The organism is Ferdinandcohnia sp. FSL W7-1320, from assembly GCF_038050315.1.
Lineage (GTDB): Bacteria > Bacillota > Bacilli > Bacillales > Bacillaceae_L > Ferdinandcohnia > Ferdinandcohnia aciditolerans.
Map to the genome: position 1 here is coordinate 658,529 of NZ_JBBPAM010000001.1, position 57,671 is coordinate 716,199.

General features: G+C 36.4%; 61 protein-coding genes and 1 pseudogene (2 of these 62 running past the window's edge). 51 read left to right on the plus strand and 11 right to left on the minus strand.

Translation table 11 applies throughout. The features are described 5' to 3' along the window. A protein-coding gene (locus NST91_RS03220) for a DUF2513 domain-containing protein (protein WP_341329980.1) crosses the window boundary here: on the plus strand, positions 1-166 show its 3' end. 197 nt of this gene lie to the left of the window's left edge; 166 of the gene's 363 nt are visible here — the last part of the coding sequence; its start codon lies beyond the left edge, outside the window; its stop codon occupies positions 164-166. An 86-nt stretch (positions 167-252) separates the two neighbouring features. Here the strand turns inward: NST91_RS03220 and NST91_RS03225 are convergent, their stop codons facing one another. Further along, positions 253-585 (minus strand): recombinase family protein, encoded by a 333-nt coding sequence (locus NST91_RS03225; RefSeq protein WP_341329981.1) that lies wholly within the window; start codon positions 583-585, stop codon positions 253-255. A gap of 384 nt (positions 586-969) precedes the next feature. On the opposite strand from NST91_RS03225, the gene NST91_RS03230 reads away from it, so the two are divergent. Beyond that, positions 970-1,368: a GyrI-like domain-containing protein gene (locus NST91_RS03230; protein WP_341329982.1), complete on the plus strand. Its 399-nt coding sequence runs from the start codon at positions 970-972 to the stop codon at positions 1,366-1,368. Between the two features lie 453 nt (positions 1,369-1,821). Here NST91_RS03230 and NST91_RS03235 read toward each other — a convergent pair whose 3' ends face one another. After that, positions 1,822-2,052 (minus strand): hypothetical protein, encoded by a 231-nt coding sequence (locus tag NST91_RS03235; RefSeq protein WP_341329983.1) that lies wholly within the window; start codon positions 2,050-2,052, stop codon positions 1,822-1,824. Between the two features lie 696 nt (positions 2,053-2,748). On the opposite strand from NST91_RS03235, the gene istA reads away from it, so the two are divergent. From istA to NST91_RS03250, 3 genes are read left to right on the plus strand one after another with little or no spacing between them, the layout of a single operon-like run. Continuing rightward, on the plus strand, positions 2,749-4,296 hold the full coding sequence (gene istA, locus NST91_RS03240) for an IS21 family transposase (protein WP_341329984.1): 1,548 nt from the start codon (positions 2,749-2,751) through the stop codon (positions 4,294-4,296). After that, positions 4,293-5,048: an IS21-like element helper ATPase IstB gene (gene istB, locus NST91_RS03245; protein WP_061794326.1), complete on the plus strand. Its 756-nt coding sequence runs from the start codon at positions 4,293-4,295 to the stop codon at positions 5,046-5,048. Before istA ends, istB begins: the two co-directional genes overlap by 4 nt. Continuing rightward, the gene (locus NST91_RS03250) at positions 5,045-5,245 is read left to right on the plus strand and encodes a hypothetical protein (protein WP_160547569.1); all 201 of its coding nucleotides are present in this window, start codon (positions 5,045-5,047) and stop codon (positions 5,243-5,245) included. The genes istB and NST91_RS03250 overlap by 4 nt, the downstream gene beginning before the upstream one ends. A gap of 139 nt (positions 5,246-5,384) precedes the next feature. On the opposite strand, the gene NST91_RS03255 is transcribed toward NST91_RS03250, so the two are convergent. Further along, positions 5,385-5,936 carry a DDE-type integrase/transposase/recombinase gene (locus tag NST91_RS03255; protein ID WP_341329985.1) on the minus strand — a complete coding sequence of 184 codons (552 nt, stop codon included), beginning with the start codon at positions 5,934-5,936 and terminating at the stop codon, positions 5,385-5,387. Between the two features lie 590 nt (positions 5,937-6,526). Between NST91_RS03255 and NST91_RS03260 the strand changes: the two genes are divergently transcribed. The 6 genes from NST91_RS03260 to NST91_RS03285 all read left to right on the plus strand — a co-directional run bounded on the left by NST91_RS03260 (position 6,527) and on the right by NST91_RS03285 (position 12,146). Further along, on the plus strand, positions 6,527-7,393 hold the full coding sequence (locus tag NST91_RS03260; RefSeq protein WP_341329986.1) for a hypothetical protein: 867 nt from the start codon (positions 6,527-6,529) through the stop codon (positions 7,391-7,393). A gap of 457 nt (positions 7,394-7,850) precedes the next feature. Then, positions 7,851-8,768 (plus strand): alpha/beta fold hydrolase, encoded by a 918-nt coding sequence (locus NST91_RS03265; RefSeq protein WP_341329987.1) that lies wholly within the window; start codon positions 7,851-7,853, stop codon positions 8,766-8,768. Between the two features lie 957 nt (positions 8,769-9,725). Next, positions 9,726-10,604, plus strand: a complete 879-nt coding sequence (locus tag NST91_RS26270; RefSeq protein ID WP_445724503.1) for a HAMP domain-containing sensor histidine kinase — start codon at positions 9,726-9,728, stop codon at positions 10,602-10,604. Further along, complete coding sequence (locus NST91_RS03275) at positions 10,597-11,286, plus strand: response regulator transcription factor (RefSeq protein ID WP_341329989.1); 690 nt, start codon at positions 10,597-10,599, stop codon at positions 11,284-11,286. The genes NST91_RS26270 and NST91_RS03275 overlap by 8 nt, the downstream gene beginning before the upstream one ends. 147 nt (positions 11,287-11,433) lie before the next feature. Further along, positions 11,434-11,937 (plus strand): hypothetical protein, encoded by a 504-nt coding sequence (locus NST91_RS03280; RefSeq protein WP_341329990.1) that lies wholly within the window; start codon positions 11,434-11,436, stop codon positions 11,935-11,937. A 2-nt stretch (positions 11,938-11,939) separates the two neighbouring features. Continuing rightward, on the plus strand, positions 11,940-12,146 hold the full coding sequence (locus NST91_RS03285; RefSeq protein WP_341329991.1) for an SHOCT domain-containing protein: 207 nt from the start codon (positions 11,940-11,942) through the stop codon (positions 12,144-12,146). 152 nt (positions 12,147-12,298) lie between these two features. Here the strand turns inward: NST91_RS03285 and NST91_RS03290 are convergent, their stop codons facing one another. Further along, positions 12,299-12,895 (minus strand): TetR/AcrR family transcriptional regulator, encoded by a 597-nt coding sequence (locus NST91_RS03290; protein WP_341329992.1) that lies wholly within the window; start codon positions 12,893-12,895, stop codon positions 12,299-12,301. A 164-nt stretch (positions 12,896-13,059) separates the two neighbouring features. Between NST91_RS03290 and NST91_RS03295 the strand changes: the two genes are divergently transcribed. The 14 genes from NST91_RS03295 (at position 13,060) to NST91_RS03360 (ending at position 23,454) form a co-directional block, all read left to right on the plus strand. After that, the gene (locus NST91_RS03295) at positions 13,060-14,013 is read left to right on the plus strand and encodes a zinc-binding dehydrogenase (protein WP_341329993.1); all 954 of its coding nucleotides are present in this window, start codon (positions 13,060-13,062) and stop codon (positions 14,011-14,013) included. Between the two features lie 299 nt (positions 14,014-14,312). Next, positions 14,313-15,089 (plus strand): SRPBCC domain-containing protein, encoded by a 777-nt coding sequence (locus NST91_RS03300; RefSeq protein WP_341329994.1) that lies wholly within the window; start codon positions 14,313-14,315, stop codon positions 15,087-15,089. A gap of 15 nt (positions 15,090-15,104) precedes the next feature. Continuing rightward, complete coding sequence (locus NST91_RS03305) at positions 15,105-15,416, plus strand: SRPBCC family protein (protein WP_341329995.1); 312 nt, start codon at positions 15,105-15,107, stop codon at positions 15,414-15,416. Positions 15,417-16,096: 680 nt separating this feature from the next. After that, positions 16,097-16,399 carry an aspartyl-phosphate phosphatase Spo0E family protein gene (locus NST91_RS03310; RefSeq protein WP_341329996.1) on the plus strand — a complete coding sequence of 101 codons (303 nt, stop codon included), beginning with the start codon at positions 16,097-16,099 and terminating at the stop codon, positions 16,397-16,399. A 541-nt stretch (positions 16,400-16,940) separates the two neighbouring features. After that, complete coding sequence (locus NST91_RS03315) at positions 16,941-17,261, plus strand: ArsR/SmtB family transcription factor (RefSeq protein ID WP_341329997.1); 321 nt, start codon at positions 16,941-16,943, stop codon at positions 17,259-17,261. A gap of 3 nt (positions 17,262-17,264) precedes the next feature. After that, positions 17,265-17,657, plus strand: a complete 393-nt coding sequence (locus NST91_RS03320) for an SRPBCC family protein (protein WP_341329998.1) — start codon at positions 17,265-17,267, stop codon at positions 17,655-17,657. Between the two features lie 46 nt (positions 17,658-17,703). Continuing rightward, entirely contained in the window at positions 17,704-18,075 is a 372-nt protein-coding gene (locus tag NST91_RS03325) for an iron chaperone (RefSeq protein WP_341329999.1), read from the plus strand. A 67-nt stretch (positions 18,076-18,142) separates the two neighbouring features. Then, positions 18,143-18,844 carry an FAD-dependent oxidoreductase gene (locus NST91_RS03330; protein ID WP_341330000.1) on the plus strand — a complete coding sequence of 234 codons (702 nt, stop codon included), beginning with the start codon at positions 18,143-18,145 and terminating at the stop codon, positions 18,842-18,844. A 29-nt stretch (positions 18,845-18,873) separates the two neighbouring features. Then, positions 18,874-19,296, plus strand: a complete 423-nt coding sequence (locus NST91_RS03335; protein ID WP_341330001.1) for a VOC family protein — start codon at positions 18,874-18,876, stop codon at positions 19,294-19,296. A gap of 119 nt (positions 19,297-19,415) precedes the next feature. Continuing rightward, complete coding sequence (locus tag NST91_RS03340; protein WP_341330002.1) at positions 19,416-19,826, plus strand: transcriptional regulator; 411 nt, start codon at positions 19,416-19,418, stop codon at positions 19,824-19,826. A gap of 265 nt (positions 19,827-20,091) precedes the next feature. Then, positions 20,092-20,784 carry a winged helix-turn-helix domain-containing protein gene (locus NST91_RS03345; protein WP_121446998.1) on the plus strand — a complete coding sequence of 231 codons (693 nt, stop codon included), beginning with the start codon at positions 20,092-20,094 and terminating at the stop codon, positions 20,782-20,784. 80 nt (positions 20,785-20,864) lie between these two features. Continuing rightward, positions 20,865-21,788: an ABC transporter ATP-binding protein gene (locus tag NST91_RS03350; RefSeq protein WP_341330003.1), complete on the plus strand. Its 924-nt coding sequence runs from the start codon at positions 20,865-20,867 to the stop codon at positions 21,786-21,788. After that, entirely contained in the window at positions 21,781-22,536 is a 756-nt protein-coding gene (locus tag NST91_RS03355) for an ABC transporter permease (protein WP_341330004.1), read from the plus strand. Before NST91_RS03350 ends, NST91_RS03355 begins: the two co-directional genes overlap by 8 nt. A 12-nt stretch (positions 22,537-22,548) precedes the next feature. Then, entirely contained in the window at positions 22,549-23,454 is a 906-nt protein-coding gene (locus NST91_RS03360; RefSeq protein WP_341330005.1) for a sensor histidine kinase, read from the plus strand. Positions 23,455-23,545: 91 nt separating this feature from the next. On the opposite strand, the gene NST91_RS03365 is transcribed toward NST91_RS03360, so the two are convergent. After that, entirely contained in the window at positions 23,546-24,487 is a 942-nt protein-coding gene (locus NST91_RS03365) for a helix-turn-helix transcriptional regulator (RefSeq protein WP_341330006.1), read from the minus strand. 84 nt (positions 24,488-24,571) lie between these two features. On the opposite strand from NST91_RS03365, the gene NST91_RS03370 reads away from it, so the two are divergent. Next, entirely contained in the window at positions 24,572-25,051 is a 480-nt protein-coding gene (locus tag NST91_RS03370; RefSeq protein ID WP_341330007.1) for a GyrI-like domain-containing protein, read from the plus strand. 279 nt (positions 25,052-25,330) lie between these two features. On the opposite strand, the gene NST91_RS03375 is transcribed toward NST91_RS03370, so the two are convergent. Next, positions 25,331-25,819: an SRPBCC domain-containing protein gene (locus NST91_RS03375; protein ID WP_341330008.1), complete on the minus strand. Its 489-nt coding sequence runs from the start codon at positions 25,817-25,819 to the stop codon at positions 25,331-25,333. Positions 25,820-26,756: 937 nt separating this feature from the next. On the opposite strand from NST91_RS03375, the gene NST91_RS03380 reads away from it, so the two are divergent. Together NST91_RS03380 and truA are read left to right on the plus strand one after the other, a co-directional pair. Further along, entirely contained in the window at positions 26,757-27,155 is a 399-nt protein-coding gene (locus NST91_RS03380; protein ID WP_440272602.1) for a response regulator, read from the plus strand. Positions 27,156-27,443: 288 nt separating this feature from the next. Then, positions 27,444-28,181, plus strand: coding sequence for a tRNA pseudouridine(38-40) synthase TruA (truA, locus tag NST91_RS03385; RefSeq protein ID WP_341330010.1), 738 nt, complete (start codon positions 27,444-27,446; stop codon positions 28,179-28,181). A gap of 156 nt (positions 28,182-28,337) precedes the next feature. On the opposite strand, the gene NST91_RS03390 is transcribed toward truA, so the two are convergent. The 4 genes from NST91_RS03390 to NST91_RS03405 are packed head-to-tail and all read right to left on the minus strand — an operon-like array spanning position 28,338 to position 32,216. Continuing rightward, positions 28,338-29,129: an ABC transporter ATP-binding protein gene (locus tag NST91_RS03390; protein ID WP_341330011.1), complete on the minus strand. Its 792-nt coding sequence runs from the start codon at positions 29,127-29,129 to the stop codon at positions 28,338-28,340. Further along, entirely contained in the window at positions 29,129-30,160 is a 1,032-nt protein-coding gene (locus NST91_RS03395; protein WP_341333475.1) for a FecCD family ABC transporter permease, read from the minus strand. The genes NST91_RS03390 and NST91_RS03395 overlap by 1 nt, the downstream gene beginning before the upstream one ends. Further along, the gene (locus NST91_RS03400) at positions 30,160-31,173 is read right to left on the minus strand and encodes a FecCD family ABC transporter permease (RefSeq protein WP_445724504.1); all 1,014 of its coding nucleotides are present in this window, start codon (positions 31,171-31,173) and stop codon (positions 30,160-30,162) included. Before NST91_RS03400 ends, NST91_RS03395 begins: the two co-directional genes overlap by 1 nt. A 23-nt stretch (positions 31,174-31,196) precedes the next feature. Continuing rightward, positions 31,197-32,216 (minus strand): iron-siderophore ABC transporter substrate-binding protein, encoded by a 1,020-nt coding sequence (locus tag NST91_RS03405; protein WP_341330013.1) that lies wholly within the window; start codon positions 32,214-32,216, stop codon positions 31,197-31,199. A gap of 221 nt (positions 32,217-32,437) precedes the next feature. Here NST91_RS03405 and NST91_RS03410 point away from each other — a divergent pair, with 221 nt between their 5' ends. The 8 genes and pseudogenes from NST91_RS03410 (at position 32,438) to speG (ending at position 39,589) form a co-directional block, all read left to right on the plus strand. Next, entirely contained in the window at positions 32,438-33,463 is a 1,026-nt protein-coding gene (locus NST91_RS03410) for an NAD(P)/FAD-dependent oxidoreductase (protein ID WP_341330014.1), read from the plus strand. A gap of 323 nt (positions 33,464-33,786) precedes the next feature. Further along, entirely contained in the window at positions 33,787-34,098 is a 312-nt protein-coding gene (locus NST91_RS03415) for a hypothetical protein (RefSeq protein WP_341330015.1), read from the plus strand. 916 nt (positions 34,099-35,014) lie between these two features. Continuing rightward, positions 35,015-35,250 (plus strand): annotated as a pseudogene (locus NST91_RS03420) (ATP-binding protein); the annotation flags it as partial. 101 nt (positions 35,251-35,351) lie between these two features. Then, positions 35,352-35,729: a RidA family protein gene (locus NST91_RS03425; protein ID WP_341330016.1), complete on the plus strand. Its 378-nt coding sequence runs from the start codon at positions 35,352-35,354 to the stop codon at positions 35,727-35,729. 394 nt (positions 35,730-36,123) lie between these two features. Further along, entirely contained in the window at positions 36,124-37,029 is a 906-nt protein-coding gene (locus NST91_RS03430; protein WP_341330017.1) for a Gfo/Idh/MocA family protein, read from the plus strand. Positions 37,030-37,074: 45 nt separating this feature from the next. Beyond that, positions 37,075-37,575: a YehS family protein gene (locus NST91_RS03435; protein WP_341330018.1), complete on the plus strand. Its 501-nt coding sequence runs from the start codon at positions 37,075-37,077 to the stop codon at positions 37,573-37,575. A gap of 356 nt (positions 37,576-37,931) precedes the next feature. After that, complete coding sequence (locus tag NST91_RS03440; RefSeq protein WP_341330019.1) at positions 37,932-38,786, plus strand: malate synthase; 855 nt, start codon at positions 37,932-37,934, stop codon at positions 38,784-38,786. Positions 38,787-39,073: 287 nt separating this feature from the next. Next, complete coding sequence (gene speG / locus NST91_RS03445; protein ID WP_121446981.1) at positions 39,074-39,589, plus strand: spermidine N1-acetyltransferase; 516 nt, start codon at positions 39,074-39,076, stop codon at positions 39,587-39,589. A gap of 139 nt (positions 39,590-39,728) precedes the next feature. Here speG and ymaG read toward each other — a convergent pair whose 3' ends face one another. Continuing rightward, complete coding sequence (ymaG, locus tag NST91_RS03450; protein ID WP_445724476.1) at positions 39,729-40,031, minus strand: inner spore coat protein YmaG; 303 nt, start codon at positions 40,029-40,031, stop codon at positions 39,729-39,731. A 246-nt stretch (positions 40,032-40,277) separates the two neighbouring features. On the opposite strand from ymaG, the gene NST91_RS03455 reads away from it, so the two are divergent. The 15 genes from NST91_RS03455 to NST91_RS03525 all read left to right on the plus strand — a co-directional run. Next, positions 40,278-41,447: an ankyrin repeat domain-containing protein gene (locus NST91_RS03455; RefSeq protein ID WP_341330020.1), complete on the plus strand. Its 1,170-nt coding sequence runs from the start codon at positions 40,278-40,280 to the stop codon at positions 41,445-41,447. A gap of 20 nt (positions 41,448-41,467) precedes the next feature. Continuing rightward, positions 41,468-42,733, plus strand: a complete 1,266-nt coding sequence (locus tag NST91_RS03460; protein ID WP_341330021.1) for an amidohydrolase family protein — start codon at positions 41,468-41,470, stop codon at positions 42,731-42,733. Between the two features lie 76 nt (positions 42,734-42,809). Next, positions 42,810-43,568: a helix-turn-helix domain-containing protein gene (locus NST91_RS03465; RefSeq protein ID WP_341330022.1), complete on the plus strand. Its 759-nt coding sequence runs from the start codon at positions 42,810-42,812 to the stop codon at positions 43,566-43,568. Positions 43,569-43,923: 355 nt separating this feature from the next. Continuing rightward, entirely contained in the window at positions 43,924-45,309 is a 1,386-nt protein-coding gene (locus NST91_RS03470) for an MFS transporter (protein ID WP_341330023.1), read from the plus strand. A 50-nt stretch (positions 45,310-45,359) separates the two neighbouring features. Next, complete coding sequence (locus tag NST91_RS03475; RefSeq protein WP_341330024.1) at positions 45,360-46,205, plus strand: creatininase family protein; 846 nt, start codon at positions 45,360-45,362, stop codon at positions 46,203-46,205. Positions 46,206-46,419: 214 nt separating this feature from the next. After that, a complete protein-coding gene (locus NST91_RS03480; protein WP_341330025.1) occupies positions 46,420-46,917 on the plus strand; it encodes an arsinothricin resistance N-acetyltransferase ArsN1 family A in 498 nt (165 codons plus the stop codon). Positions 46,918-47,205: 288 nt separating this feature from the next. Next, on the plus strand, positions 47,206-47,502 hold the full coding sequence (locus tag NST91_RS03485) for an ArsR/SmtB family transcription factor (RefSeq protein WP_341330026.1): 297 nt from the start codon (positions 47,206-47,208) through the stop codon (positions 47,500-47,502). Between the two features lie 53 nt (positions 47,503-47,555). Next, complete coding sequence (locus tag NST91_RS03490) at positions 47,556-48,854, plus strand: arsenic transporter (protein ID WP_341330027.1); 1,299 nt, start codon at positions 47,556-47,558, stop codon at positions 48,852-48,854. A gap of 21 nt (positions 48,855-48,875) precedes the next feature. Next, complete coding sequence (gene arsC, locus NST91_RS03495) at positions 48,876-49,295, plus strand: arsenate reductase (thioredoxin) (protein WP_341330028.1); 420 nt, start codon at positions 48,876-48,878, stop codon at positions 49,293-49,295. Between the two features lie 354 nt (positions 49,296-49,649). Next, complete coding sequence (locus NST91_RS03500) at positions 49,650-50,618, plus strand: tRNA dihydrouridine synthase (protein WP_341333477.1); 969 nt, start codon at positions 49,650-49,652, stop codon at positions 50,616-50,618. Between the two features lie 210 nt (positions 50,619-50,828). Beyond that, entirely contained in the window at positions 50,829-51,608 is a 780-nt protein-coding gene (nadX, locus tag NST91_RS03505) for an aspartate dehydrogenase (RefSeq protein WP_341330029.1), read from the plus strand. A gap of 1,465 nt (positions 51,609-53,073) precedes the next feature. Further along, positions 53,074-55,194, plus strand: a complete 2,121-nt coding sequence (locus NST91_RS03510) for an MMPL family transporter (protein WP_341330030.1) — start codon at positions 53,074-53,076, stop codon at positions 55,192-55,194. Positions 55,195-55,246: 52 nt separating this feature from the next. Further along, positions 55,247-55,918, plus strand: coding sequence for a response regulator transcription factor (locus NST91_RS03515; protein ID WP_341330031.1), 672 nt, complete (start codon positions 55,247-55,249; stop codon positions 55,916-55,918). Beyond that, positions 55,915-57,312, plus strand: a complete 1,398-nt coding sequence (locus NST91_RS03520) for a sensor histidine kinase (protein WP_341330032.1) — start codon at positions 55,915-55,917, stop codon at positions 57,310-57,312. The genes NST91_RS03515 and NST91_RS03520 overlap by 4 nt, the downstream gene beginning before the upstream one ends. Before the next feature lie 3 nt (positions 57,313-57,315). Then, on the plus strand, positions 57,316-57,671 hold the 5' portion of the coding sequence (locus NST91_RS03525) for a hypothetical protein (protein WP_341330033.1). 49 nt of this gene lie beyond the right edge of the window; the window shows 356 of its 405 coding nt (coding positions 1-356); the start codon lies at positions 57,316-57,318; its stop codon lies beyond the right edge, outside the window.

Consider the following 57,671-nt stretch of genomic DNA (forward strand, 5'->3'; position numbering starts at 1 on the left):
AACTTGGGATGGACACGAATTTCTTGATTCAATAAAGGACAATTCTATTTGGAATAAAACGAAAGATGGAATAAAGGGTAAAGGGTTAGAACTTGGTTCTGTTCCTCTAGACATAATAAAGGAATATGCAAAATTACAAATTAAGAATTTATTTGGATTAGAGTAAGCATCCTTTCGAGGGTGCTATTTCTTGTGCAAAAAAGGAGCAGTTAGGGAGGAGGAAATAGTAATGTCATATTTGAAGGATCTAGGTTAGCGGGCCAGTGGGCCTGACCCCCATCGTACTAAAGCGTTAGCGTATTGGGGGTCAGGCCCTTCTTTTGGATAAAGTAATTCCACATTACGACCTAATCTGCTTAACTCTTTAGCTACAATTACATCAAATTCTTTATTTTCAGCGTCATGGATAAGTTTTTTTAATCCTTCACGATTATCAGTAGTTCCTGTTTGAACGTCTGTATAAAGGTCATATAAGTCAAAGTGATTTTCTGTGATGAAATCTAAAATCATTTGCTTTTGATTTTCTGGTGACTCTTTTTGACCCTCTTTGTTAGTTGATACCCTTATATATCCTGCTACTCTCATTATTGTCGCCCTCCATTATCGAAAGCGACTATATCTACTTGTTTATCATTGTAAGCGGCAGATATTATCTTTTCAATTACTTTCTCTAATTGGTGTAAGATTATCGACTTAAAATCATGTGTTCCTATAAAAACTCGTTGAATGTTCATATTATTATTTCCCCTTTCTACCGTAGCAATCGTTCTATATAGGGAATTAGTTGCGAGATATTTTTATAAGTTTAGAAGAGGAATTAAAGAGTTATAGAAATGGATATATATGTTTGGTAAATTATACATATATTGTCTATAATTAGGTGTATCAGAGGCTAGTAAGAGAATGCGTTTTTCGTTCCTTTTTATGGTTGAAATTAAATAACTAATTGTATCGGAGGGCTAATTAATAATGAAATTATTTTTGGTCAACAGCATTAGAACAAATAATTTTAATGATGAACAAATAATGGGGAAAATCAAGAATATGTGGGAAGAAGACTATAGTAATCTAGAACATCATCAAAATAGTATCTTTGGTGTTTATTATGACTATGAGAGTAACTATAAAGGTGATTATTCATTAAGCGTTGGTATTGAAGAAAGTTATGGGAAATATTTTATTGAAATACCAAAAAACGAGAAATACGAAATTTTTAAAGTGGATACTACTGACGAAAAAGGTGTCATTAATACTTGGAGTAAGATATGGGAACAAGAGGAAGCGGGTTTATTAGAGAGGGCTTACTCATATGATTTTGAAAAATATTCAACTAATGGGGAGATTGAAATTTACATAGCAATAAAGTAATTAATGTCTATCTGTATTCTCCGTTCGCTTCGCTCACTTCGGGGGCTTCGTTCCTCGCCCCTTTTATTTCATTGATTATTTATTAATGGTTTAATGGGTAGGGGGATTTAGGTACTAATTCGAGGAAACATACCCCCCCCCTGTAAAGGGGATGGCGATATTAAGGACTAATCCTGAGGTATCTTCATGACATCAACGTGCCCAGGTACAGCTTTACCACGTATATTCAAAATAACTCTGTCATGCCACCAGCCAAAAGGCTCTGCGACGGGTATTGATCTGGGAAAAATTTCACCCTCTAACGGTGTTCACCGCTTTTACACGGGCTAGTTTTTAACGTGTTCACCTAGATAACCACGGATAAAACCGATATAAGTATTCCCTATGTAAAACCACCCCATGAATAACTGATAAGGAGCGGCAATATATTAACAGCAGGAAGTTAACAAACTTCTAAACTGGTAGAATTTCATCAATTTCATTTTCTGTAATTGCATAGTCAAGTAATAGCTTTACTAAAGACTCAATACTGACACCATAGCCATAACTAGAGTCATGAACACCATTGTAAGGTTTAGATACTCTTTCTAGTTGTCCGCTTTGGATACGTCTAATAATGTAGTCATCAGTAAAACCAAGCCCAAAGCGGTCTACTATTCTTCTTGCTCCTTCGACTGTTATCATTAAACATCACCCCTCAATACTAATTTTCAAATGCTATCTTTTGTAAAATAGATACGGTTTTCTTGTTGAATTAAAGGGCCAGACCCCCATCATGAGTGTGTAAACATCTAAAGCAAACATAATTAACGTTATGTCAATAAAGCGGGAGTTATTAACCCCCGCTTTCCTTATATATTGATAGTTGTAATTTCCTAGGCAAGCGCAGAATCTGACTAAATACGAAATCTTTTTCTAAATGATTTGACTAGAGTAACTGTTTTATTACGTAGTAAATACAAACTGCGTAATAAATGTAATCATTTTCAGTAGACTTTATGAAAGAATGTATTTAAGCTAACGGTTCAGTGAGTTATTCTGACTGACTACTTTTTAATTAAAAATGTCCAGAATGAGCCTGTTGGGTAGCTACAGTAAAATTCATCTGCAATTATTACACTTATCCCAGTTGAACGTATTTTGATTGTGGTGGAGATATATGGAAAATGATATTTTAAAAATCTTCCCTATTAACATATCAGTTAAATGATTATTGCAGGCGAATTGAGCCACTTATGCGGAATTTTGAGCCAGTCAATGCGAAGTAAAGAGCCACCCTTTGCGGAAAGGAGAACCACTTTAATAAGAATCAAGAAAAGCCTCTTGTATAATAATGTTGCATGCAAACAAGCATGACACTATTATACAGGAGGTTTTTTTATGGTTAATTGTCGTAAGATTCTGGAACTGTATTTTGAAGGAGTCAGTCAAAGAACCATTAGTTCTAGCACTGGGCATTCAAGGAATACAGTTTCAAATGTCGTTCAACGTGCCAAGAAACTTGGTGTGGAAAGCTTGAATGATACAATGACCAATCCATGGCTAGAAGTGTTTCTCTTTCCAGAGAAACAAGCTGTTGAGAAAGGTTACTTCCCAGTCGATTGGGAAAAAGTGCATAAGGAGCTACAAAAAAAGAATGTCACCTTGGCATTATTGCATCACGAGTATGCGATGGAAGCACGTGATGGTGGAAAGATTCCTTATGCCTATCGTACTTTTTGCGAAAACTATGGGAAATATGCGAAGAAGTATAAGTTAACAATGCCTATTCGAAGAAAACCAGGTGAAGTCATGGAAGTCGATTGGGCTGGGAGTACGTTGCAGATTATTGATCGTTCTACAGGAGAAAAGATTCCAGCGTATGTTTTTATTGCGACCTTACCTTATAGTCAATTTAGCTATGTTGAAGCATTTTTAGATATGAAATCAGCTAATTGGCTTATCGCCCATATCCATGCATTGGAGTATTTTGGGGGAGTTCCTGAAACATTGGTACCCGATAATTTGAAAACAGGGGTTACGAAAGCACATCGAGAAGAGCCTCTTCTGAATGAAGCCTATCGTGAATTTGCGGATTATTATCGCACAGTCATTGTTCCGAGCCGTGTCCGAAGACCAAAAGATAAAGCAAGTGTCGAAGGGGCTGTTGGATATATTTCCAGACAGATTATCGCTCCACTAAGAAACTATCAATGTTTCCATCTTGAAGATTTAAACCAGCAAATCTTTGAAAAGCTAGAAGAAATCAACACCATCGATTTTCAAAAGCGACCAGGTTCACGTAAAAAGGTGTTTGAGGAAGAAGAGAAATCCTACCTTCAACAGCTTCCTCAAACGCGTTATAAACTTGCGGAATGGAAAACAGCAAAGGTTCAACTGAACTACCACATCCAAGTTGAACGAATGTATTATTCCGTTCCGTATGATTATGTCCGAGAGAATGTCGATATACGACTAACCACGGATTTAATTGAAGTTTACTTCAAAGAAGTCCGTATTGCATCACATAAACGATTAAATGGTGAAATTGGCCAGTTTTCTACGAACACGGACCATATGCCTGATAATCACCGATTATATTTAGAACATAATCCCGAAAATAATCGGAAGTGGGCAGAAACAATTGGACCATCTATGACTCGATTTGTTTCTAATATCCTGGAAATGAATGTGGAGAAAAAAGCATTAAACATCCTTAGCACACTGAGGAATGTATCTACGAAATACACAAATAAAGAAATAGAAACAGCAACGGAAACTTTACTTGAAATATCAACAAACCCGACAGTTTCTGTTTTAAAAAGCGTACTGGAGAGAAATAAGAAGAAAAAGCAAAATAAAAAAACGGATATTAACAGGCAGCCCACTACCTCTGAAGACTATGGATTTGTCCGTGGGGCTAAATACTTTGGGAGGAATAATAAATGATGAATCACGAAACATTACGTAAATTAATAGATATGAAAATGGGTGCAATGGCAGAAATATATCAACAACAAAGTCAAAATAAAGATTACAAAAGTATGGATTTTGATGATAGATTCAACCTCTTAGTAGATTATGAGTATGATAGACGTAAATCAAATAAACTTGAACGATTAATTAAGCAAGCGACATTCAGCGAACCAACGGCAGCTATTGAAGACATTGAATATCATCCAGATCGTAATCTAGACAAGAAACTAATACTAGAATTAGCAACAGGAAATTACATTCAAAATCACCATAACATTATTTTAATGGGGGCCTCGGGGAACGGAAAAACGTGGATCTCAAATGCCTTTGGGGTTCATGCATGTCGCCAATTTTACAAAGTAAAATATATTAGATTACCAGAGTTACTCGATGAATTAGCTATAGCAAAATATGAAGCAGATGGTAGTTTTCGTAAGTTAATTCAAAAATATAAAAAGATTGATTTATTGATACTAGATGAGTGGTTACTTACAGAGCTTTCAGAGGAAAACGTGCTTCACGTGTTGGAAATTATTGAAGCAAGGTTAAAGAAAGCATCGACTATTTTCTGTTCTCAATTTTCTCCAGAAGGATGGCATTCAAAACTAGGACAGGCACAAATAGCAGATGCGATTCTTGACCGAATTGTTCATGATTCTTATAAGATTCTAGTTGATGGTGAAGTTTCGATGAGAGAACGTCATGGATTGGGGGCATCAAAATGATTCCATCAGAAGTTGAAAGTCGAATAGCTAGGTATTTTTTGCATATGTATTTACCCGATGAAGTGAGGATAGCAGTAGAAGAAAGACTATTACCCTCCTGCATATGGAATAAAGAAGAGGATTTAGATCAGGATGAACTCGTTCGTTGGGCAATTGAGATTATTGATAAGCAATTAGGAGATAAAAGATTTAGATAATACAAAGAGCTATTGGAACGAATTCTGTTCTAATGGCTCTTAATTATTTTGTATTTTGATAGCAGTGGCTCTTTCCTCCACACTTACTGGCTCAGATGTCCGCAAACAGTGGCTCAAAATTCCGCACTGCCGGCTCAATCTATCCGCAATACTCAACTGTCATAATAAGGTCTCCTGCGTTTTCGCTGACAGCCAGTAAACGATCTTGATCGTAGACTATTTCAATCGACATGCCCCCATAAAAACGGAAGGCATTTTCATGCATTCTAATAAGATCTGATGCTCGAAATGGTCGGTCGAGCCATTCTACATATTTGTATCTTGAATGGGCCAGAACGAATCCAATAAAGTAGAGTCTCTTGAATGCTCCATTCGTTGTTGGGACCCTTATTTGACCAAAATCTACTTGTAACTGTTGCCCCATTGGAAGTTCAGGTACTGTACTATAATTTCTTTCTGAGATTATTTTGGGGATATGATAAACTTCACGTAGCTCATTAACATAATTCCTTACCGTTCCTTCTGTAACGGAACTTACGTTTAATTTCTCTCCCAACCAGTCCAATACTTGCGCTCCTGATAAGTCAGGATGGTCCTTTAACCATTCAAGTATTTCATCCCGAAAGGGATCTAGCTTTTTACTTCTATTCTGTAGTGACATTGCAAACGAGTAAAACTCTTCTGGACTCATCCTCCCGTATTCTATCACTCTATTCCTAGAAATCTTTAATTTCCTAGCTATCGCGCTATTTGAAAATCCCTCACCGCGAAGCCTATGAACCTCGTTATAAATCATTAGCCTTTCCACTCCTGTTAATTCCTCACTTTCCATAGACTGATTTAAGTATATAGAAAGTGGGTTCATTAAGGTAAACTGTTGATTCTTATTTGTCGAAATCTGTTTATCCTTATTTGTGGAAAACTGTTGATTCTAGTTTATCGTTTACAACTGGGGGTCTGGCCGTTGGCCTTGGTGGGGTCACGACTAATATCTAGGAGATTAAATTATGTTTGAAGTATTCAAATGCCGAGGTGTAGATATTCCAAATCAAATTAACGGGTGCCATAACAATAATTATACGAGTGAAGATCAAACCCAGCAATTTACTCTTGAAGTATATTAATGGTGACAATTAAAGGAACCGACCTCAGTGTGTGAATCGTACACTGGGAGAAAGTTCCTTTTATTTTTTTAGAAATCTTCCACAAAAACTCTCAAAACGGATGCCCTCTTTTGACCACCGCCTCTCTATAACAATGGTGAAAGGGTGGTGCATTCGTGTGAGTTTAAAATCCGGCACAATTAATCAGTTTGAAGACTATTCAAATTTTAGTGATTTACAGGAATTCAATAGACATATAGAGATGTGGATGCTTCAATACAAGGATGATTTTTCAAAAGGGCAGCTTGTTGCATTAAAACGGATTGTGCGTTATTCTGCAAAAATTCCTGGGGTTTGCAATGCAAAGATTGGTACGATGTTGAAGTCCATAAATGAGGAATACAATGGAAATGGCATATCTCGTTCTACATTTAAACGGATGATTCAAAAAGCTGTGGCTTTAGGTATTTTTACAGTTTATGAAACCGAGCGGAAGAACGGCTCACAATCTAGCAATCTTTATGTGTTTAATCGTTACCCTAAAATGACTTCAACCCATCATGAACCACCTAAAAAGGAAATCTTGAACCACCATAATGAAACTAGTAATCCTTTTAAAACTAAACAAAATATAAAAGAACGTAAGGACGTACCTTTAGATTTCACATTTACTAGTGATCGAGTTCCTGTATCCTTTGTGAATGCAGTAAAACCATTTTTTCCTGAAGCAAAAATAATCGAGGAGTATTGGAAAATGGCAACCATTGCAGCTAGTAAAAACAATCGTGACGGGGATTGTGTAGATATGATTGAGCTTTCGATTAAAGCCTTCAAACAAATGATTATCAAGTTAAAGAGACATAATGTTCATAATCCATTTGCCTATTTTTATGGGATATTAATCCGAAAATTAGAAGAGTTATATTATCAGGAACTGGAAGAATCAGAGGAATATTTCGCGGATAGCATAAGCAAGCAGCGAAAAGAAGCATCCAAAAAATCTGAGCTATTTTTGTTGCTTCAGGAAGTATTACCGCTTGCTTAGTCGACAAAAAGGTTAAATTTTTGGTGTTGGTACTTAGTTATAATACAGCCCAATCAAACAAAGATAGGATTTATTGTCTATAACCTATTCGTGAAACTATTTGTGGAATTAATGGGCATGCCCCCCGTCGTACAAAAACGTTAGCGCAGTGGGGGTCATGCCCTGCTTTCGAGTTTTTGTCTATTTTAATTTACGATATTCATAACGCTTCACACTCGATAAGAAGTGTTCTTTGCTAAAAAAATGTATGAGTAAGGCTTCCACAGGAAGTTCGAAAGCCTGAAAATCTCATTTTCAAAAAACTGGAATACGTCATTTAGATTTAACAATACTCTCTGCTACTTTAATTATAATACAGTAAAAAAATATATTATAGACTATTTATTTAAAAGCATACTCGTATAATATACTTACAGATTACTGATTTAATTAATACTAGTACAGGGAGGATTTAATCATGGATAAAAATAAAGTTCAAATTCATGGTGAAGAAAGTGTTCAAGATGTTGGGCCATCGAAAATAAAGATGGTTTATCAGCGTTTTGGTAATCCTGCTTTATCACCTGTCTTTCTGATTATGGGTGCTGGTGCACAAATGATTAACTGGCCTGAAGGATTTTGCTTAGAACTGGCTGGTCACGATCTGCATCCAATTCGTTTCGATAATAGAGATGCTGGACTTACAACTCACTTTTCAGATGCTCCTGTACCAGATTTTCCAGCGATACAATTAGGTGATTTCTCTACAGTAACTTATTCTCTTTCTGACATGGCAGCAGACACGATAGGTCTCATGGATGCGCTTGGTTATGATAGTGTGCACTTGGTAGGTGCATCAATGGGTGGAATGATAGCTCAAACAATAGCTATAGAGTATCCTCATAGGGTTCGGTCACTGACCTCTATAATGTCAACTACTGGGGATCATTCAGTTGGACAGCCCGACTATTCCGTGTTTGCAAATCTGGGTTCGCCTCCTTATGATGACCGTCAAGCCTATATCGATTGGCAAATTCAATCACGTAAAGCAATTGGTTCTCCCAAGTACCCTTTAGACGAAAAACTAACTGCTCAAATCGCAGGTCTTGCCTGGGATCGGGATCATGATCCACTGGGCATGATGCGACAAGCTGTTGCAGTAATAAAATCCGGTGATCGAACAGAACAACTTCGTTCTATAAAGATACCAACTCTAGTTATCCACGGTGAAAATGATAAAATGATTAATATAAGTGGAGGACGTGCCGTTGCGGCCGCTATTCCAGGTGCTGAGCTTGCCACATTTGAAGGAATGGGTCATGATCTCCCAAAGCCCTTATGGCCAGTGTTTGCAAAGAAGATTGCAAATCTGATACATAGAGCAGAATCCTCGTGATATATTAAACGATATACAAGCAATTACTGCCATCTAACTACGAGTTGTATTGATGGTATTGGCTTGGTATTAATAGGTTTAGTGTTTTTTAACTAAATATTAAAGTGTGTTTGATGTTTCCCCGGACGAGTGGTTCGGGGATTTTTTGAGCCCTTGGGTCTTACTTTTACTAGGAATAGACGAAAGAAGGTAATGATGGAAGTTCAACTTACTAATGAATATTTGACCCAAAGAACCAAGTGTTTTTTTTGTCTTTGGAACAGTTACTGGAAAAGGTAATTATGGGTAAATATACACCTTGATACTATAAGTTTAGAAAAATTTTATATTTCGTTTAGAATATGTTTCTTATTATTTTTTACAATAAGGTTATAGAGTTAAGTACCTTATTTGAAGGAGTTTACTATGTCTATTCGTAAACAGTTTATGTTATCACATGCTGCAATGATTATGACACCTATAGTTATCATTATACTCATTATGCTCTTGTTAAAAGTTGTGTTGGTTGGGAATACAGAGTTGAACTTTGGGCAACAAGGCTATGATCAACAAGATGAGAGTGTTGAGATATTTCAACGTTTAATCAAAACAGCATCACTAAATCAAGAGAAACTAATGGATACCGAATATTTAAATGCACTTTTGAATCACTCAGATGACAATCTTATTGTGCGTAAAAGTAATGAACTATTGTATACATCAAAAGAAATGGATAAGAATAAGCTACCAGCCTTTGGTTCTGTTTCTAACAAATTTAACCCAAAAGGGATATGGATAAATGAAGAACATTATTCTGTTATGCAATATGATTTTTACTTTAAAGATGGTACGGAAGGTTCTATTTTTCTTTTAAATCAAGCATCTTCTTTTGCTAAAAATGCGAGAGTTTTTTTCCCAGTGCTATTTCTTACACTTATTTTCACGCTGATTCTAACTAATTTATTATTATCGTATTTCATGTCACGAAATATTTTACGCCCAATAAAAAAATTATCAGCTGCTGCAGAAAACATTCGTAATGAAAATTTTGATTTCGAAATGGAGCCAAACGGTAAAAATGAACTGAATAAACTTATTCAAACATTTGATACGATGCGTGCTCAATTGAAAGAGACATTTGAACTGCGGGAAAAGTATGAGACCAATCGTAAGGAATTAATCGCCAATATTTCACATGATTTAAAAACACCAATTACGTCGATCTTAGGGTATGTGGAAGGACTTGAAAAAGGCATCGCGAAAACACCTGAAAAGGAAAAACAATATCTTGAAACGATTCATTCAAAGGCTTCGTATATGAATCAATTAATTGAGGAACTCGCTCTATTCTCTAAGCTAGATGTAAATAGAGAGCCATTTCATTTTGAATCAGTTAACATTCATAAATTTGTAAGTGATTATTTAGAGGAGATGGAAGACGATTTACATGACAAACACATTCAATGGACATTAAATGATGAAAACATGAATGTATATGTTCTAATAGATAGAAATAAATTAATTCGAGTTTTGGAAAATATTATCTATAATAGTGTGAAGTACATGAATAATGTCGCTGGTCAAATTAATATTTCCCTGACCAATCAAGAAAAAAACGTACTTATCACCATTAGTGACAATGGCCTGGGTGTGCCTGAAGAGGAGCTTTCAGCTATATTTTCTCGTTTCTACCGTGTTGATTCTTCTAGAAGTCAAGGTGGTAGTGGTCTAGGACTAGCTATAGCAAAACAAATTATTGAAGCACATGGTGGTACCATTTGGGCAGAAAATAATTCAACAGGTGGACTAATAGTACACTTTACATTGAAAAAGTCAGAGGATGATAGGAATGAGTAAATCAATTTTAATTATTGAAGATGATCAGAGTATTGCAGAAATAGAAAAGGACTTTTTGGAAATAGACGGATTTCAAGTTGAAATAGCAAATGAGGGTGAAATAGGCTTGGAATTAGCACTAAGTAATCAATATGACCTTATCCTACTTGATCTTATGCTCCCTAATATAGATGGTTTCCAAATCTGTAAAAGGATACGGCAAGAAAAGGACATTCCGATTTTGATGGTCACTGCAAAATACGAGGATCATGATAAAGTACGTGGTTTTGGATTAGGTGCGAATGATTATATTGTTAAGCCTTTTAGCCCAACCGAATTAGTAGCTAGAGTAAAGGCCCATCTTGCAATGTATGATCGACTGATTCAAAAGGAAAAACCAAAAGGAGAAATAGCGATACGCGGTCTCCATATTAATCTTCTCTCTAGGCAAGTTTACTTACATGGACAAGAAATAGAGATGACCAATAAGGAATTTGATTTACTTGCTTTTCTGGCGTCTCATCCAAATCAAGTATTCTCTAAAGAACAATTATTTGAAGGAATTTGGGGACTAGATTCAATGGGAGACACTGCAACCGTTACCGTTCATATAAAACGGATACGTAAAAAGATTGAAAAGGACCCGACGAACTTTCAATATATCCAAACTGTATGGGGATCGGGATACAGGTTTAATGGATAAGTACTTAACCACCACTCATTTAATACAATTGGGTGGTGGTTTTTGCATTTTCACCATTGTTTATTGATCGTTTATAAAAAGTTTATATATGTGTAAGAGCCTGTTTATTTATACCTGATATAGTGAAAAAGGTAAGGAGGTGACATATTGAAGTTAACGAAAACAGCTAGAAAATGGATATTAATCCCTCATATCCTGTTTTCTGCAATAATGGTAGGCAATATGGCTACATTTGTAATTTTAAATATAACCGTCCTAACAACATCTGATCCTTTTCTGATAACAAGCTGTTATAAGATTATGAACATCCTTTCTGATACTTCAATCAAAGCCTCTACTATCGGGGCAACAGTAACCGGAATTATTCTTTCTGTTGGTACCCATTATGGCTTATTCAAATATTGGTGGATTATTGTAAAGGAAATTTTAACTGTACTGCTCATTGGAATAAACCTCTGGGGGATGTATTCTTGGACACTAGAAGCTTTAGAAAATATTGTTGAGGGAGGGCTGGAAACACAATCCACTTTAGCCAATCTCGATTTATGGACAGGTATAGTCTTACAAAGTATTACGTTAGTTTTTCTATTTGTCATTTCAAAATTCAAACCATGGGGATATCAAAAAAAATACAATAAAGGGAGTAGATAGTTATGCATTTTTTTGGTTTTATTATCTTTAAATTGTTTATTATTGCCTTCATCATTACAGTTTTAGTTATATTTATGCGAAAAAGAAAATTTTTTCAATACAGTGCTACAGATCCAATCACTATTCTAGAAACTCGATTTGTTCACGGTGAAATCACGAGTGAGGAGTTTAAAAGAATTAAAGAAGAATTAATACAAAGTCGGAAATAAAGAACCAATTATTAAAAACGGTATCGAAAAAAGTAGAAAAACCATCCCCTAGTTGTTCGGGCGATGGTTTTTTTATAATGTCCTCATTAAGAATACATTTAACTATAATTACCTATTTACGCAACATTAGAAATATATATTTCTAAAGTTATTTAAGTGTCGATTTCTTTTATTACGAACCCTCTTGCAAAGGTATTTAAAATACGTATGAGACGATCTGTCATTTCACCGGGTGTCACATCAAAATCCTGCGCAATCCAATCTGTAATTAACCCCGCCGTACCATATGCCATATAACGCTTTTGGTGGTAATCATCAACAGAAGACACATCGTATAGAATATCAAATTTATTTTTCAATAAATTAAAGATCGCTTCAGGGAGTTGCTGGTGAATGTGTGGCAAGGTATCTTCTAAAAGTAATAATGTAAAGTAATCACGGTGATCGTAGATATAATACAACAAGTCAAAGGAGTTTGTTGTTAGCTCTTCTACTTTTACCCGACTATCGCTTTGGTATTTAGACATGCTGTAATACTGAATGGCTTCAAACATTTCATCCATTAACTCTTCGACAAGATCATATATGTTTTGATAATACACATAATAGGTTGTTCGATTATATTGCGCATGATCAACGATGTCCTTCACCGTAACAGCACTAAATCCCTTTTTATGTACCATTTCAATAAATGCCTTTTTTAAGAAATTTTTTGTCCGCATCGCTTGGTTGGAATTGGATTTCATCATATTCCTCTCCTATTAGACAGATTTGATGAAAGTGTTGGTTTCCTCAACATTATAGCAAACATTAAGGATGGTTTATAGCAAGAGAAACCTAGTAAACTATATATGTAGCAAGAATTATTAGGGGAATTACAAAAATAAGATTTGAACAATTTGGAGGAGATAGTATGAGAGGTTGGCTATTTTCAGGTACAAATAAACCACTAGAATTGATTGAAAAAGAAGATCCGAAAGCGATTCCTGGTCACCTTGTAATAGACGTGAAAGCTGCTGGTCTATGCCATTCAGACGTTGCAGCATTACAAGATCCAGGTTGGATGCCACTTTTCCCAAATGGTCCTGTTATTATGGGGCATGAGTTTGCTGGGGTTGTTATTGAAGTGGGTAAAGGTGTAGAAGGTTTTAAAGTTGGAGACCGTGTTGGGGCTAACCCAATGAATAGAGAAACAAAAGTAACTGCTGGGTATAACTATGACGGCGGGTATGCAGAAAAAGTACGTGTTCCTGCAGAGCAATGTGTAATCATTCCTGAAGGCGTTTCCTATGTAGAAGGAGCAGCTTCAACAGATGCAGGGATCACAGCGTATCGCGCTCTTTTCAGTATTGGACAAGCTAAAGAAGGTACAAAACTAGGAATCATCGGTATCGGTGGTCTTGGTCAATTTGCTCTACAAATGGCATTGATTAAAGGTTGCGAAGTATACGCAACAGATGTATCTCCAGAAGCTCGAAAACTTGCTGAAGAACTAGGAGCTAATAAAGTTTACGATACTGTTTTAGATATGAAAGAAGCAGAATGTGATGTTATTGTTGACTTTGCTGGTTTTGGACAAACAACTTCTGACGCACTGGAAGCTGTAAGACCAAAAGGAACAGTTGTTATTGTTGGTATGGGTAAATTAGAATCTACTATCAATACGTACCTAATGATTACAAAAGAAATTAAGCTATTAGGAAGCAATGGTGGATCAGTAGAAGACTTAAAAGGTGTATATGATTGCTTTGCTACTGGAAAAATGAGTCCAGCTCTTATCACAATCCCGTTTGAAGAAGTCGACAAAGGGATTGAAAAACTCAAAAATCATGAGGTAAAAGGGCGCTTAGTAGCTGTATTTGAATAAATGTAAGTTTTCTTTATATATACAGAGGTTGGATAAAACAATCCTCTAAAATGAAAAAGCCTGTGAAATTTTGTCTTTAAATTCACAGGCTTTTATATTTTAGACAAAAATCTAAAAATTCACGGACTACTTTTGTAACTTTTCAAAGAAGAGGACAAACTATGCTTTGTTCTCTTTTTTGATTTTTTATAAGTATTCTTGACCAGGGATGATCGACATGTTACCATTAGGTCACATTATTGATATGTTACCTTTTTGTCACGTGTGAAATAAATTTATAGAAAGAAAGGGTCGATGTAATGAGTGAAGAACTATCAACCATATTCAAAGCATTGGGACATCCGATCCGAAGGAAAATTCTCGATCTTTTAAAGGTATCTCCAAAAACTACGGGAGAACTAGATGACCACTTTCCTGAAGTCACTAGATATGCCATTATGAAACATTTAAAGATATTAGAGGAAGGGAATTTGGTAGTAGTACGACGTGAAGGAAAATATAAAAGGAACTTTCTTAATACTGTTCCTCTTCAAGAAATGCATAACCGCTGGGTTGAAAAATACATGGAATCTACTGCTAACTCGCTATTAAATTTACGGACGGCAGTACAAGAAAAAGAAGGAAATGGAAGAATGGAAACATCAAAGGATTTTCGTATTGAACAGGAGTTATTTATTAATGCACCTCGAGAAAAGGTATTCACTGCATTAACTGAAAAGGTAGAAGATTGGTGGGAATTTCGTTTAGCTCCGAAGGGAGTAACTTCCCACTTTACATTTAATCCTGTTCCAGGTGGACAATTTATTGAAAAATGGGGTGAAAACGAAGGTGCGATTTGGGGGAACGTGTATTATGTAAATGCTCCAGAAGAAATTCGATTACATGGTCACCTCGGTATGCAAGGTGCGGTAAATAGTGCTTATACGTATCGTCTGCTTGAGAAAGAGGGGGGAACCTTGCTTCAATTATCCCATACAGCTTCTGGTGTCATTCATGAGAATTGGGAACATGATCACACTAAAGGATGGGAATACCTACTTGGCACATTACTAAAAAAATACGTTGAAGCTAAGTAATGTTAGGAGGACAAAATGGTAGATGTTTTAACAGAAATCATAATAAATCGCCCCATTTCACAAGTATCAGAATATGCAATGAATCCTGATCATGCTCCAGAATGGTATGTAAATATACAGTCTATAGAATGGAAGACACCCAAACCGCTCAAACTTGGTTCACAAATTGCTTTTAAAGCGAACTTTCTTGGTAGGGAGCTTTCCTATGTGTATGAAATTGTAGAATTTATACCCGGGGAGAAATTTGTGATGAAAACAGAAAATGCCCATTTCCTATGGAGACAATCTATACATGGCAAGCCGTCGATGAAAATCATACTCGTATGACTTTACAAAATAAAGGTAAACCATCTGGCTTTAATAAGATATTATCCCTTTTCATGACAACAATGATGAGAAGAGCAAACATGAAAGATTTGAAAAAAATCAAAGCTATACTTGAACAATAACTTCTGCTGACAAGAATTTGTTCAAAATTTAATTATCACCTAGTTGATTGTTGACTTCCGCTTCGGGGTGGACGCTTTCCGTGGGCGTGGCTTGAGCCTCCTCGTCTCTGCTGCTCCTGCGGGGTCTCAAGTCTCACGCTTTTCTCGCGATATAAAAACAACAAAGTTTGCGAAAACATCATTTTTGAATGAATTCCGTTGTTGCGACTATAAACCCAGGTTATCTAAGTTTTTAAAATTGTATTACTTTTCCCTTGACTATTATATTAATAAAATTAAGTGCTGTAATTTTTAAAGCGGAAAAGAAAGAAAATCTTTGATTATCAAGTGATTAAACAAACATATAGTTTTCATCTATTGAAAAAGTATTATATTAATACTTCGATAGACTTTTTAAAATATTTCTGCTTTTCGCTTTCGTATTTCCTCCAACATTAGACTGTGATACTATCTTATAGGTTTTGGAATTAGAAGATATTTCATCACAGATTAGAGTATACTGGTTTTGATCATCACCCATTCCAAAACCATAATAAAAAAATATTATTGGAGTGTATGATGAAAACAAAAGAGAATGTTCAAAGTGAAAATATGGAACTCTTAATAGAAATCTTTCATCTTAGAAATACCTTAAGCGAAATATACTCTCAAAAGGGGCCAGATAACTCTGTTTATCTTTCACTCTCACTAGAGTTAAAAGTACTTGTTAATGAGTATATTGAGGAAAAAATTACGATGTTGAAAGATGAGCTTATCGAAATATGTAATGAAAAAGGCTTTCAAAACAAAGAAACGATTAAGACGAGTAGGAAACTTGATAATGCAATTATCGAATATCAGAAGTTGATGTATATTGGCTAGAATGGGAGTAAAAAAGGTTATCCTAAAGGAGTTATAGATTAGGATAACTTTTTTTGTTTATAAACCTTTATACCTGAACTTTTCAGTAGTTCATGGATTGCAGTTCTATTTGTACCTCTGTATCCCGTATGCTGATAAACTCTTTGAATAAGTGTACACCGGTCTTTCAGCCCAATACATTTCAAGTACTAAATTTCCTCTGAAAAAACATGAGTGATTATATATTTGCAATAGGCGTTTAAAAAGTGAAGAGTTTACAACAAAGTTATGAAATGAAACATTTTATCTACTATTACAAAGGACCATGTTTAGATACTAAGCATGGTCCTTTTTTATTTTGTATCGACTGAAACAGTATTTTCAATTAATTCTAATACAACCTAATAAGGGCTGAACAATTGACTGTAAATTGAACACCTTGAAAAAATACCCGATTCAGCATATGTTCTTATTTTAAAAAAATATTGACTGGACACTAATTGGTGTCATATAATTTAGGACACCAATTAGTGTTATTTACATTTAATAAGGGGGGAGGATATTGAACACTACTCACCAAAAGCATGATGTTTTTGTAGCGATTGCAGATCCATCAAGAAGAAAATTAATACGTTTGTTGGCAGGTGCAGAAGAGTTACCTCTTCACGAACTAACACCACATTTTCAAATGGGTCGGACTGCGGTATCGAAACATTTGGCTATCCTTAAAGATGCAGACCTAGTTACTAATCGTAAAGTAGGTAGAGAAACAAAGTATCGACTAAATCCAGCTCCCTTACAGGAAGTGAAGGATTGGTTAGCCTATTATGAAAAGTTTTGGAATGAAAGAGCGTTATTACTTAAGAATATATTGGAGGAATAGTGAATGGCAGATTTATCATTAGATTTTGAATTTAAGAGTCCTATCAAAAAGGTATGGGAAGCTTTAACCAATTCCGATACACTCGCACAATGGGTAATGAAAAATAATTTTCAACCAATAGTCGGATACAAATGTCAGTTTCAAAATGAGGAAATCGGTTTAATTGTAGATAGTGAAGTATTGGTGGTGGACGAGCCTAATAAATTGTCCTACACATGGGTAGGTGGCCCGGTAAACACAATAGTCACATGGACGTTAAAACAAGAGGGGGAAACCACCTACTTACATCTTGAGCAGACTGGATTTGAAAACGAGAATGTTCAAGCATTCAATGGTGCGAAGTATGGTTGGGCATATAAGATTGAAGAGCTTAAAAAAGTGTTAGAGGCTTTGTAAGCCGAAACTTTTGAACACCATCTTTTTCATTTTAGGAGGGAATAACTTGGACGTTTTTGCTGAATTTTTAGCGGGGATTGATGACCCTTTCCACAGAGAAAGAACAGAAGAAATATTAACTTGGATAACAGATAAATATCCAAATTTAAAGAAAGAAATTAAGTGGAATCAACCGATGTTTACGGATCATGGCACATATATTATTGGTTTTAGCGTTTCTAAAAAGCATTTAGCCGTCGCTCCTGAAAGTGTAACGATTACTCATGTAGAGGATGACATTGTAAAGGCTGGCTTTGATTACACAAAGGAGATTATACGTTTTCCTTGGAAAAGTTCGGTAGACTACCAACTACTTGAGAAAATGATTGAATTTAATATTAAGGACAAGGCAAACTGTACAACTCTCTGGAGGAAATAGAAAAATATAGGGTAGCCCTTAGAAAGTGTGTATGAGGGCTTCTGTGAGGCTTAAAGGAGATAGTGAAATGGGATTCTTTCAAGATATGATTGCAGTATTTAAAAAGAGACAATTAGTATTTATAGAAAGCTACAAAGAATCAGATGATGTATATACCTTTGTATTTGAAAAGGAGAGAGATTTAACCTGGAAAGCAGGGCAGCATGGATTGTTTAGTATTACTCATAAAAAAGTAAAAAATCCTACTAAACCTTTTACAATAGCAGCTGCTCCAAGTGAAAATGTTTTAAAATTAACGATGAAAATAAATGATAACCCCAGTGAATTTAAGAAGGGAATGTTAGAACTAAAACAGGGAATGACAATCGGTATGTCTGGTCCTTTAGGTTCATTAAATGTTAACGATGAACGTCCTACTGTTTTAATTGCTGGAGGAATTGGAATCACACCGTTTCGATCCATCATAAAACAAATTGAGGCAGAAGGAAATGGTAATAAGAAGCCAATACACCTACTCTATATGGATAGTGAAAAGAAGTATATGTTTAAAGATGAACTTGATGCTAACAATGACTCAATAAGTATCTCGTATCTAGACTCTAGGGATGACTTACATCAGGAGATAGACAAGTTATCTACTCTTTATCAGAACAATGGTCAATATCTGATTGCAGGGCCGAAGTTAATGGTGGATTCAATCTCAAGTTACTTACAAAATAGTAGTATTTCAAAAAAGAATATTAAAAAAGATGCTTTTCATGGCTATTAAAATATAAGCTGAGGAGGTTGAATTCATTTATGAAACCAAGAATCACTGTCATCACATTAGGTGTAGATGATTTGGAAAAGGCATTAGAATTCTATCGTGATGGGTTGGGACTACCAACAGAAGGTATTATAGGTATGGAATTTGAGCATGGAGCTGTTGCCTTTTTTGACCTACAAGCAGGTTTGAAACTTGCTATTTGGAAACGCGAAGATATTGCATATGAGGCAAAAGTTACACAGGCTCCTGCAAGCCCCACTGAATTTACAATTGGTCACAATGTAAATAGTAAAGAAGAAGTAGATAAGGTTTTAGAACAAGCCGAAAAAGCGGGTGCAACAATAACAGACCCAGCACATGACACTTTTTGGGGTGGTTATTCTGGTCATTTCCAGGATCCGGATGGTCATTTGTGGGAAGTAGTTTGGAACCCAGCGTGGGAGATTGAGGACTAGGTTCGTGTTCTTGAAAGAGAATGTGGTTCAGAAATAAGCTAGAGTGTTTTTAAATAGATTTGATTGTTTAATTGAAGCTATATTAAAAAACGATGTTGAAGGAGATAGAAATACATAGGATGGAAACGATTTTTATTGAAAAAGACATTAACGTATTTTGTATAACTGCTACGTCTTTTCCAAATGGAGTTTTGGAGGCCCATCAGAAACTTCATAAAATGATTCCTTTTTCGGAAGAAAGAAGGTACTTCGGTTTATCAAGGCCGGAAAATGGTAAGATTGTGTACAAAGCAGCTGCAGAAGAATTAGTAAAAGATGAAGAGGAAAATAATGAATTTGAATCATTCGTTATTGAAAGAGGTAACTACAGAACCGTTACCGTATTGAACTTTAAAAATGATCCACAAGGTATAGGAACAGCTTTTGAAGAGCTAATTTCATATTCTGATATTGATCCTAATGGCTATTGCGTCGAATGGTATTTTAATGATCAAGATGTGAAGTGTATGGTTAGGTTAAAAGATAATTAATTAAATTTTGTATCCAGGGTGGTTTTTCCAATCAAAACTAATACAAATTCTCACTGACATTGGAACTAGATCTATATTCGTTCAAATAAAACCTAAAAATAATGCCTCTACTTAGTAGTAGAGGTGTTTTTTAGATAAAATCCATTTTGGTTTCTTATAATAGTAAAGGTGAAAATCTCCATATTACTAGGCTGTTCCTATTTTTATAACAATCGGTATGTTATAAAATAAGAAACATGAATAATAAAAGTAAGGTGTCGATAAAATGGAGAAGGAAATAAAGATCTTAGTTGTTGAAGATGACAATGATATCAATAAATTATTATGCGACATTATAAGAAAGAGTGGGTATGTGCCTCAGTCCGCATTTTCTGGAACAGAAGCGATGATTTACTTGGAAAATCGGGTTTGGGATTTGGTGCTGCTAGATCTAATGCTGCCAGGTATGTCGGGGGAAGAGCTTCTTGAAAAAATAAGTGAGCAAATTCCTGTTCCTGTCATGATTATATCAGCGAAGAGTGAGAAGCAAACAAAAATAGATGCATTAAGAACTGGAGCAGATGATTACATTACAAAACCTTTTGATATTGAAGAAGTATCTGCGAGGATTGATTCCCATTTACGCAGATATCGACGCTTTAACCAAGCTTCACATAAAAAAGAGCTAAGCTATAAAGATATTAGAATCAATACAGACTCACAAACAGTAATTGTAAATGAAAAAGAGATTCTTTTTACCGCACGAGAATATGCCATCTTAACACTTCTTATGTCCTCTCCTAAGAAAGTCTTCACGAAAGCTAATCTGTTTGAGAGTGTGTGGAATGAGAAATACTATGGGGATGATAATACGATAAGTGTTCATATGAGTAACCTCAGAAGTAAACTTTCGAAAGCAAATCCAAATGAAGACTATATTGAGACCGTTTGGGGAGTCGGGTATAAATTGCAAACTTAAGACTTTCTTAAGACTTTCCTTAACTCTTTTTTATGATTTCCTTTCTATACTAAAAGCATCACAAAAGGGAGGGAAATGATATGGTGGAATATGTACTTCGAACGAATAGCCTATCAAAGCAATATAAAAACCAATTAGCCCTTAATAAAGTAAATCTTACGATAAATAAAGGATCTATTTATGGATTTATTGGGCAAAACGGTGCAGGTAAATCAACGCTTATACGTTTAGTAACGGGTCTTGCTTTTCCGACCACGGGAAAGATTGAATTATTTGGACAAAGTAGTGAAATGGAACTTATTGAGGCAAGGCGACGAATTGGGACGATTATAGAAGGTCCAGCTTTGTATCCGCATTTGAGTGCAGCTGACAATCTAGAGGCACACAGACTATTAAAAGGGATTCCTGGGAAGGAATGTATCGAAAAAACACTCGAGATTGTTGGACTCCAAGATACAGGGAAAAAGAAAGCGAAGAATTTTTCATTGGGCATGAAACAAAGACTTGGAATTGGGATTGCATTGTTAGGTGAGCCGGAATTCTTGATTCTCGATGAACCAATTAATGGACTTGACCCTATGGGTGTTGTAGAAATAAGAGAATTATTGAAGAAGCTCAATCATGAATATGGGATTACAATCTTAATATCAAGTCATATTTTAAGTGAACTTCATTTACTCGCTACCCACTACGGAATTATTCATAAAGGAGAATTGTTAGAGCAATTAACCGCCAACGAACTTAATGAAAAATGTCAACAGTATATTCATATAAAAGTAGATAATCCAGATAGAGCAGCAACAATCATTGAGACTGATCTAGGAACTACTAAATATGATGTATTACCTGATGGGACAATTAAGCTTTACACTCATCTGGAAGCTCCAAGTAAAGTTTCAAAAATACTCACGGATAAAGGTTTATTAATCGAGCAATTTATGCCGATGGGTGAAGACCTGGAAACGTATTTTACCAATCGGATTGGTGGTGTTCAGCATGGATAATCTATTGAAATTTGAGTTATTTAAGCTGAGGAAGGATCGGTCATTTTGGACATTGGTCTTTGGGCTAATCGCATCTGCTGCTTTTTATCCAATGCTAATCTTTTTTAATGATGGCGTATTTGGTGCGGAACCAGTATCCGTGAGTGAATTATACACATTTACAGCTCTTGGAGGAAATAATTATATTGTTCGATTAGTTCCATGTATTCTTGCAGGTTTCTTTATTTCGAGCGAATATTCAATCGGTACAATGAAAAGTATGTGTGCTTCTGGTAACAGTAGATTTCGTATCTTTTCCTCTAAATTAATTGTCTTTTCGATAGGTGCTGCCATTATTTCACTGATATTCCCTATTGTCATGACTGGGGTTTCAGCGATCTTATCTGGGTTTAATGACATGCCAGATTTAGTCTTTATCCTTCGAACGATAGGATTAACGGCTTTGTACGCAGTTTCATTTGCATCTATGATGGCGTTAGCTGCGATAATATTTACTGATGGTGGAAAAACAATTGGATTTCTAATCTTATTTTTTATACTTTTCGACAGTATTTTATATATGCTGGGTCAACAGTTTTCGTTATTTGAAACAATCTTTAATAATTCAGTGTTTAAGCTCTATTTAGATATTACAAAGCTTGATCTTGTGTCCGGAGAATTACTTAAGTTAATACTGGTACCCATCTTAACCTTTCTTGTTTTTGGACTTATCGGTAGTTTTGTGTTTCAAAGGAAGGAAATTAAGTAAGTAGGAAAGCGGGTGAGAATCATCGTCTATATCGCAGTCACTTCAATAGTCATAACTGTATTTGTTCTCACTCGTTATTATTTGTTAAAAAAGGAAATAAAAAGAGCTAAAAAGCAATTGCACGAGTTAAATAATAATCGGACTGAAAAGAAAATTGACCTTGCTTTTTTTGATAAGGATATTGAAAAGCTTGTGAAAGAAATAAACAATCAAATTGATGTAACCAAAAAAGCAAACGCAGAAAAGCGACGGAAAGAGAATGAATTAAAGCAGGCGATCGCTAATATTTCGCATGATATCCGTACACCCATGACATCAATTTTAGGGTATATTCAATTTTTAGAATCAGACGAATTATCATTAGAGAAAAAAACAGAGTATACGAAGGTTGTAAAAAGTGGTGCGTTAAGATTAAAGGCCTTACTAGAGGACTTTTTTGAATTATCCGTCATAGAGTCTGCCGATTATCCATTAAAGCCTGAAAAGATAACATTGAACCAATTGCTTTTAGAAGTCTTGGTCGTCTTTTATGAGCAATTCAAACAGCAAGGCATTGAGCCTATTCTTCAAATTCCAGATGAAGAGATCGATATCATAGGTGACGTCTCTGCAGTGAAAAGAGTGATAGAAAACTTAGTGGTAAATGCGATTAAGCATTCAAATGGTGATGTATCTATCCGACTTGAAAAACTTGCATCATCTGTACAACTGATCATAAGTAACACTGCTGAAGAGCTAAGTGAACAAGATATCGATTATCTATTTGACCGATTTTACAAAGCAGACAAAACGAGAACAGAAAAAAGCACAGGTTTAGGATTAGCAATTGCTAAAAGTCTAATGACTAAAATGCGTGGCACTCTCACTGCACATTTAAAAGAGAATGAGTTATTTATGATTTGTGAATGGAAAAGGTAGTTTTTAACTAAATGATTTAAATCTAAGAAAACAATTCAATTCCAAAAAGAAGAACCCAATCTTTATTCAAACCAAGAATACAGATTGGGTTTTATTTTTCCTCCATTTTTGATTTAAGGTTTAGACCATATAGGTTGAAGACTTTTAGCAAATAATGACGAAATTCTTTTTCAAAAATACCACCTTCAATAATTTGGGCATTCGTACCTAACTGTAATATAAAACGGTAGGCATTCTCATTATTCGGAAGTTGTAAGTCTGCATAGTATGTTGTTTCATCACAAGGTGTAATCACCGAAATGCCAAAGCGTTCGATGATGATATCGCGAACCCGCATATTCGCTTTCAAACGCACTGGGTAAAATGGGGGGAGCTTTTCTTTTGGTATTTTGTCTATAAAGACATAATCACGTGCATGAAATATTTCGTTAGTAATTTGTATATTCGACATGCGAGCTAATCGAAAGGTACGAAAATCCTCTCGTTCATAACTAAAGCCTTGTAAATACCAGCGCTCTCCTTTAAACATCAAGTGATAGGGTTCAATTTTTCGGGAAGTGTGTGTGCCGTTGACATCGTAATAGTCGAATTTGACGATTAAATGGTCTCGGATTGCCTCTTGTAAAGACTCCGCTAACGCCTTCAATTCCTCAGTTCCTTGCCAGTTTGTAAAATGCAAAGAAAAATCCATCTTATCGTTCAATCGTTCTGTTTGCATGGCACGGATTTTCGTCATAGTCGATTTGATTTCCGGACTTTCAATCAATTGTTCGACACTATTTAAGGCAGTTATTATATTTTGTAAATCTTTTGAGGTTAGTAGCTTTTTATCAACCTTATAAGTAGACATAAGTCCAATCCCGCCATCTCTTCCGGGAACAGTATATATAGGTATATTTGCCATGCTAAGCGTTTCAACATCGCGATAAATTGTCCTTGTTGTTACCTCAAAAGTTTTAGCAAGTTCTGTAGCCGAGACTAATTCTCGCTTTAATAAGATCATAATGATACTAATTAATCGTTCGATTTTCATAACTTTCTCCAAATATATGACAGACTGCTGTCAGGGTTAGTTGATTATAGTATAGATATAAATTAAGAAAAGAGGAATGATAATATGACAAATTTAACTATAAAACATATGGGTGAATTAACATTAACCGGCTATAGTACGAACATTTCACTCCCAACAATGGAGAATGTAGATGAAGTATCAAAACAAAAGTCAGCACACTTCGGGTCACTCGCAAAAAGTGGCAAATTCGGTGAATTAATGGCTGGAAGTAGAGACAAAATTGGTTATGCAGTCGGGACAACTAGCAGTGATAGCTTATCCTATTTCGCAGGAGCAAATACAACGACAGTTGCTGAAGATGGGGAACAATTGGTCCTGCCGGCTAATGAATATGTCGTGCTTACCGCTAAAGGAGGTCCAAGTCGAAATTTATTTGACCAATTAATCCGCCAATTTTTTGGAGAAATATTACCCAACCATCCTGAATTTGAGTATAAAGATACGTATGTCATTGAAATGTTATTAAACGGGAATCCAATGGATGCGGTTGTTGAGTTAGCAGTTCCGGTGAAGTCGAAATAGTAGGAAAGTGAGCAACATTAAAAAATCAGTCTGAAGATTGTTTAGATAGGCTCTTAATTCATTCGAAAAGGCGCAGCTAGAATCTTTGATGATTGCTGTAAAAAATTTAGGAGAAAATTAAGTTTTTGTTTCAGATTCCCTCAAACTATGATTGAAGAGTTGATAAACATAAATGGTTTAGTGGGGATTGTACTGAATCTTTTGGTTGGACTGTTTAAGAAAAGTTTAAGTAATAAAACACCGGTTGCCGGTGTTTTTGTTTTGGTTATATTCAACGGTTTATATTTTTGTTAAGTATTCTTCTAATTGATTAAAGGTTCCACTATATCCTGCCTGAGCCATCTCTTTTGAATCTTCGAAGGTTTTAATCTCTTCCTCAGTAGGGGATACAGGAGCCACAATCATTGTAAGTGTTGTTTTTCCAGCGTCTTCGGTAAGCGTGATGGAATTCAGAGTTTGCATAGGCCAATTTGCGTCAAATGGTGCACGTACAGTGTTTCCTTCTTCATCCGAAAAGAAACTGGTGTAAATGATTTTCTCTGGTGCAATAATTTCATTGTATAAGAATTTAACCCACATTATGTTGCCGTCGGCAGGTTTTTGGCTATAGTGAAAGACACCGCCTGAACTGAAATCTGATTTAGAAACCTCGAATGCCCATCCTTTTGGTCCCCACCAGTTCTTTAGGTGTTCTGATTCAGTTAATGCCTTAAATACTAGTTCACGCGGGGCGTTGAAAGTATGAGTAATTTTGATTTGAGTTGACATTATGTTTCCTCCATTTTTTAGTCTTCACTTTCTTTATTTTCTCTCTTTTGTAGGTCTTACAGATAACGATCCGAGTTGTCGATTTTTTCTTCCCAAATGTCACTAATTCTAAATAACTGAACTTTTAAGAAAAAAGTTATTGCTGAACAGCAATTAATAATAGAGCTTAAAAATTATGTGAAGCAGAAATATAATAAAGTTTGGGGTTTTAAGGAAATCCCTATTGATGCCTATATACCAAAATAGGAAATGTTTAATTTGGACTTTGCCTGTTTGGTTATTGTTATAATAGCCATTAAAATTGGATTTTACTACCTCAATTACTACCTTTTCCTTATTTCTATTTGGCTATTTTCGTAAACTTTGTTGCTTTTTGATCCGATTATGCAAGGGATATATTATTGTCCAATCAGTGATTGCAGTGGATGGTACGAGATCCTCAAAAATGCAAGCATTTTCTTCGTGCGGTGTAGCTTCGAGGAAGTAATTCAACGTCCTGCGGGAATAGCGAGCCAGGCGAGACCCCGCAGTGACATAGCGACTTGTCCAGTTGCAGCGGCTAGAAACTCGAGAAATTTCAACTCCTCCTTCAGAGGCAAAATACGCCTCTTTGTCGGAGTCTCCGACGCACAGGACGTGCTAGTGCCGACTCCGCCACAGGACGTGGCGCTTTAGTCGGCCAATTTTCTCGTTTCTGTGCAAGCCGCCTCCACATTTCGTTGAGGAGGCTTGCGGATCGCCCGCGGAAAGCGAGTACCAGGAGCGGAAATCACCCTACATATAAAAGCAACAATCTTTTAGAAAATAGCCTTCTATTAAAAGTATAGGAACCCTTCGAATAATAGAAATAAGAACACCTTCCTATATGAATAGGAACAACAGGTGATTCATTTTTTTTATGAATTCCGTCAAAATTAGCATATAGGTTGAAAAGGGGATGACGAGCTTGAGAAAAACTGTATTAATTGCTGACGATTCATTATTTATGAGAACTTATCTAAAAAAAATGATAGTCAAAGAGAACTATAAAGTTATCTCGGAAGCCAGCAATGGAGAAGAGGCTGTCATCCAATATAAAAAGTCCTTACCAGATATTGTTTTTATGGATATAACAATGCCTACAGTCAACGGTATTAACGCATTAATAGAAATTAAAAAATTTGATCCTAATGCAATAGTGATTATGTGTTCCTCAATGGGGCAAAAGTCAATTATTATAGATGCGATTAGAAACGGAGCGACAGATTTTATTGTAAAACCTTATTTCAATAATCTCATTCATATATTAAGGAATATCGAATATAACTGTCACTCAAATAGATTGAAAGTAAAGTAGCGTACATATACTTAAGCAAACATTCGTGATTTCTCTCCATTAGCCCTACTTCTTATGAGGTAGGGTTATTCGTTTGTTAATATAATACACTTTCGCATACTTCGAAATATAAAGATAATTATCAACATATCTACAAACACTTATTCACATATCCACAGGAATCAATAATTTTCAATGGCATTTAAATTGAATGGGAATATAATCAAACTTGAAGTTGTGAAGCTCAATGAAGTACATTATGAAGGGAATATCTAATAATAGAGAAATACATTACCTAAGGAGAAAACAATGAACAATTATAAATTAACCATTCAGTATGATGGTGGACGTTACAAAGGGTGGCAGCGACTTAGTAATAGTGACAATACGATTCAAGGGAAAATTGAGAATGTATTAACAGAGCTGGCAGGAGAAAAGATTGAAATTATTGGATCTGGAAGAACGGATGCAGGTGTACATGCTCTTGCTCAAATCGCTAATTTTAAAATGAATAAAAATGCAACTGAAGAGGAAGTTATGCATTATTTAAACAGATACCTTCCAAATGACATTAGCGTTGTAGATGTTACGTTAACCCACGATCGATTTCATGCACGCTATAATGCTAAAGATAAAACCTATTTGTATAAGATATGGAACGAGCAATATACACATCCTTTTATGAGAAAGTACAGTATGCATGTGGAGGAGAAGCTTGATATTGAAAAAATGAGAATGGCATCTCAATTCTTTCTAGGTAAGCATGACTTTACTTCCTATTCCAACGCAAAATCTAAGAAAAAGTCGATGGTGCGTGAAATATACTCACTTGAAATAAATGAAAATGAGGGCTTTATCGAAATCAAAGTGCGAGGCAATGGCTTCCTTTACAATATGGTGAGAAAAATTGTAGGAACGCTAATTGAAGTTGGATTAGGCGAAAAAGATGCGGCTGCAATACCGAGTATTCTTGAATCAAAGGAAAGAATTCAAACAGGTCGTATGGCCGAAGCTGAGGGGTTGTATTTAGAAAAAGTTGGTTTTTAAATCATCTCCTTTTTTACGGAGCTATAATTAGCACCTCATGTGTTGCCATATACACTCAAGCTACTTGCTGCATTTATATTATTTTGGGAGCCATAAAACTATAGTAAAAAAAAGTAGGATTTGAGACGACCTCAAATTCTACTTTCTTATAATTTATTATTTATGAAATCGACTTATTGGAAGGACAAGTGGTGTGTTAGAAATGGGATCATTTATGATATGGCAATCTAAATTAAAGGTTTCTTTAATCAGTTCGCTCGTGATAATGTCATTTGGCGAGCCTTCAGCAATCAGTTTCCCATTCTTTACGGCAAATAAATAATCCGCATAACGTGCTGAAAGGTTAATATCATGAAGCACCATGACAATTGTTGTCCCATACTTTTCATTTAAGTCCTTCAATAAATCTAAAATTTCTACTTGATAAGTGATATCTAAATAGGTTGTTGGCTCATCTAAAAATAAAATATCGGTTTGCTGAGCTAATGCCATCGCAATCCATACACGTTGGCGTTGTCCACCTGATAATTCATCAATATGACGATCGCTAAATTCAGCGATATTCATCATATCAAGAGCTGTTGCAACGGCTTCGTAATCCTTTTTTGACCAACTTGAAAACATCGATTGATGCGGAAATCGCCCACGGCCAACTAAATCAGCAACGGTAATACCTTCTGGAACAATAGGGGACTGAGGCAAAAGTCCAACCGTACGAGCAAGCTTTTTAGACGGAAATTCATAAATTGATTTGTTATCTAAATACACATCGCCATCCGATGGTTTTAATAACCGAGCCATTGTTTTTAATAAGGTAGATTTTCCACAGCCATTTGAACCGATAATAATGCTAATTTTATTTTTAGGAATCGAGAGGTTTACATCCTTTAAAATGAGATTTTGGTCATAGCCAGAATGTAAGTTTTTGGTCTGTAATGTATGAGACATTAAATATTCCCCTTTCGATTCAACTTGATTAGTAAGAAAATTAAATAAGGTGCTCCAATAATCCCTGTAATAACACCAACTGGATAGTGTGTCTCAAAAGCAAATTGCCCGATTAAATCTGCTGCAAGTACCAAGATTACACCAATTAACCCAGAAGGTATAAGTGCAGAGAATCCGACTCCAACAATACGTCTAGCAATTGGACCAGCTAAAAATGAAATAAAGGCAATTGGCCCCGTTGTTGCAGTTGCTAAGGCAATAACCAGTACAGCAGATATTAATAAAATGATACGAACTTGATTTGTTGAAACACCTAAAGATGTAGCTGCTTGTTCACCGAGCTCTAACATTTCCAAATGATTTGAAAAATAGATAAGTATCGGTGTACAAATGACTATAAGAATAAGTAATGGCATGATGGTTTCAACTTTTGCGCCGTTTAAGCTTCCACTCAGCCATCGAAGAGCAGTCGGTAAATCATGTGTTTTTGCGATTAACATTAAATAAGAGATAAAGGCATTTAACATTGCTTGAATCCCAATCCCAATTAAAATTAATCGTCCAATTGAGAAAGAAGATCTTTTCGACAAAACGTATAAAACTGCAACTGTCAATAATCCCCCTACAACTGAAGCAATTGAAATCATTGTGTTACTTGCATGCAGGACGACAATACAAAATACAGCTGCTGCACTTGATCCCGTTGTAATACCGATAACATTTGGATTTGCTAATGGGTTTCGTAGCATGGTTTGGAATACATAGCCCCCAACTCCAAATGCAAATCCAGCAAGGAGACCAGCTAACATACGAGGAAAACGTAATGTTCCAACGGTAAAACTTGCACCTTTAACATCTTTACCTAATAAAACAGCTATGACATCTTTCACTGGATAAATCGTATTTCCAAGCATAAGCATGGCACAACATAATGCAAGGGCAATTATTATTAAGATAACCATCGTCGCAATATAACGACGTTTACGTTTTGATCTTGATTGAATAATGGTTTGTAAAGTCTCATTGTTCATCATAGGCTACGCATTTTCGCTTTCATCGTAATATAAATTAAAATTGGTGCGCCAATAAAGGCTGTTAATATCCCAACCTCTACTTCTCCAGGACGAGCGATCACACGTCCTACAACATCGGATATAGTTAATATAATCCCACCAGATAAGGCGGAAAGAGGAATGACAAAGCGCAAATCTGGTCCAATCATTAAGCGAATTACATGTGTCGCTAAGAGACCAATAAATCCAATTGGTCCCGCAAAGGCTGTCGCAGCCCCACAAAGTAATACGCCAGCAAAAGCAGAGACTAAACGAATCGTCCCTGTTTTAGCACCTAATCCTGTCGCTACCTCATCCCCCAATGCCATCGCATTTAGTGCAGGTGCAGTTAAAATAGCAATGACTATACCTACAACTAAGAAGGGTAGAAGTAATTGAATACTATCCCATGTACCAGCTCCAACGCTTCCAACTTGCCAAAAACGGAATTGATCCATAACATTTTGACGAGGAATCATAATCGCTGTTACGAGTGATGATAAGATAGCACTTGTTGCAGCGCCAGCTAAGACGAGCTTTAAAGGCGTAGCGCCGTTATAACCAAGAGAGCCAATTGTAAACACAAAAATAGCAGTAAGAATCGCACCTGCTATAGCTAACCAGACATATTCACTTGCAGAGCTAATATTTAAAAAGGCAATGCCACTAACGACAAATAATGCAGCCCCAGTATTGACTCCTAAAATACTTGGATCGGCAATTGGGTTTCGCGTGACCGATTGCATTAGTGACCCAGACACACCTAATGCAGCACCACACATAAAACTAAAAATAGTTCGTACAACACGTTGACGAACAACACTAGATTCATGATCGTTTAATTCTGGATGGATTAATCCATCCAGAATTGTCGACCACCCAATTGAACGAGAGCCAAAAGCTATAGAAGCAATGATTGATAATAGTAAAAGAATGAAAAGAATAATTGTTAACTTCCCTAAATTCTTTGGGCGGAAAAATTGCTTCTCCATAGCAACATTCAACTGTTTCATGACTACTTAATATTCTTCGTTACGTCTGAGATTAAAGTTAAGTATTCATCAATTGTATATTGAATTGAAAGTGGGTTTGGGTTACCAGCAGCTGCTAATGGTGTGTTGTCTTCTATAACTACGACGTTACCAGCAGCAATTGCAGGCACTTTCCCCAAAATTGGATCTGCTTGTAAAGCAGCTAATGTATCCTTGTTACCATAAGTAATAAATAGTTCAGTGTCGTTTAATGCATCTGCATTTTCAGCACTTACTTGAATGTAGAAGCTGTCATCAGTAATTAATTCTTTAATACCTTCAGGATATTCCATGCCCAAATCCGATAAGAATTCGCCACGTGGGTCTGCAGGTGTATAAATATAGAAACTTGATAAGTCAGCTGTGTTAAACATACCGAATGCAGCTTTTTTGCCTTTTATACTAGAGTACTCGTTTGCTTTATCAGCAATTAACTTTTCTGTATCCGCAACTAATTTCTTACCTTCTTCTTCCATACCCATACCTTTAGCGTTTAATAATACTTGGTCGCGCCAAGGTGTTACCCATGGAGTTTCTTCGTAAGGAACTACTGGAGCAATTTGGCTTAAAGTATCGTACTCTTCTTCTGTAATACCTGAATATGCAGCAAGGATTACATCTGGATTACTATCAGCAATTGCTTCAAAATCTAAACCGTCAGTATCTTGATATACGGTTGGATTATCTTCACCTAGCTCTTTTAATTTATCAGCAGTCCATGGTAATAAACCAGAATCATCTTGGATCCCGTAGTTTGCAGCAGAGAAACCTACTGGTACGACACCAAGTGCTAATACTACATCATGGTTTGCCCAGGCTACTGTTGCAACTCGTTCGGGTTTTTCCTCAATTGTTGTTTCACCAAATGCATGTTTAATGACGATTGGATACTGACTATCGCTTTCTTTATCAGTGGTTGCCTCTTCATTGGTTGTGCTTTCGTTGGCACAAGCCGCTAGAAATAAAATAAAAATAGAAGTAATAATAAATAATAGCTTCTTCATTATAATTAGCCTCACTTTGTTAATTAGTTTTTTTATTTTCCGGTTAAATGATAAAGATTTTCATTATCATTTGTATAAATTTATAATACGCTTACTTTTTTTCATATGTCAATAACTTTTCTGAGAATTATTATCAATTACAATTGACTTTCAAAACATGATTCGTTAATCTAGTTGATAAGAGTTCTCATTTAAATTCAAAACAAAATGGAGTGTTCCAAATGGAAATATATGATGTGACGATTATAGGTGGTGGACCTGCCGGACTATATAGTGCTTTTTATAGTGGTATGCGAGACATGAAAACAAAAATTATCGAATATCATTCCTATTTAGGTGGAAAAGTAAATATCTTTTTAGAAAAAGTACTTTGGGATGTAGGTGGTCAACCACCAATTCTGGGCCATCAATTTGTGGAAAATTTAATCGCACAAGCTATGACATTTGAACCGACCATATGTTTAAGTCAAAAAGTTGACCGTATTGATAAAGAGGAAGAATATTTTATTATTTCAACAAATACAGGGGAGAAGCATTATTCAAAATCTATTATTATAGCAATTGGCGGGGGCATCTACGAGCCAATTAAGTTGGAGCTTGAAGGAGCAGAAAAGTTTGAAATGACTAACCTTCACTACACAATTAACGGCATCGAGCGCTTTAGGAACAGAGATATTTTAATATCGGGCGGAGGAAATGCGGCTATTGATTGGGCTGTTGAACTATTGCAAGTCGCAAAAAAGCTAACAATTATTTACCGTAGTGATGAATTAAAAGCACATGAATCACAAATAAAAAAATTAGTAGAGAACGGTGTAGAAATTAAATTACATACAGAAATAGTGAAGCTCATTTCAAATGAAAATAAGACGGCTATTGACCGTGTTTTATTAAAAGAAAATGATACGGAATATGAAATAACAATGGACGAAGTATTAGTCTGTCACGGTTATAATCGGGAAGTTTCACTAGAATTCTGTGATTCTATTGCACCCGTACGAAATGAATATAAGCAATTTGAAAGTGAAGGGCAATGTAAAACATCGATACCTGGGATATACGCGGTAGGCGATATTGTATCTTATACAGATAAAGTCTACTTATTAGTCGGGACCTTTAATGATGCTGTTTTAGCTGTAAATAGTGCGAAGAAATTCATTGAGCCAGATGCGGCGAGTTATGCCATGGTTTCCTCACATAATGATAAATTTCATGAGCGTAATGCAGTAATTTTAGTGAATAAATAAGGCTCTTTTCTAAAAGATTGTTGAATTCAAATATAAATGTGTAAAGCTAGTAGATTGGAGCAGGTGGCGACTCCCGCGGGGAAATCGTCCACCTGAAGCGGAAATATTATAATAAACAACAAAGTTTGCGAAAACAGCCTAAATATAAAACAGTGTAAGACATTTCTACATAAAGAGCGGTCGCGTTTTTAGAATTACTATAACGAAAAAGAACGAATTTCCATTAGTGGAATTCGTTCTTTTTTGTTATATAAGAGGATTAAAGATATTTTTGAAGAAATTCTATAAGATGCATTTGTACTAACTTTTTATGGAGGCGAACTATGGGGTGGGAATTTATTATAACGATTGTTATTATTTTTGCAGTTGTATTCTTGATAGACAAAGTATACGGAAGAATTAATATAGAAGATTATTCACCTATTTGGGAGTATTTTTTTAAAGCCCTTCTCTATGGGTTTATCGCAAGCGTTACATTATTCTACGGAAAGGAATCGCTAAGTGATGTAAATACGCTAGAATGGGCCATCATTGCAGTATCAGTAATAGAAGGAATAGGGAATTACATTAACTATGTAAAAGAATCTAAAAGGAGAAAAGAAGAAAAAAAGGAAGCCTTGAAAAGACTTAACTAAACCACTGTTTGATTTGGTGTGGTAACTTAATTTTCCTTATTTTATTTTTTATTTTGAAAAAACCAAAGCCTGTGAAATTTTACTCATGGTAAATAACACAGGCCTTTTCATTTCAAAGGAGGGTTTTGTCCCAGTCTCTTGTTATGTTAAATCAGAAGATTCCATATGTATTTAATTCCATCCCATAAAGCTAAGGCTACGAGTACAGCAACTATCCCTTTTAAAATCTCTCTCATACTATCACCTCACAATAGCCGGTTTCTATGTATTTACGAAAGGGATTCGTAAAAGTTTCAAATCTCTAAAATTCATTAAGTAGTGTCAAATCCTTCGTTGCTCAAACTCAATGTTTAATAAAAGAGATGGGGCATCCCTTTATATAGTTCCATATCAAAAACCAATTAGTGCTCCGGCAATCAATTTCGTATTTAACATGGTGAAAACTAGGTGAAGAATATTTTGATACAGAGAGGTGGGAAAATACAGGTTATGTAGATAAACAATTTATGTTTTATTAGAAGGCTCTTTTCTAAAAAATTGTTGGTTTATTGATAATAAAGTTCAAACCTAGTAGATTGGAGCGAAAGATGGCGACTCCTCGAAAATGTATTCACATTTTCTTCGTGCGTGGGTTATTTCAAAGAAGCAAATTCAATGTCCAGCGGGAAAAGCGTGAGACTTGAGACCCCGCAGGAGCAGTAGCGACGTGTCCAGTTTCAGTGGCTAGAAACTCGAGAATTTCAACTCCTCCTTAAGAGGCAAAATACGCCTCTTAGTCGGCAATTTTCTCGTTTCTGTGCAAGCCGCCTCCACATTTCGTTGAGGAGGCTCAAGCCACGCCCGCGGAAAGCGTCCACCTGAAGCGGAAAGTCAACAATAATGTATCCCATGATTTGAGAACACCTTTGACCATGGCAAAGCAGTACTGAAAGTATCAAATAGGGTAGAAAAAGCTCCTGTAGATGATGTGAAAAAATTATTTGAACTATTTTTTAGAGGAAACAAAGCAAGGAAAGATAACCAAGGTACGGGGGAGGACTTGCGATCTCAAAAAGAATCGTTGAACTTCATTATGGCTATATTTGTGCGGATTATAAGAAAGGTTGGATGACTTTAATTGTTGAACAACCGATACATAAAAGTAGCAGGTAGAGAGGAAACCCTGTCGATTCTCTAGTTAGGGTAATAGGAATGTAGAGAGTATGTTGTTAATATCTTACAATAAAATCTTGTTTTAAAAGGAGGAGTTTTATATGTCAAGAAAGGCTTTTAGTGCACCAGGAGCTGTTGCTGTTGGTCCATACTCACATGCAATTGAATCAGGTGATTTACTATTTCTATCTGGACAAACCCCAGTAGACTCACAAAATGGAAAGCTTGTAGAAGGTGATATTGTTGAACAGACAACTCAATGTTTTAAAAACCTTTTCAATGTATTGGAGGCAGCAGGATTAACTCCTGACCATGTTCAAAAAGTGAATGTATTCTTAACCAATATGGATAATTTCACAGCGATGAATGAAGTATATTCTAAACAATTTTCTGAGCCATATCCTGCACGTACAACTATAGGAGTGTCATCACTTCCTCTTGGTGCACAGGTTGAAATTGAGATGATAGCTAGAAGATAAAACACAGGGAATTCGGACCAAAGTAAAGGAATAAGCAGAAGTGAAAACTGGATTACAGCAGGTATCAAAATAATCATTGGATGGCTACTTGTAGAAAGACCATGAGTTGGTTAAAAGATTTTTTTAACAATTCATGGTCTTATCTATTTCAAACAAACTACTTGGATTATATGTTCCAACGGTGAAGATCTGGAGTCGCGATATACCTACTATTTTTATTTTTTATAGAGGCTAAATTTCAGTATGCTCTTACTTTCGATTAACTACTATTAGGTCTCAAGCTTTTTAAAATGGTATAATCTTGTTTATCGTTTGCGGTTTTACTATCAGTATTAAAACATTCATCGGGTCGTCACTGTGACCGATGACACATAGACGAAGAGGGGGATTACTAGTGATTAAAATTGGGGTTATTGGACTTGGAGATATTGCCCAAAAAGCTTATCTTCCGGTTTATAGCGGATTAAAGGAGATTGAGTTTCACTTTTACACAAGAAACCAGGAAAAGTTACGAGAAATTACCAGCCAGTATCGGTTTGAGCATATTCACTCTGACCTCCAATCCCTGGTTGATGGTGGTATTACGGGTGCATTCATCCATTCGGCGACATCTTCTCATGAAGAAATAGTTAAGTTTCTTCTACAACACGGAATCCATGTGTTTGTGGACAAACCCATCACGGACAATTATGAAGGTGCTAAAAGGCTTGTTGAACTGGCGGAGGAGCGAGGCCTTATTCTTATGACCGGATTTAATCGCAGATTTGCTCCTTCGTATAAAGGTTTGAAGGAAGTTTCCCAGCCAAATATGGTTTTGGTCCAGAAAAACCGTAATAATCTTCCTGGTGAGCCGAGAACGTTTATTTTCGATGATTTTATCCATGTAGTGGATACGATGAGGTATTTATTTCCACACCCGGTTGAAGATTTAATAGTGAACAGTCGTATGGAAAATGGAACCTTATACCACGTTGTGCTCCAATTTGTATCAAAAGGCGGCACAGCAATCGGTATTATGAACAGGGATAATGGGACCACGGAGGAAATCGCCCAAGTTATGGGTCCGTTTGAGAAGCGGACGGTCACGAATGTATCCAACTTAGTTATTTCGAAAGGTATGGAAAATAGTGAGATTCGGAGCAGCGATTGGGAGCCAACCTTGTTTAAAAGAGGGTTTGAGCAAATGGTGAAAGATTTTATCAACGCTGTCAGCGCAAATTCGAAAACCTTAATTTCGGCTAGGGATGCGCTGAAAACCCATGAAATTTGTGAAGAAATTCTCACGAAGCTAGCAGAATAAAAGCAAGTAGCAGGTACTACTATTTTAAAAAAGGAAGGTCAAATGATGGATAATAACGATATATTAATCCGATTGAGATATGCATTAGAACTAAAGAATAAAGAAATGGCAGAGATTTTTAAACTTGGTGGCACGGAGGTATCGGTACCAGAGGTAGTAAAAATTCTCACAAAGACATACGATGATGATGAATACGAGAATGAAGATCAAATAAAGTGTACGCACAGTATGTTAGACTCATTCTTAAATGGCCTTATTATTTACAAAAGAGGGGTGCAGGAACCTAAACCAGGACAGCCTAATCCACCAGAACCTACTCTAAAGACAAGTGGGAACATGAATAATCTTCTTTTAAAGAAAGTCAAAATTGCACTAGCTTTGACGACTGAGGATATGCTAGATATTTTTGATAATGTAGGATTAAGGGTAACAAAAGGTGAGTTAGGGGCATTATTACGAAAAGAAGGACATAAAAACTATAAAGAATGCGGAGATAATTTTGCAAGAAACTTTTTAAAAGGGCTAACGATCAAATACAGAGGGTAGTGCCACAGCCGTCATTTATTATAGGTTCTATTATATCGTTCCGCTCAACAACAGATGATCGTATATAAGGGTTTTCCAAAAGTAATTAGCCTTTTGGGAAGCCCTTTTTTATACCTTTTGCGAATGGTTTCAGAATATAAAATTTCATTTTACCTCACGATAAAATAAGTTGTCAATAAGAAAATTTGAAAAACTTTCAAAAAAATGTTACAATAATCTTACAATCGGTTATTGATACCAATCGAAAAATAAATCAATCAGTTACGCGGGATTGAAAGGAAGCTAGTTGAATAAAATGATCAATTTACTATCTAATAGTAACCGAGTTTTTTTATTCTACAAGGAGGACTAGAATAATGAATCTAATTAATAAGAAAGTTACACACAATCGTTTTGGCCTGGGTAGTATAGTTGAACATAATGAATCTAGTATTGAAATCCATTTTGAATCTGAAAATAAAAAGTTTGTTTTCCCCGATGTATTTGAAAAGCATCTAAAACTGCATGATAAAAATATTGCAAATTCTTTAGAAAAAATAATACAAAAAAAGGCAATGGAACGAAAAGAGGAAGAACGGAAGAAGGAAGAGGAAAGAGCACGACAAAGAAAAAAAATGGAACTTCGCTTGGAATATGAAAAACTTATGAAAAATCATAAACTTCATCCACAATCACAAATGGTCTTTTGGTGTGACACAGAAGAACAGCATCAATCTTTATCAGAATGGAAGGTTTTCTCAGGTGAAATAAAGAGTGGTAACAATAAAGGGAAGCCAAATAAACCTATCCGTCTGCACCAAAATAGTGCTGTTTTGTTAACAGAAATAGATTCCAGCATGCCTGAAAAAGACAGACGTATCTTAGGTGTTTATATGGTGAAGGAAGGTTTTATCGGTAAGCTTTGTGAAGATGGATATATTCCGGCTCATTCAACATACAGACTCCAACTCACAGAACAGGAGTCAGAGCAGATGCTTTTCTGGAAATATTACGTGAATGAAAAGCACCCTCATAAAATGACATGGAATACAGGGAAATACCGTTATTTTGATAACTTATGGATGGCTCAAATTTTGCTTGATATTGTTTCGTTGAAAAGTGAACCAAAGGAAAGAGAGCTAGCCCAACAATTTTTTGAACATTTTTGTAAAATGAACCAGATCTCAGAACAAGACATACAAGAGCCTAATGGCGCTTTAATGCGTAATTAGTCGTTTGTCCAATCCCCCACCCGCGATTAATGCCAAGTTATCGTGTAGCTTTTGCGTGGTTGGAGCTCCTATAATAGAAAAGCAGTTGATATAGAAACTCTATACCATCTGCTTTTTTTGTAGTGCATTTTTTGTGTTTTGCAAAATAGATTCCAGCAGAAAAAAACAAGAATGCGCCTATTAGCATGAGAACCGAAAATTTTTTAGAAAAAATGGTCAAAAAACGGGGGAAAAGGAAAGACTTTATTTTAAGAGGATTGAATGAAGGTTTCGGAGGATGAATAGTAATGAGTGATGTAAAATTAAGGCCTTTAGAACGTGTTGATTTAGGATTTGTCCATAAATTAAATATTAATGCAAACATCATGTCCTATTGGTTTGAGGAGCCATATGAGTCTTTTGTTGAATTGCAGGATTTATATGATAAGCATATTCATGATCAGGGTGAAAGAAGATTTATTGTACAAAAAGGCGATGAAATGGTGGGACTAGTTGAATTAGTAGAAATTGATTATATTCATCGTAGGGTTGAATTCCAGATTATTATTGATCCCAACCATCAAGGGCATGGATATGCGAAGTCTGCAACCTATCTCGCAATGGACTACGCGTTTTCTGTATTGAATATGTATAAATTATACTTAATCGTGGACAAAACCAATGAAAAAGCGATTCACATTTATCAAAAACTTGGTTTTCAATTTGAAGGAGAATTAATTGATGAGTTTTTTGTTGACGGTGAATATCATAATGCAATAAGAATGTGTATGTTTCAACATCAATATTTTAATAGGGGTTCTTGAGAATCCTATTGCGGTGCTAGGAAGAATTAATTAAGAAGTTGGAAAACGCAGTTCTTATACAGGAAAATACAAATCAGTTCAAGGAAAAACGGAGTGCTACTAAATGGGCACTCCGTTTTTTCTATTTTATTTGTACGTTTTAGTAAGGATAGTACGGGTAGTATGGTGGATACGGCGGATAATAATAAGGGTATGGTGGGTAATAACCAAATCCCGGGCCTGGAGTCAATAGTGCACCAGTTGCTAAGCCGCCTAAAAAGCCTAATCCAAAGCCTGGTCTACCGAAACCAAAACCAGGTCTGCCGAATCCAAAGCCTGGTCTACCAAAACCAAAGCCTGGTCTGCCGAATCCAAATCCGGGGCGTATTCGTTGATCATTGACATCAATTATTTCCTGATAAAATGGTTCTTGTAAAGCGTTATATGGATAACCATTATTCAAAGCAAATCCCTCCTGTTTATTTATTTCACTAAAGGATATGCTAAAGTAGCCTATTTGGGTTGGGCATATGCCTCATATTCATCCAATAAATAAATTGTTTAAGTATTCACCACTATCTGTTATTGACTGAACACGTGAATGTGATAAAATCTAGAGGATTTTAAGAATTGGAAGAATTGATCCTACGTGCATGAGAAAAATGAATGATATTAAAGTAATCAAGTAAGCTATTGAGGGAGTTAATATATGCAAACACAAACCCTACATGAAAACCTTATTCGTGCAAGTGAAAATGGATCATTGGAAAATGTAGAGCGCTTCCTGCAAAAAGGATCGAGCATTCATTATAAAGATAAAAATGGCAGAACCGCTTTAATGGCGGCTACACAAAAAAATCATGTTTCAATTGTTCAAATGTTAGTAGAAGCAGGGAGTGATGTGAATACAAGGGACAATAATCAGTTAACTCCATTTATTTGTGCGGGTGCAAACGGATTTCACGAAGTGTTAAGCATAATGCTGAAATACGGAGTTGACCTGAAAAGTGTAAATCGATTCGGTGGTACAGCTTTACTGCCTTCAAGTGAAAAAGGGTACCTAAAAACCGTTCAAATTTGCCTTGAAGCTGGTGTCCCGGTAAATCATGTGAACGATTTAGGATGGACAGCCTTATTAGAAGCTGTCATTTTAGGAAACGGTGGCCGTCTGAATTCTGATGTTATCCAAATTCTTGTTGAAGCGGGGGCGGATGTTAACCTCCCTGATAGAGATGGCAAGTCCGCACTTCAACATGCAAAAGACCTAAACCAATCAAAGGTTGTTAACATCTTAAACAAAGATTATAAAGTGCGAAATGAAGGCATCGAAAAGGCAATATCATTCTATAAAAATGATAGGTACTTTGAGGCAATCACTACTATAGACTATGAACTTGAAAGTGATAGTGAAAACATAGATTTATATTTTTATAAAGGGTATTTTTTACAAGAAGCAAAGAGGTATGAAGAAGCTTTGGTTCAGCTTGAGATAGCCATAGCTAAAGATCCGAGCGACTTAGACTTTTATTTCTATACAGCTAATTGTAAGCGGTTATTGAAAAGATCAGAAGAAGCACTTGCTGAATATGAAAAAGCTTGTGAACTCAATCCACATGCAACCTTTTACCGATACCATAAATCGAATTATTTGAGAGAACTGGGCAGACATGAGGAAGCTGTCAACGAGATGGACAAGCTTTTAGCTCTCCAACCACATCGGTACGATTTTTCATTTCATAAGGCTAACAGCCTAAGGTCATTAGGAAGACACGACGAAGCACTTGCTGCAATTGAGAATGCAATCAAACATGATCCGACTAATCCTTTGTACCAATTGCACAAAGTACAGTCTCTCGAATTACTAGAAAATAATAGATGAACAAAAAGGAGAATGCACGAATGGAAGCTAGAAATACGTTCAAAGAAGAGCTACATAAAAAGAACGCCTATATGCTATTAAATGTTCGATTAGAAAGTGGATATAAGTATGAAGATGGACAGGTTGTCGCCACTGAAACAGAATTACGAAATATCGAAATTGAAAACGGTATTATTACGAAAATACAAGATGCCCATCTACCATATAGAAGAGAAATAGATTGCTATGATGCGATGGGAATGCTTCTCCTCCCGGCATTTAAGGACATGCATATCCATTTAGATAAAACCTACTATGGGGGGCCTTGGAGGGCTGGGGCAAATCGAAAAAGTATTTTTGACATGATTGAATTAGAGGAGGAAATACTGCCAAAGCTACTACCAACGGCACAAGAGCGTGCGGAAAAATTAGTTGAACTAATCCTGAGCTACGGTTCAACGTATGTTCGAAGTCATTGTAATATTGATCAAACTGTTGGGCTTAAAAACCTCGAAAAATTAAAGGCTGCCTTAGAGAATTATTCAGATAAAATTTCACATGAGATCGTAGCTTTTCCTCAACATGGATTGCTTCGTTCCAATGTAGATGGGTTATTACGAGAGGCAATGGAGCTTGGCGTAACACATGTAGGAGGTCTTGATCCAACCGTTGTTGATGGAAACATGGAGAAGTCTCTTGAAACAATGGTACAAATCGCAGTGGACTATAACAAAGGCATTGATATTCATCTTCATGAGGGTGGGGAAACAGGGATTAAAGCGATAAATAGATTGGCTGATTTAACCGAAGAGGCTGGACTAGAGGGAAAAGTAACAATTAGCCATGCATTCTCACTAGCTGCATTGTCGGAGGAATCAGGAATCGAGCTTGCAAACCGCCTAGCCTCGTTAGGTATTTCAATTGCCTCAACTGTTCCGATTGGTAAAACGGTTATGCCGATTCCACTCTTTCAAAAGCAGGGAGTAGAAGTTCTACTCGGAAATGATAGTATTACAGACCATTGGTCACCGTTTGGGATTGGAGATATCCTTCAGAAAGCACATCTTGCAGCACAATTATATGGTTGGAGCAATGAATTTAACTTATCACGCGCTTTATCACTAGCAACTAGAGGCATGACGCCTTTAGATAAAGAAGGGAATCAAATCTGGCCAAAGGTTGGAGATGAAGCTACTGCTGTCCTCGTATCTGCCAGCTGTTCAGCAGAAGCTGTAGCAAGGTTGCCGAAGCGTACTGCTGTTCTGCATAAAGGTGTATTTTCTTCAGGCTCTTTAGAAAAAAAGTAATTTTACACGATGGAGTGTTCTAGCAACTTGATCTTAAAGAAGGTAACTAGCCCATTTGTAGTGAGGTGATGGGAAAATGAAAAGGGATGACCCAGAAAATCAAATAAACAATGATTTAGATAAGAATAAAACAAAGCATGAAATTATTGAATCAGGACACAAATATCGGGAAGAATTATTACAATCCATTCGAAAAGGAGAACAGGAATCTGTTGTCCGATCCATAAGTGAATTTAATGAGTTTCTAAGTGAAGAAACTGACACACTAGATATTTTTAAAAGAGTTCCAAGGAATAAATTACGTGCATTTAAAAACATATTATTATCGCATAATACGCTCTACAGCTATTCAGCAGAAAAAGGTGGCTTGAGCGCATGGCAATGTCATTACCTTTCTGAAAAATATGCAATTATGATTGAGAACGCCAAGTCTACACTTGAACTAGAAGAGATTCATAAAAAAATGCTAGAGGAGTACTCAGACCCTTCAATTCGTTTTATCGAATTTGAAAAGGCAACAATTGCTGAGAAAGCTGAGCATTTTATAAAGATGAACTTCTCAGAGGATATATCGATTGAGGACATATCCCGAAAGCTACATGTACATTCTTCCCACTTAATGCGTGCTTTCAAAAAAGAAAAAGGGATGACAATCAGTCATTATCGAAATTTGGTAAGGATTAAGGAAGCGAAGGAGTTATTGACTAATTCTAATCTTTCACTGATAGAAATCACCTTTATTGTAGGTTTTAAAAATCAACAATACTTTTCTCGCGTTTTTAAAGAGGAAGTAGGCGTAACCCCAAAAGAGTATAAACAAAAAAATAGTAAGTGAAGCCCTTTTATCATTTGAAAAATTTGATAAAAGGCTTTTTTTATTTCATGCAATGATAGTGTAAAAGGATGCAATATTATTGCAAAAGTAATTCGGGATTTTGAGTTAAAATTCTAATATATTAATATTTTAAACGCTTTCATTATTATGAAGGAGGATGATGAAAGAAAGTTTAGTATATAGATGAATGGATCAAACTATTAGTTTGTATAGTAAACAAATATAATGAGATATCATCATAAGTTGAAAATCTGGATAATTAAAGCCTTACTCTTCTCAAGTTAAGTTATTGCAGCATTGAAATTAAATTTAAAAGTAATAAATCCATTATTTCATTTACATTGGGGGTTAAAACATGGAAAAGAAACAGGTTAGAAAATTTGGTTTCCGTGATCAATTTGGATATATGCTAGGGGATGTTGGTGGAGGATTTGCAAACCTTTACATTGGCTCGTTTTTCCTTTTATTCACCACCTCAGTATTGGGAGTAAGTCCTTATTTCATGGGAACATTGTTTTTAGTTGCTCGAATATTTGATGCATTTACAGATGTTGTGATGGGAAGTATTCCTGATAGATGGAGATTAGGAAAAAGCGGCGATAAATTTTTACCGTATATTAACATATCGAAATGGTTACTTGCAGCATCCATTTTAATTTCATTTGCAGACGTCTCAAGTTGGTCATCAACGGCAATTCATGTATGGGTCGTATTTGTTTATCTATTCTATGGAATCGCATACACAGCTGATTCAATTCCTTATGGTTCGTTAGCGGCTGTTATTACAGATGATCCAATTGAACGTACAAAATTATCTCGTGCTCGTTCTATTGGTGGAATGGTTGTTGGAATCGGGTTTCTATCGTTTGTCCCTATGTTTATCTATGATAAATCTGGGAATCTAGTGCCTGAAATGTTCTTTTACATTTCTATCGTATTCAGTATTCTTTCCGTTCTAGCTTATACAGGACTTGTTAAATTAACAACAGAACGTATTCGTGATGATAGACCAGTTGGTACTAAACCTGATTACAACTTTACAGATGCTTTAAAAGCTGCCTTAAAGAATCGACAGTTATTAGGGATGATGGTAGCAAGTGTTGGTTCATTAATTATGATTAATGGTGTTACACAATTAGCTGCAATTGTGTTCTCAGAATACTACAAAAATCCTGGTGCATTTGCGATTAACTCGTTCTTACAAATGGGAGTTACACTGGTATTGTTTATTTTTGTTCCTACTCTAGTTAAGAAGTTTGGTAAGCGTAATATGGTCATTAGTACGGCAAGCTTTAGTTTAATTGCTTCTTCACTCCTAACAATCTTTATAATTGAGAATGTTTACGTTTATATAGTAGCCTATAATATTGCAACAATCGCAAATATGGTCTTTATTATGATTGTATGGGCACTTGTTACAGATTGTTTAGATTTTACAGAACTTCAAACTGGCAAACGATATGATGGAACACTTTACTCCATTTATTCATTCTCACGTAAAGTAGGTATGGGTGTTGGTTCTGCACTGGGTAGTTATGCTTTAGGTTGGGTCGGGTTTGTGTCTGGACAAACTTCTCAAACCCAAGAAGTAGCAGAAGGTGTTTTACGTATGTATAACGGATTACCTATTTTGTCTTTTCTCTTAATGCTTATCGGTATTGCGTTAATTTTCAACTTGAATACCACTAGAGCTCAAGAAATGTACTCTACATTAAAACAAAGAAGAGCTCAAAACTCATGAAAAATCTAGTAAATATATACATTTATAATTTTTAAGGGGGATGTTATTCGATGAGAACTCGGTTCCTATCTAAATGCACAAACGGGGAAGTTGAAGAATACCTGCAACAAAATGATCTGATTTTTGTACCTGTTGGTGTAACAGAAACGCACGGAGCACTACCGCTTGATACGGAAACGGTAATTGCGGAAGCACTTGCGTTAAAAATGGCAGAGGCGACAGATGGCCTCGTTCTTCACAACCTGCCCTATTTTTTCGCTGGTGGGACAGCGATGGCTCGCGGGACCGTTAATATAAGTGTTAAAGAGGGTATGAGATATTTAGAAGCAATAGCTAAATCACTTTTAAAACAGGGTTTTAGAAGACAGGTATATGTTACTTGTCATGGTCCTGCACACATAACATTAAGCGGAATGGTTCGTGATTTCTTTGAGGAAACAAAAGTACCAATCCTTTATATTGACATGATTAAAGCAACTGATAGTGTTGAAGATTTAAGTTTTTCGTTTATGGAGAAATTCAATGATATTAGCATTGGGGCATACAAAATACTAGGTAGATTAGAAGATGTTCCGATGAATGTTCCAGAGTCAAACTCAGTAACCTATGATGTACAGAGTATGTTAAAGGGCATGAGTAAAAACCCGGGAAATGCACTTGGTAAATATGCACTGCAATCAGGGGCAATTGGTTCATACTTTGATCAAGCGTCTGACCATCTACCAACACCACTCATTACATCTGAAGAACATCGTGAAGAATTAGCTCATTCAGGCGTTCTTGCAATTGAAGAGTTTATTGAAAAATTGGATTTGCCAACAATTGTTGACCTTTTACGAAAAACAGATGAGTATACACAAAACGACAGTCTACCAAAATACGGTGAATGGTTATAATTTAGATAAAAACGAGAATTCATTTTCTCGTTTTTTTGTTGGAGATTTATGAGTATTTTATATCCCGTTAGCAGTTTTGTTTTATCTCTCTGGTTATTAAAGTCTAATTTAGTAACAAATGGAGTGAGGAATTGTACAAAATTACAGTTTCAAATTACAAGTATTTAAGTTATATTCTATAAGAAAAACCGAGCTGTTGGGGAGGAAACTTTTTATGAGAAATATCATTATCCGCATCGCTTCTATTAACGATATTGATGATATCCTTTCAATTTATAATGAGGGAATTGAGGATCGAATTGCAACTTTGGAAACTTCTACAAAAGATAAGGCTTTTATGCTTGCCTGGTTTCATCAACATACTGGACGTTTTAAGGTCATAATTGCCGAAGTTGAGGGAGAAATTGTTGGATGGGCAAGTCTTAATCAGTATAATAGTCGATCTGCATATGATGGGGTTGCTGATTTATCTGTCTATGTTAGAAGAGATGATCGTGGAAGAGGTATAGGAGGAAAATTACTTTCCACAATCGAGAAGTTGGCTAAGGAAAACGCATTTCACAAAATTGTCTTATTTACTTTTCCGTTTAATAAACTTGGTCAAGGACTTTATAAAAAAAGTGGATTTCGGGAAGTAGGCGTCTTTAAAAGTCAGGGGAAAATCGGTGATCAATTTATTGATGTAATGGCAATGGAGAAACTGTTAGTTTAGTAGGATGAGAAAGCAATTTATGTGTAATGACCAGTCTGAAATGTATGGATTGGTTATTTTTTTATCATGCAATATGCAAGCATCTACTCAAAATCAAAGAGAAATTATTGGTCAAGTGTGAATCAAAGAATGTAAGGCATTTATACTAATTAGGAAAGATAGATTTGACGTGTTTAGTAATTGATTGATATGCATTTAAAATAAGAGTTGCGATTTTTATATAAGCAAAATATTATATAAGTAAAAGGTTATATAGGCGGATCTTTATGTAGGAAGGAGAAGACTGATTTGGAGAACATTGAATTAATGGCTAAACAGCTAAAAGCTGTGAGTGACCCCAACAGATTAAAGCTATTATCATGCCTTAAAAAAGGGGAAGTATGTGTTTGTGATTTTGTCGATGTTTTAAATATTTCTCAACCAGCGGTTAGTCAACAATTGAAAAAGTTGAAGGATGCTGGAATTGTTCTTGAAAGACCCTCTGGTACTTGGAAACATTATCGATTAAATGATGATTTACCTCCATATATTCAGTCTATTATCGATCAATTGCAAGAAATCGTAATTATTAAATGCGATTGTTAAGTATGCAACAGGAGTATTCTAATACATCTAAGTAAGTAGTAGGAGGTTATCTATTGATATCAGTAATTTTAGCTTCAGTTATTTTCTTAATTACACTAGTCTCGGTTATATGGCAACCCAAAGGTTTATCCATTGGTTGGTCTGCATGTGGTGGAGCTGTCTTAGCTCTAATCGTTGGAGTAGTGGATTTTAAAGATGTAATCGATGTTACATCCATTGTTTGGAACGCAACTCTAGCGTTTGTTGCTATTATTATCATTTCATTAATACTAGATGAAATCGGATTTTTTGAGTGGTCAGCCTTACACATGGCAAGAGCCGCGAAAGGAAATGGAGTTCGAATGTTTGTGTATGTATCTATTTTAGGTGCATTAGTAGCTGCATTCTTTGCTAACGACGGAGCAGCATTAATTTTAACTCCAATCGTATTAGCGATGGTTCGAAATCTAAACTTCAATGAAAAAATGATATTCCCATTTATTATAGCTAGTGGATTTATTGCAGATACGACATCTCTGCCACTTGTCGTTAGTAACTTAGTAAATATTGTTTCAGCAGACTTTTTTGGAATTGGTTTTGCAGAGTTTGCATCAAGAATGATTGTTCCCAATCTCTTTTCGTTAGCAGCAAGTATTTTGGTCTTATATCTATTTTTCCGTAAGAGCATTCCAAAGAATTATGATATGACTCAATTGAAAAAGCCAGTAGAAGCGATTCGTGACCTGAAGATGTTCAGATTATCTTGGATTGTGTTAGGGATACTACTTATTGGATACTTTGCAAGTGAATTTACAGGAATTCCTGTATCAATTATCGCAAGTATTGTGGCAATCTTCTTCCTCTTCATGGCTAGGAGAAGTTCAGCCGTGAATACACGTACAGTAGTAAAAGGTGCTCCGTGGGCTATCGTGTTTTTCTCAATAGGAATGTATGTAGTTGTGTATGGGTTAAGAAATGTTGGGCTTACAGATATCCTAGCAAACCTAATTCAGTTTACAGCTGATCAAGGATTATTCGCGGCAACAATCGGAATGGGATTCATTGCAGCGATTCTGTCATCTGTTATGAATAACATGCCGACTGTCATGATAGATGCTCTAGCAATTGCAGATACAAATACAAGCGGTGTAATAAGAGAAGCTCTTATCTATGCGAATGTTATTGGTTCAGATTTAGGTCCAAAAATTACACCAATTGGTTCTCTTGCAACGCTATTATGGCTACATGTACTTTCACAAAAAGGTGTTAAGATTTCGTGGGGAACATACTTTAAGACTGGTATTATTTTAACCATTCCGACTTTGTTCATTACTCTAGTTGGATTATATATCTGGTTACTTATTATTCATTAAACAACAAAGGAGACTTCGTTTATGTCTAAAAAAACAATTTACTTTTTATGTACTGGTAACTCATGCAGAAGCCAAATGGCTGAAGGGTGGGGGAAAAAGTATCTAGGAGAAGAGTGGGACGTATTAAGTGCAGGAATTGAAGCGCATGGTTTGAATCCTAATGCAGTAAAAGCGATGAACGAAATTGGTATTGATATTTCCAATCAAACTTCAGACATAATTGACCCTGAAATCCTAAACCATGCTGATTTTGTCGTAACTTTATGTGGAGATGCTGCTGATAAGTGTCCAACGACACCACCACATGTTAGACGTGATCATTGGGGATTCGATGATCCTGCGAAAGCTCAAGGTATGGAAGAGGAGAAATGGGCAGTGTTCCAACGAGTGCGTGACCAAATTGGTGAAAGAATTCAACGATTTGCTGAAACAGGTGAATAAGAACCACTAGAGGAACTACCAAATTTCCGTTGGTATTTGAAAGATAGGAGGATATGAATGCATAATTAATGTTGTCTATTATCTAGGCAATCTATGCATTAATATCCCCAGTTTATTGATGTAAATAACCAATCAGTATCTTCGAACACCCCCTCCCAAACCTACCTTTTTTTACCCGATTTTCTTTACGCTTTAAATTTGATATAGTAAAGTTTATAATTTTAAAAGTTATTATAGTTTGATAAAAAGGATTTATGAATGCCATTGCTATAAATGAAGCATGAACATTTCTGAGTGTAACTTTCGGATGAAAGTTTGACATCGTGTTGATATAGAGAGGATTTGAGTTTGACTATGAAAGATAATTTTTGGCGTGATCTACCAAGGCCGTTTTTTATACTTGCACCAATGGAAGATGTGACGGATGTTGTTTTCCGACATGTAGTAAGTAAAGCTGGTAGACCTGATGTGTTTTTTACAGAGTTTACGAACACGGATAGTTATTGTCATCCAGAGGGGCAGCAAAGTGTACGCGGGCGTTTGACGTTTACTGAAGATGAACAACCAATTGTGGCTCACATTTGGGGAGACACGCCCGAACACTTTCGAAAAATGAGTATTGGTATGGCTGAAGAAGGATTTCGGGGGATCGATATCAATATGGGGTGTCCAGTTGATAATGTCGTAGATAATGGAAAGGGATGCGGTCTCATCCGCCGTCCGGAAGTTGCAGCTGAAATCATCCAAGCGGCAAAAGCGGGAGGACTGCCTGTTAGCGTGAAGACAAGGCTTGGTTACGAGGAAGTTGATGAATGGCGCGACTGGCTAACACACATCTTGAAACAAGATATTGTTAATTTATCCATTCATTTGCGTACAAGAGAGGAGATGAGCAAAGTTGATGCGCACTGGGAGTTGATTCCGGAAATCAAGAAACTTCGTGACGAGGTGGCACCAGACACGCTTTTAACGATTAATGGAGATATTCCTGACCGTCAAACGGGCATGAAACTTGCTAAGCAATATGGTGTAGATGGAGTTATGATTGGGCGCGGGATTTTTACAAACCCATTTGCCTTTGAAAAAGAGGCAAAAGAACATAGCAGTAAGGAATTGCTTGATCTTTTAAGATTGCATCTCGATCTTTTTGACAAGTATTCACACTTACAATCGCGTTCTTTGGGACAACTACGTCGCTTTTTTAAGATTTATGTCAAGGGATTTCGCGGGGCGAGTGAGTTAAGAAATCAATTGATGAGTACAAAATCAACAGATGAAGTGCGTGCACTGCTTGATAACTTTGTGTCAGAGAATGATCTATAATGTATTCGAAAAAGCTTGTAAAGACATTGAATCTTTACAAGCTTTATTTTTGTTAAAGGAAGCTTAGTAGCTTATCTTTTAATCGCTTTTTCCTTTGAAGGTAAACAATAGAAAGGCATTATCGTGGAAAATGCACCATTTACTGCCTATGATAGAGTAAGAGGTTAATAGTCTTTTCTGATTACTATTACAGACGAAAGGAGGCCAACTATGAATATCGGTTTAATTGGGGCGGGGGCAGTTGCTACTTTTTTATTGAAAGAAATCAATCAAAATCAACTTGATAATCTGCGTATTAAAAGCGTTTTGGTACGGGATACAGAAAAATATCGGCTGTTGGAGTCAAAATTTGGTGTGAAATTGTATACTGATCTCAACTCATTTCTTGATTCAGAAATCGATATTGTTGTGGAGGCAGCGAATATACAGGCAGTAAAGTCCTTGTTACCGTCAGTTATCAAGAAAAAGGATGTAGTTGTAATCAGTGTTGGTGCACTCGCAGATGAAGCACTGTTGAATGAAATTAGTGATTCTGTAAAAAAGCATAAGTATACCGTTCATCTGCCGTCTGGTGCAATTGGCGGTTTGGACTTATTGCAAAATGCACACGCACTAGGTAAAGTGAAGCGGGTTTCGTTGACAACTCGAAAACCTGCCAACTCGCTCATCGATGAGGACATCCAAGATTCGAAGGTTGTTTTTGAAGGAAAAGCAATTGATGCAATTAAGCAATTTCCAAAAAACATGAATATCTCTATTTTACTGTCACTAGCTGGGGTAGGGATAGAAAAGACAAGAGTGTGCCTTGTGGCTGATCCACATATCGAAAAGAACATACATCAAGTGGACATAACAGGCGAGTTTGGCGAAGCAACATTCTTTATCACAAATCATCCACTCCCGGAAAATCCAAAGACGAGCTATTTAGCGGCTATGAGTATTCTGGGCACATTAAAAAGAATAAATGGGAAACTAAGAATTGGTGGTTAAATTAGAGTTTAAAAATATCCTATTTTTGATGGAGCGTGTCTTTAAGGTTCGCTCTTTTTTTACTATTTTTGATACAAAAAGAAGGGTATATTTTGAAAAGGCAATAGACAACCCCTGCTGCTATTGCCTTCGCTTTATCGAGCGTATAAAGAGGAGAAGGTTTGATGAAATGTTGCTGAATCCCCTTCATTGAGCTTATGAAGAGGAAAAGAGCCGAAGAAAGGTTGCTGAACCCCCTTCATCAAGCGTATGAAGAGGAAAAGAGCCGAAGAAAAGTTGCTGAATCCCCTTCATTGAGCTTATGAAGAGGAAAAGAGCCGAAGAAAAGTTGCTGAACCCCCTTCATCGAGCGTATGAAGGGGAAAAGAGCCGAAGAAAAGTTGCTGAATCCCCTTCATCGAGCTTATGAAGAGGAAAAGAGCCGAAGAAAAGTTGCTGAATCCCTTTCATTGAGCTTATGAAGAGGAAAAGAGCCGATGAAGAGTTGCTGAATCCCCTTCAACGAGTGAATGAAGAGGAAAAGAGCCGAAGAAAAGTAGCTGAATCCCCTTCATCGAGCGTATGAAGAGGAACAGAGCCGAAGAAAAGTTGCTGAATCCCTCTCAACGACTGTCCGAAGTTACTTCAACTTCGGACACGCCGCGCGGATAGTACCTCTCCGAGTCCGAAGATGGTTAAACTTCGGACAAGCCCACGCGGAAAGTGCCGCCCCGAGTCTGAAGATAGGTAAACTTCGGACACGCCCGCGCGTAAAGTGCCACCCCGAGTCCGAAGATGGGTAAACTTCGGACACGCCGGCGTTGATTTTACCTTCGCTTGTCCGAAGATAGCTAAACTTCAGACACGCCCGCGCGGATAGTACCACCCCGAGTCCGAAGATGGGAAAACTTCGGACACGCCGGCGTTGATTTTACCTTCGCTTGTCCGAAGATAGCTAAACTTCAGACACGCCCGCGCGGAAAGTGCCACCCCGAGTCCGAAGACGGGTAAACTTCGGACAAGCCCACGCGTAAAGTGCCACCCCGAGTCCGAAGCTGGGTAAACTTCGGACACACCCGCGCGGGAAGTGCCGCCCCGAGTCCGAAGAAAGCTCAACTTCGGACACGCCCGCACTGATTGTGCTAACCCTTGTCCGAAGACAGATCAACTTCCGACATCCCCGCACTGATTGTACCTCCCCGAGTCCGAAGCTAGATGAACTTCAGACACCAAAGCGCAGATATTGCCTTCGCTTGTCCGAAGCCTCTCACCTTCAGACACGCCCGCGCGGATAGTACTATCCCAATCCGAAGATCACCAACCTCCATACACCCATGCCCAGATTTGCCATCATATTGTCCGAAGATACACACTCCCTCACGCAGGCACCACCCAGTTTCTCGACAAATGTAAACAAAAGTTGATATTAAATTTATGTTCGATTAGTAAGATCATATTCGAAAGGTATTAAAGGAGGTTTTACATTTTGAGGAAACTGTTATATCCAATTACAGATTGGGTTTCAAGTAAACGTGGGATGTGGATTACGATTATAGCTTGGCTCGTCTTGATGGTCGGATTAAGTGCGGGACCAAGGCTTGCCGATTATAAAGTAAGTAATTTTCAATCGCTTCCTGATGAAGCACAATCGATCATAGCTGAGAAAAAGACAGAAGAGCTATTCCCAAATGAGCAAGGGACACCGGGAATCCTTGTATTCCATAATGAAAATGGGGACATTAATACCGATGAGGTCACACAAATACTAAATGGAATCGCAGCAGAAGATATTAAAGGAATTGAGACCATCCTTGATATAAGCGCGCTTCCACCTCAAGCGTTATCGGGCTTTATCTCTGAAGATGGTACAACCATGATTGTGCCGATGGAATTAGAACAGGGCCTTGGCAATAGTGAATTTGCCGAAATAAATGACAAGGCTTCTGAGGTAGGCAATAAGCTGGCAGAGCAGTTTGATAATATGTCCTTTTATATCACTGGTCCAGCTGGGATAGCTGGGGACACACTCAAGTTATTTGAACAAGCGGATGTGGTGTTATTACTTGCAACGATAGGTATTATTTTAATATTACTTATTGCCATTTACCGTTCGCCATTACTTGCATTTATACCTCTTCTAGCAACAGCGATTGTTTATCAGGTTGTGAATCAAAGTGTTGCATTACTAGGAGCGGGTGGGTTAGAAATTAATAACTCCACAACCTCAATTATGAGTATTTTACTTTTTGCTGCAGTGATTGACTATTCACTATTTGTATTCTCTCGTTACCGCGAGGAACTAAACAAAGTTGAAAGTAAATATGAAGCTATGAAACTTGCAATGCGTGCAACTGGGGAACCGGTATTTTTTGCTGGAGGAACAGTATTAGCAGCTATGCTAATCTTATTCTTTGCTGATTTCCGTGACTATCAAAACTTTGCTCCTATATTTGGGCTTGCAATGTTCTTTATTATGTTAGCATCGATCACATTGGTTCCAGCTTTATTTACACTTTTCGGTCGTAAAGCGTTTTGGCCAAAAGTTCCAAAGTATGGCCAAGAAAAAGAAATAAAACATGGAATTTGGGGACCAATTGCTAAGTTTGTGGTGAATAAACCAGGTTTATCTGGAGGCATTGTTGGTGTTTTCCTTCTCATTACTGCATTAAATATATTTAATCTTGATTTTGAATTTGATACTGTCAAAAAGTTCCCTGAGGATTTACCTTCTCGAGTAGGTTATGAAGTTGTAGAGACAAGATATGATAAAGGGGAACTAGCACCTACAACATTGTTAGTTGAAAGTGATAAAGCAATAGCCCCAGAGCAAGTAACAACTTTTACAGAAAAACTACAAGAATACGATGAAATTGCAACTGTTCGAATGACTGCACAATCTGAAGACTCTAAGGCATTAAAATTAAGTGTTGTCTTAGCAACGAATCCATATTCTACAGAATCTATGACAATCATTAAAGATTTGCGTGAAGATACACCAAATCTATTGAAGGACCTTTCCATACCAGGAGATGCATACTATAGTGGAGTGACTGCAAAGCTAGTAGATGAACTGGATGTGAATACGAGAGATATCTTTACAATTGCGATACTTGAAACATTACTAATACTCATACTCTTATTTGCCCTAACTCGTTCAATGAAAATGCCAATTTATATGATGGCAACCATTTTACTGTCCTATGTATCTGCTTTGGGGCTTGGTATTTTCCTTGTCGATATCTTGTTTGGATATGATGCATTAAGCACTCGGGTTCCGGTATATGCTTTTATCTTCCTTGTGGCATTAGGTATCGATTATAACATTATCCTTGCCTCACGTTTTATAGAGGAAAGGAAAACTCATCGCGTTAAAGATGCTCTTGAAGTTGCGATTCGTAATACGGGTGGAGTAATCTCATCTGCTGGTATCATTCTAGCTGCAACCTTTGCAGCGCTAACAACGATGCCAATTGCCGATCTATTCGTATTTGGATTCATCGTTTCGATTGGAATCTTGATTGATACTTTCCTAGTTCGTGGAATGCTATTACCAGCTTTGGTATTGTTATTTGAAAAAGACAAGCAAGCATCGCATAATAGACAGTAAAATAAAATACAAAGGGCTTCCTTCGTATTTTACTTTTTAGGAGGTTCGCATTATGAAGATTCTTGTTGTAGATGATGATGTCTATATTCAACAGCTAGTATCGATCCATTTGAGCCGAGAAGGCTATCAAGTATATCGAGCTAATCATGCCGAAGAAGCATTAGATTTGTTAGAGGAGAAAACAGTTGATTTGGCGATTGTCGATGTGATGATGCCTGGAATGGATGGATTTGAATTGACCAAGATTTTGGCGAACGACTATGATATCCCTGTCATATTGCTTACGGCTAAAGGTCAAATCGATGATAAAGAACAAGGCTTCTTATCTGGTTCTGAAGACTATATTGTTAAGCCTTTTGAGGTGAAGGAACTTCTATTCCGTGTTACCGTTGTGTTAAGGCGTGTCGAACGTGCCATGGAAACTGTAATAAAAGTAGGAAATCTCATGATAGATCGAAAAAATTTCGAATTAAATATAAATCATGAGACAGTCCTTCCGCCTTTAAAGGAATTTGAAGTATTAAGCTTATTAGCATCACGGGCAAATAAGGTTACGCCTAGATCCATTCTGGTGGAACAAGTATGGGGTGTTGATTATGAAGGTGGAGAACAAACTCTAAATACTCATATAAATCGTATCCGGGAGCGTTTAAAAAAATACGATGCATCAGTGGAAATTCAAACGGTTCGCGGAATTGGCTATAAGCTAGAGGAAACGAAATGAAGACTTTATATCGGAAATTCATTGTGGCTACGCTATTGATTTTAATGATAAGTGTCATTGTAGGTATGATCATCGCAAATTTTATTTACATGACATCGACAAAACAGAAGATTGATCAGCAGAATGTAGAGATTGCACAAAGAATTACATTAACCCTTGAGAGTATGCATTCGGATAGCTCCTCCTTCGAGCCATTCTTGGAATCGATTGGAAACCTGGGGTATCAGATATATGTGGTAAACGAATCAGGTAAAGAAGCTTATTTTGGTAAGCCTTTTACAAAAACGGATCTTCCACAAGAAGCCAAGAAGGTTCTTTCTAAGAAGGAAGTTTACCATGGTATGAATGCATTTTCCCATAAGTTTTTAATGATGGGACACTTCTCAAATACTGTAGAGAATACGGTAGGTGTTCCATTCACAATGAATGGGAAACAATACGGTTTATTTATCCGTCCTAACAATAAATTACTTTTTTCAGATATTCATATGATATTAGCGTGGTTTTTTGTAGCGGTAACGATTGTTAGTATTAGTGGGGTAATTCTGTTTGCAAAGCATCTGATCCAGCCGATTACTAAGTTAACGGAAGCGACCAAAGAGATTACACGGGAGAATTTTAATTATCCACTACCGATTGATCGTAATGATGAGATTGGACAATTAGTAGAAAGCTTTAATACGATGCAGAGGCAGTTACAGCATAATGATGAAGCGAGGAAATCCTTTATCAATAATGTGTCACATGACTTTCAGTCCCCACTTATGAATATTCAGGGATATGCAGAGCTTTTACTGTCACAAAACGTAAATGAACGAGATTCTAAAGAATACTTACAGATTATTGATCACGAATCAAAGCGGCTTTCAAATCTAACAAAACAACTCTTGTTGTTAACATCTCTTGATCAAAAAGCATACCCGATGAAGATTACAGAGGTCCAATTGGATGAACAAATTAAACAAACCATCCGTAGGTATCAGTGGCGACTACAAGAAAAGGAAATTGAAGTCTCGTACAAATTGCCTTTTATTCGGACAAAAGTTGATGCAGAACTTATGAGCAATGTTTGGGACAACTTACTAACAAATGCGATTAAGTATAATACACAAGGAGGAAATATCTGGATTAACTTATCAAGAAGCGAATTTTTCATTAAGGTCATTGTGAAAGATACAGGAATTGGTATGTCGAAGGACGCCGTCTCTCAAATTTTTGAACGTTTTTACCGAGTAGATTCATCTAGAAAAAGGGACGGCACAGGACTTGGTTTATCAATCGTTAAACAAATAATTGACCTGCATGGAGGAGAAATCAAGGTTGACAGTAAGGTTGCCGAGGGAACAACCTTCACAATTATACTTCCTAACATGATTGGGGAAATGGAGGAATAAATAATGGAACAAACTTGGAGTATACGGCTCATTCGATTTTCAGCGATATTCGGTATAATCGGTACTTTTCTAGGCTCTCATATGTCTGGAAATATGGATTATTCGTTGAGACCTATTCATGCTCATATTCTATTAGTAGGCTGGCTATCAGTGTTTGCTTGGGGAATTTTTTATAAGGTATATACGATTAAATACAAAAAACTTGTGTCAATTCACAGTATCCTAGGAATGTTAGGTGCCCTAGGGTTAACGGTAGGTATGTGGATGTACAATATTAATCCATTTAATCTTAATGAGACCTTTGTAATGGTGTTCTTTATTGTGGGGGGAACCTTCCTTTTACTTGCTTTTTTACTATT

Bases quoted from the DNA above. Each gene is read 5' to 3' on its own strand.
- NST91_RS03355 (WP_341330004.1), top strand. From the start codon at position 21,781: ATGGATAATCTATTGAAATTTGAGTTATTTAAGCTGAGGAAGGATCGG.
- NST91_RS03425 (WP_341330016.1), top strand. From the start codon at position 35,352: ATGTCAAGAAAGGCTTTTAGTGCACCAGGAGCTGTTGCTGTTGGTCCA.
- NST91_RS03515 (WP_341330031.1), top strand. From the start codon at position 55,247: ATGAAGATTCTTGTTGTAGATGATGATGTCTATATTCAACAGCTAGTA.
- NST91_RS03345 (WP_121446998.1), top strand. From the start codon at position 20,092: ATGGAGAAGGAAATAAAGATCTTAGTTGTTGAAGATGACAATGATATC.
- NST91_RS03375 (WP_341330008.1), bottom strand. From the start codon at position 25,819: ATGTCAACTCAAATCAAAATTACTCATACTTTCAACGCCCCGCGTGAA.
- NST91_RS03410 (WP_341330014.1), top strand. From the start codon at position 32,438: ATGGAAATATATGATGTGACGATTATAGGTGGTGGACCTGCCGGACTA.
- NST91_RS03475 (WP_341330024.1), top strand. From the start codon at position 45,360: ATGAGAACTCGGTTCCTATCTAAATGCACAAACGGGGAAGTTGAAGAA.
- NST91_RS03405 (WP_341330013.1), bottom strand. From the start codon at position 32,216: ATGAAGAAGCTATTATTTATTATTACTTCTATTTTTATTTTATTTCTA.
- NST91_RS03310 (WP_341329996.1), top strand. From the start codon at position 16,097: ATGAAAACAAAAGAGAATGTTCAAAGTGAAAATATGGAACTCTTAATA.
- NST91_RS03230 (WP_341329982.1), top strand. From the start codon at position 970: ATGAAATTATTTTTGGTCAACAGCATTAGAACAAATAATTTTAATGAT.
- NST91_RS03480 (WP_341330025.1), top strand. From the start codon at position 46,420: ATGAGAAATATCATTATCCGCATCGCTTCTATTAACGATATTGATGAT.
- speG (WP_121446981.1), top strand. From the start codon at position 39,074: ATGAGTGATGTAAAATTAAGGCCTTTAGAACGTGTTGATTTAGGATTT.
- NST91_RS03460 (WP_341330021.1), top strand. From the start codon at position 41,468: ATGGAAGCTAGAAATACGTTCAAAGAAGAGCTACATAAAAAGAACGCC.
- NST91_RS03285 (WP_341329991.1), top strand. From the start codon at position 11,940: ATGCATTTTTTTGGTTTTATTATCTTTAAATTGTTTATTATTGCCTTC.
- NST91_RS03340 (WP_341330002.1), top strand. From the start codon at position 19,416: ATGGAAACGATTTTTATTGAAAAAGACATTAACGTATTTTGTATAACT.
- NST91_RS03440 (WP_341330019.1), top strand. From the start codon at position 37,932: ATGAATCTAATTAATAAGAAAGTTACACACAATCGTTTTGGCCTGGGT.
- nadX (WP_341330029.1), top strand. From the start codon at position 50,829: ATGAATATCGGTTTAATTGGGGCGGGGGCAGTTGCTACTTTTTTATTG.
- NST91_RS03365 (WP_341330006.1), bottom strand. From the start codon at position 24,487: ATGAAAATCGAACGATTAATTAGTATCATTATGATCTTATTAAAGCGA.
- arsC (WP_341330028.1), top strand. From the start codon at position 48,876: ATGTCTAAAAAAACAATTTACTTTTTATGTACTGGTAACTCATGCAGA.
- NST91_RS03265 (WP_341329987.1), top strand. From the start codon at position 7,851: ATGGATAAAAATAAAGTTCAAATTCATGGTGAAGAAAGTGTTCAAGAT.
- NST91_RS03300 (WP_341329994.1), top strand. From the start codon at position 14,313: ATGAGTGAAGAACTATCAACCATATTCAAAGCATTGGGACATCCGATC.
- NST91_RS03275 (WP_341329989.1), top strand. From the start codon at position 10,597: ATGAGTAAATCAATTTTAATTATTGAAGATGATCAGAGTATTGCAGAA.
- NST91_RS03250 (WP_160547569.1), top strand. From the start codon at position 5,045: ATGATTCCATCAGAAGTTGAAAGTCGAATAGCTAGGTATTTTTTGCAT.
- NST91_RS03235 (WP_341329983.1), bottom strand. From the start codon at position 2,052: ATGATAACAGTCGAAGGAGCAAGAAGAATAGTAGACCGCTTTGGGCTT.
- NST91_RS03350 (WP_341330003.1), top strand. From the start codon at position 20,865: ATGGTGGAATATGTACTTCGAACGAATAGCCTATCAAAGCAATATAAA.
- NST91_RS03395 (WP_341333475.1), bottom strand. From the start codon at position 30,160: ATGAACAATGAGACTTTACAAACCATTATTCAATCAAGATCAAAACGT.
- NST91_RS03520 (WP_341330032.1), top strand. From the start codon at position 55,915: ATGAAGACTTTATATCGGAAATTCATTGTGGCTACGCTATTGATTTTA.
- NST91_RS03290 (WP_341329992.1), bottom strand. From the start codon at position 12,895: ATGATGAAATCCAATTCCAACCAAGCGATGCGGACAAAAAATTTCTTA.
- NST91_RS26270 (WP_445724503.1), top strand. From the start codon at position 9,726: ATGTCACGAAATATTTTACGCCCAATAAAAAAATTATCAGCTGCTGCA.
- truA (WP_341330010.1), top strand. From the start codon at position 27,444: ATGAACAATTATAAATTAACCATTCAGTATGATGGTGGACGTTACAAA.
- istB (WP_061794326.1), top strand. From the start codon at position 4,293: ATGATGAATCACGAAACATTACGTAAATTAATAGATATGAAAATGGGT.
- NST91_RS03370 (WP_341330007.1), top strand. From the start codon at position 24,572: ATGACAAATTTAACTATAAAACATATGGGTGAATTAACATTAACCGGC.
- NST91_RS03455 (WP_341330020.1), top strand. From the start codon at position 40,278: ATGCAAACACAAACCCTACATGAAAACCTTATTCGTGCAAGTGAAAAT.
- NST91_RS03415 (WP_341330015.1), top strand. From the start codon at position 33,787: ATGGGGTGGGAATTTATTATAACGATTGTTATTATTTTTGCAGTTGTA.
- NST91_RS03335 (WP_341330001.1), top strand. From the start codon at position 18,874: ATGAAACCAAGAATCACTGTCATCACATTAGGTGTAGATGATTTGGAA.
- NST91_RS03470 (WP_341330023.1), top strand. From the start codon at position 43,924: ATGGAAAAGAAACAGGTTAGAAAATTTGGTTTCCGTGATCAATTTGGA.
- NST91_RS03390 (WP_341330011.1), bottom strand. From the start codon at position 29,129: ATGTCTCATACATTACAGACCAAAAACTTACATTCTGGCTATGACCAA.
- NST91_RS03400 (WP_445724504.1), bottom strand. From the start codon at position 31,173: ATGGAGAAGCAATTTTTCCGCCCAAAGAATTTAGGGAAGTTAACAATT.
- NST91_RS03225 (WP_341329981.1), bottom strand. From the start codon at position 585: ATGAGAGTAGCAGGATATATAAGGGTATCAACTAACAAAGAGGGTCAA.
- NST91_RS03295 (WP_341329993.1), top strand. From the start codon at position 13,060: ATGAGAGGTTGGCTATTTTCAGGTACAAATAAACCACTAGAATTGATT.
- NST91_RS03330 (WP_341330000.1), top strand. From the start codon at position 18,143: ATGGGATTCTTTCAAGATATGATTGCAGTATTTAAAAAGAGACAATTA.
- NST91_RS03500 (WP_341333477.1), top strand. From the start codon at position 49,650: ATGAAAGATAATTTTTGGCGTGATCTACCAAGGCCGTTTTTTATACTT.
- NST91_RS03380 (WP_440272602.1), top strand. From the start codon at position 26,757: ATGACGAGCTTGAGAAAAACTGTATTAATTGCTGACGATTCATTATTT.
- NST91_RS03305 (WP_341329995.1), top strand. From the start codon at position 15,105: ATGGTAGATGTTTTAACAGAAATCATAATAAATCGCCCCATTTCACAA.
- istA (WP_341329984.1), top strand. From the start codon at position 2,749: ATGGTTAATTGTCGTAAGATTCTGGAACTGTATTTTGAAGGAGTCAGT.
- NST91_RS03435 (WP_341330018.1), top strand. From the start codon at position 37,075: ATGGATAATAACGATATATTAATCCGATTGAGATATGCATTAGAACTA.
- NST91_RS03255 (WP_341329985.1), bottom strand. From the start codon at position 5,936: ATGAGTCCAGAAGAGTTTTACTCGTTTGCAATGTCACTACAGAATAGA.
- NST91_RS03465 (WP_341330022.1), top strand. From the start codon at position 42,810: ATGAAAAGGGATGACCCAGAAAATCAAATAAACAATGATTTAGATAAG.
- NST91_RS03320 (WP_341329998.1), top strand. From the start codon at position 17,265: ATGGCAGATTTATCATTAGATTTTGAATTTAAGAGTCCTATCAAAAAG.